Genomic DNA, 57,671 nt, shown 5'->3' on the forward strand with positions numbered 1-57,671 from the left:
CCAAGACATTCGCGCCAAGGGAGGCGACGCCTTGGCTATTCCCACCGATGTCACTAACCCAAAACAGGTGCAAGAATTGGTGGATTTTCCTATCTCGAAAAACTGGCTCAATTATTAACGTCGGTTCCTCTTGATGACCTGGATGATGAAACTTACCAACCGCAGCTAACCCGACAAGAATCTACTATACACAAACTCTCTTTTTTACCATATACGTGTAAGCAGGTTTAATCAAAAAATCGGCTATTTAGAAGCTCCCTAGGAGACAAGAATAATGGGATTGCTTCTAAAAAAACCTTAAATAATAGTCTGATATCGTGGTAAAAATCAAGTGCTTAACCACTTATTCCTGGTTGTGCTTGAGACTAAGCTTTGCCAGCAGAGAAGGGGTACAGATGCTTTAACACAGTAAAAGACGGCAAACACAACTGATTCATTACGGTTCGCCCCAATCCTTGATACCGTCGAGTTTCTTACATTAGACACAGCGCAAGACATCAGCACAAAGTTAACCGTTGATTATTGTTAATGGGAGAGCGACTAAAACTAGCAATCACCAAATCGAACCGTCCCATCTCAGGTTCGGGAACCCCCCCTTCATGAGACGGGCTAACCGAGTTCAGTATAGAGATTGGTAGCCGAAGCAATATTGAAGCTCCCAAAGGCTGCTGATTGAGCCAAGTTAAGGTTCAACAGTCATGCTCCCCGACTTCTCCAGTATTTGTAGTTAAGCGAACTTGGAACACTCTTATGGCAAAAGTAGTTGGAATTGATTTAGGTACGACAAACTCCTGCGTAGCCGTCATGGAAGGTGGTAAACCCACCGTGATTGCTAACGCCGAAGGCGGACGTACAACCCCTTCAGTTGTGGCTTATGCCAAAAATGGCGATCGCCTCGTGGGTCAAATCGCCAAACGTCAGGCGGTGATGAACCCGGAAAATACATTCTACTCAGTCAAACGCTTTATTGGGCGTAGACATGGCGAAGTCACCAATGAAGCTACTGAAGTCTCTTATAAAGTCCTCAAAGTTGGCGATAACGTCAAACTTGATTGTCCCTCTCAAGGCAAACAATTTGCGCCTGAAGAAATTTCGGCTCAAGTCCTACGTAAGTTAGTCGATGACGCCAGTAAGTACCTGGGCGAAACGGTAACTCAAGCCGTGATTACCGTTCCCGCCTACTTCAACGACTCCCAGCGTCAAGCCACGAAAGACGCAGGTAAGATTGCTGGCGTTGAAGTCTTGCGGATTATTAACGAACCCACGGCGGCTTCTCTCGCCTATGGCTTAGACAAAAAGAGCAACGAAACGATTTTGGTCTTTGACCTTGGTGGTGGAACCTTTGACGTATCCATCCTGGAAGTCGGTGATGGTGTCTTTGAAGTATTATCTACCTCCGGTGACACTCACTTGGGTGGTGACGACTTTGATAAGAAAATTGTCGATTACCTCGCCGCTGAATTTCAGAAATCCGAAGGGATTGACTTACGCAAAGACAAGCAAGCTCTGCAACGTCTAACGGAAGCGGCGGAGAAAGCCAAAATTGAACTCTCCAGCGTTACCCAAGCCGAAATTAACCTACCCTTCATCACCGCTACCCAGGAAGGTCCCAAGCACCTGGATATGACCTTGACTCGGGCGAAGTTTGAAGAACTCTGTGCGGACTTAATTGATCGGTGTCGCATCCCAGTTGAGAATTCGGTGCGCGATGCCAAAATTGATAAAAGCGCGATTGATGAGATTGTCTTGGTTGGAGGTTCAACCCGGATTCCGGCGGTAAAAGAGGTAGTCAAGCGGGTATTGGGTAAGGAACCCAACCAAACTGTAAACCCAGATGAAGTGGTTGCAGTTGGCGCAGCGATTCAAGCGGGTGTTTTGGCGGGTGAAGTTAAAGACATTCTGCTACTGGATGTTACACCTCTATCCCTGGGTGTAGAAACCTTGGGCGGTGTAATGACTAAGATTATCCCCCGCAACACCACCATTCCCACCAAGAAGTCAGAAACCTTCTCAACGGCTGTTGATGGTCAAACCAACGTAGAAATCCACGTTCTCCAAGGTGAACGGGAAATGTCCGGCGATAACAAGAGTCTGGGGACTTTCCGTCTCGATGGTATTCCCCCAGCACCGCGCGGCGTTCCCCAAATTGAAGTTACTTTTGATATCGACGCCAATGGTATCCTGAACGTTACGGCGAAGGATAAAGGTACGGGTAAAGAGCAATCAATTAGCATTACTGGCGCATCCACCCTCCCCAGTGAAGACGTTGATCGCATGGTTAAGGAAGCCGAAGCCAATGCGACGGCGGACAAAGAGCGTCGTGAGAAAATTGATCGCAAGAACCAAGCCGATTCTCTGACGTATCAAGCTGAGAAGCAGATTAATGAATTGGGTGATAAAGTCCCAGCAGCTGATAAGACTAAGGTTGAAGGCTTGATTAAGGATCTGCGAGATGCGGTGTCTCAAGAAGACGATGAAAAGATTAAGACGCTGACTACGGAATTGCAACAAGCTCTCTACAGCATCAGTGCTAACTTGTATCAACAAGCGGGTGGTCCTGAAGCCGGTGCTGCTCCCGGTGGTGCTGGTGCTCCAGGTGAAAATGAAGCTGGTGCTGCTCCCGGTAGTGAATCCGGTGGTGGTGATGATGTCATCGACGCTGAATTCTCGGAAACGAAATAGCAGGTTAGGGTTAGAGGTTAGCCAGAGGCTAGCCTCTATTTTTAAGCATTATCAGCGACGCCAGTTCTTCAGAAGGCGTCGCTTTTTATTATGTAGGTTTTGGCTTGCTTGGTGTTCTAAGCCTCTTGTTCAAGGCTCTACCTGCTGCAACAGTGGCAATAGCATGTGAAAAAAGCCAAAATGACAGATGTAACCTTCTTGACCACAGAAATGGTATCAGAGCTTGAAAATCTATTTGCAGCCGATCAAAGCCAAGCCGTTGAACGAGCTGCACAGGAAATCTTCCAAACCCTGATTCAGAAAAATCAGTATGTGGGTGAGGTATACTCCATTAGTTACGAAGCAGCCTTGGTTCAAATACATGACCGTCATCGCATGGATGTGGGTGGAATTCCAAGTCTGAGTTTCCTGATTGCTACCCGTGTTAATCCAGAAGAGGCGATTGACTACACAACTGAAGATGCTTCTGTAATCCTGTTGCGTGTCATGGATGCTGCACCACTTCCTAATGCCGTAGAAGCAGAACGGGTTAGAGTAGAGGCAGCACAGAGAGCAAGCGATCAGGAGAAACACTGGGATGATCCAGATATGATGGATGGCTGGACTCATCGACTTCTATCTTTTGCTGGTGTTAAGTGTAGAGTGATTGGCACTTTCTTCTTAGATCAGACTCCTGGCAGTGAAACAGCCGACTCACTAGTCCTTCGCTTTGGTAGTGACCTTTCAAATTACTATCCTAATCGGGGTTTGAAAGTTTACAAACCCAATGACAAGGCTTTATCGCTCATTGTAAATTATCACGATCCGGATCGCAAGAAGGAACAGCAAACCAATCAAACAGTAACAGTTGGGCAAATACGTTATGCTTCTACCAATAGAGCATTCCAGGGTATCTCAAATGTAGATGTTAAACTTCTGCCCGCAGATTTACTAGGACAAAAGACAGCTCTTTTTGGAATGACTCGAACTGGTAAGTCTAACACCACTAAAATAATCCTTCAATCTGTCTTTAATCTAAGGTTTTCACGAGAAAAGCAATTACGGATAGGGCAAATAGTATTCGATCCGAATGGTGAGTACGCTAATGAAAACGAGCAAGATGCCAACCAGCAGAAAAATCCTTCAGCTATAAAAAACCTTTGGAAATCTCACCCGGATGGTCAGAAAGAGGATGTTGTTACTTACGGAATTCTACCACATCCAAATGACCCTAATCGCAAGCTGATGCTTGTAAACTTCTTTGCTGATGATACTCTCCAAGTCGGCAAGACTATCATTGATGCTACGCTAGCAGCCGATAGCTCTAAGTACATCCAAAACTTCCGACAGGTTGCTTTTACTCTTCCGGACGAGAACGACATAAGTGCTATGACACGCTATAAGCGCCGCGTTCTTGTATATCGTTCATTACTAGCTAAAGCTGGCTTTGATCCTCCTAAAAGCCTTAATCCCAACATTAAAGGGTTGTTTAATCAGAAACTTATTCAAGCTTTAAAGGATAGTGAAGTTGATAATCAAGTTAACCACAAGGCAGCGGCAGCTATTCTTAGTAAGCCCAACCCTAAATGGTCAGAGCTAGGTGTTGCATTTGAATATCTTTACGACTTTATGACTGACAAAAATAGTGGTTATAAAGATTTCGAGAACTGGTATATGATGGAGAAGCCTAAAGCATCAGGAGATCCTTGGGCTGATGAAGATTTGAAAAAACTTCTGGAAATGTTCAGCCGCCCTAACGGTTCCAAACAAATTGGTAAAGTGCTTAACCAGCACACTAGCAGCACAACTTCTGATTATGCTGTAGAAATATATCAATACTTGAAAGATGGAAAATTAGTTATTGTTGACCAATCTAGTGGCGATCCTGAAGTGAATCAATCCTCAGCAGATAGAATTATGTGGCATATATTTCAGCAAAATCAAAGCCTATTTCGTGAAGGAAAAGAGAACATTCCCGAAATTTTAGTCTATCTAGAAGAAGCCCATAATCTCCTGCCATACGGAACAGATATGGATCTAAAAAATGTTTGGGTGCGTACAGCCAAAGAAGGAGCCAAGTATCACATAGGCATCGTTTATGCCACTCAGGAGGTTAGTAGTATCCAACGTAACATTCTCAAAAATACTGCTAACTGGCTGATTGGACACTTGAATAATACAGATGAAACCAAAGAACTTCGTAAATACTATGATTTTGCTGATTTTGAAGCATCAATCCGTCGCGCTCAAGATCGAGGTTTTTTAAGGGTTAAGACCTTGAGTAATCTTTTTGTTATTCCTGTTCAAGTCAATAAATTCGAGGTCTAATCCATGCCATACGAAGGAGAATTTGCCAACTATAGACCCCTACGCCGTCTTGTAGAGAGTGAGCGTGTTAATAAGCTACTTGGCAGTTATAAAATCCGAAGCACTTCCGAGCAGCTAGAGTCACTTCAATCTCTCAGTCCAATCAAGTTTCAGCCTGGTGATTGGACCCCCAACTATCTAATAGCTATAGATGGAAGCCATGCAGAAGTAGATATCAAAAATGGTTTTCCTGGTGCTGAGGCTTCCTATGTAACAGTAGCTTCTGTGATTCTGGATGTTGCCAAAATCAAACAACTCGATCAGCAACGTCCTGTTAATCCGAAGGAATTCCGGACAACAGAGAAAGCGGAATCAATTGACTGTGCATTACCTGGATGTAATATCATCACAGAGGGTGAAACCTCAGCTAAAGCTTCACTTAGGAAATCAATTTTTGAAGTTTTTAGCTCTGTTCGGATGTCTTCTGAAGGTGAATCACTGTTAGATACCTACGAGGCGCTTCTGAAGTACAAACCTACTACTGAACGTAAGCAGGAATGTCCATACGAAGATTGTTCAAGAGAATACCAGCGCGGGAATGGCAAATATCCCTGTCCCTGTGAGCTGTCGCGCTCCCTATACTCTACTGATGCCCTGCGTATACACGAACGAATGAATCCAGCAGGGACAAACGGTGCTATATTTGCTGAGATTATGCAAGTGTGGGAACGAGTTTGGGTTGTGCATATTTTAAGAACACTGGAAGCGAAAAACTGGCTGTCTAGTCTGCGTAGGCTTGCAATTGTACTAGATGGTCCTCTTGCTGTGTTCGGACAACCTGCCTGGATAAGTCAGGCGATTTGTCAAGAACTCTCTAGAATTAACACGGTAGCCAAGAAGGTAACAGGAGGAAAAGATATTCTTCTTATTGGAGTTGAAAAGACAGGTACATTTGTACAGCATTTTGAAGATATAGACCGCCAAGAAGATGGAGGATATGGGTCTTTCCCTTGTCAATCCATTGCATTACTAACTGATGACTACATCAAGAACAACATTATTTTTTCCGATAGCCAAAGACCTTATGGAGATGCTACATACTTTGGACGGAAGTTATTCTACAAAACCAAATCGGGTGCACGGCTAGTGGCTAGCTTACCCTTCCTTACAGATAATCATAAAGACTTAAAAAGGGCTGAACCGTCCCAGTATCCACGTCTTGCAGATGCAGTCGGGCTTCTCGATCAACTTGTATCCTCACGATTTCCCAATGCTCTTGCACCATTGGTTTCAGCCAATGCAGAGGCAGCTATACCTTTAAGTCTTGGAAACAAGGTATTGGAACGCCTTGCCAAGGAACTTATCACCAACGAGGGAACATGAAGGTCACATCGACTAACCCATTGAGTCTGAGTACAGCCACAGGTCGATGGTCTGGCTTGGGTCCATACTATGCGATGTTCCCTCGAGAATTTGCTTTTAACGTCATAGAAACCTATTCAAAGCCTGGAGACGCTGTCCTTGATCCATTTGCAGGTCGTGCAACCAGTATCTATGCGGCTGCTGCCATGCAAAGGTTAGGCTGTGGCATTGAAATCAATCCCGTTGGTTGGCTTTATGGTTATGTAAAATTAAAGCCAGCTCTGAAAAGGAATGTGTTGCGACGCATCAAAAATATTGGTGAAATAGCTAAATTAATTGATTCAAAAAAAATCGATGATCTACCAGAGTTTTTTTCAGTTTGCTACTGCCCTAATGTATTGCGATATCTTGTTGTTGCTCGTGACGAACTGCGGTGGAGAAACAGTATAGTTGATGCCACTCTAATGGCAATTATATTAGTTCATTTGCATGGCAGGCGAGAGCAGTCATTATCAAATCAAATGCGCCAAGGAAAGTCTATGGCTCCAGACTACTCAGTTCGTTGGTGGAAAAATAGACAATTGCTCCCGCCAGAAGTTGAGCCAGTAGAATTCCTTATTCAACGCCTTGAGTGGCGCTATAGGCATGGAATCCCCAATTTAAGGAAAAATGGAACCATTATACGTGGAGATAGTCTATCATTTCTGAGTGGAATAAAAAATAAAGTTTCTAATGGAGAAAAGAAACCTTTTGATCTTCTATTTACTTCACCGCCTTATTATAAACTAACAAATTACCATTATGATCAGTGGTTGCGTCTTTGGATGCTTGGGGGACCCAATCAACCCACTTGGATAAGTGAGAAGTGGAAAAACCGATTTGAATCAAAGAGCGCGTATTGTGATTTGTTGTATCGGGTTTTTAGGGGGTGTGCTGAAATTATGGCAAGTACGGCAATCGTTTATGTCAGAACTGACGCCAGAGAGTTTACTAAGACAACAACACTGGAGATTCTCCGTGATATTTTTCCTAAAAAATCCCTTGAGATAGTGTCTAAGCCATTTATTAAGAATACTCAGACAGCACTATTTGGTGATAAATCAAAAAAACCCGGTGAAATTGATATTATCATGCGATAATGTAGCATTTATGTTCATTAGCCAGTACGGTGGGTTAGACGGTGTTTAATTAATGCAACAAACCATTGAATGAACCCGCCGTCGTAACCCACCGAGTTATCCGGCAAATCACTGCTCAAAAAAACCCAATGAATCTCTTGATTTCTGCGGTGATTTCAGGTACTATTTCATCATCGGAAAATGTGCGCTCCTATAACCCCCTTTTCAAGAACATTGGCATCCCTGACTATAAACTCCTAAATCTCAGAATTCTTCTCCCTGAACTTACACCTCAGCCGTTTAGATCCCCCTAAATCCCCCATGCAAAAAAAGCGAAGCAACATCTGGTCTCCCCCGTACAACAAAGGCGAAGCATCCGCTGGCTTCCCCCATGGAACAAAAAGCGAAGCATCCGCTGGTCTCCCCCATGGAAAAAAACGCGAAGCATCCTCTGGCTTCCCCCTTTTTAAGGGGGACGGGAGGGGGATCAAAAAGGGGGACGGAAGGGGGATCAAAAGGGAAGAGGGAGATCTACAAGGGGGACTAGGGGAGATCTCTTACTAAGTAAGGGTTTCAGTTTTAAGTTGACACCAATAGCACGGAGTGTGCGCCCCTACCAATCAAACCACTAATGTATTTAAGGTTAACTGGTTGGGTTTCGTTCCTCAACCCAACCTACTACTAGCGAATCAAACCACCAATGTATTTAAGTAAATTTAGGACATTATATAAGTCATCTTCTGGTTTAAGGATAGAAAACGCCTGAGATAAACTATACTGGGGTTGATCTTGCCCAGTTAGCTTGACAAAAACAAATTCTCTGCCATTCACCAATAAACCAAACCTGGGTTGTTTTCTGTTCCCATCACTCAGCATATAAGCCAGGGCTTGAGGTAAAGCCGTCATCACATCAAATTTAGTCGCCTTGGATTCAATCACCAATATCCACAACCGTTGCTGTACGACTAACACATCAATACTACCTTTAACGATAATGCCTTCATCTTCAGCCGAAATTTGAATCGAGGTTTCCGTTTCAATGGTAAAGGGGGGCTGATAAAATCCGGCTAAATCCAGTAAAGGAGACAGCACAACCATTTTGACTGCCTCTTCTGACATGAAACGGTATCGAGTTAAATTCAAGTAATTGCTGCGGATGCGGTTTAATGCTTGCTTTTCAGATTCGGTAACCGTGACATCACTCACCCATTCCGTAAAACAAGCGTCTTCGGTTAACTGTAAATCAAATGCTGTTTCTAAATCGTAGAGACTGAGTTCTTTGGCAAAGATTGTTTGTACCATCGTATTATTCCCCTTGGGGAGAGACTTATTTTTATTTTAAAATCAGATTAGCTAAAGAGGGATAAATCCCTCACTACGAAGCAAATCTATCGCACCAAATTAGCTGGGTTGCGCCCTACAGATAAAGGCTAGGCGTAAGTCCTATTCAAGTTATACGACGGGTTGTGTCGAGATAAATTTAATTATATTAAACTCTGTAAAAATTTAATTATCTGTCCCGCCCCCCTGGTAGAAATGTGGGAATGCTGCGAGATAATGGAGAAAATGGGAAAAACCTTCTCGTCAACGACTTCCGCTATAAAGATAGAGACTTTATCCTTATCGACGAAAGCCATAACCTCCGCAATCCTAGCACCCAACGCTACAAAGTCGTAGAAACCTTCCTCGCCACTGGGAAACAAGATAAAAGGCTATCAGCAGTTATTTTTAATTTCCGATAATTGTTTGTAGTGAAGCCTTGGTTTGACGGAAACAGGGGGAGCAATGTAGAGACGTGCCATGGCACGTCTCTTAGCTGGGGGAGATGAGGGAGAGAAGAATTTTCTCAATGAACAATGAATAATGAACCATGAACCATGACCTAACTCACTACCCCTACCCTTCAACACGACGGGTGATTATGGGTAAGCATTGTGCTGTCGCCACCAGCCAACCCCTCGCCACATTAGCGGGGATGGAGATGATTTGGGCGGGGGGGAATGCCGTTGATGCGGCGTTAGCGATCGCGATCGCACTCACGGTAGTTGAACCCACCTCTAACGGAATCGGTTCTGACACCTTTGCCTTAGTCTGGGATGGTCAGTTACATGGACTCAACGCTTCCGGTAAAAGTTCTCAAGCCTTAAGTTTAGACCATTTTACCGGGATGGAAGATATCCCCCAACGGGGTTGGTTACCTGTCACCGTACCCGGATGCGTCTCGGCTTGGCGAACATTATGGCAACGGTGGGGAAAATTACCCTTTGAGCAGTTATTTGCCCCGGCGATTCGCTATGCTCGGTCAGGATATCCCGTTTCCCCGGTTACCGCAACGGCTTGGAAACAAGCTGAGGCGATTTTCCTCCCCCTGAAGGGGCGAGAATTTGAGCCATTTAAATCTGTATTTTTCCCCAATAACCGGGCGCCGCATCCGGGAGAGGTGTGGGGAAGTGAGGCTCATGCTCACACCTTAACCCAGATTGCTCAAACTGGCGGTGAATGCTTTTATCAGGGGAATATTGCTGACGCGATCGCGAACTTTGCGGCTGATACAGGTGGCTTATTAACCGTGGCAGATTTCGCCGCCCATCAAGCGGATTGGGTTAACCCCATTTCCACAACCTATCGAGACTTACGGGTTTGGGAAATTCCCCCCAACACCCAAGGATTAGCCGCATTAATCGCCTTGAATATATTAGAAGGATTCGACTTAAGTCAATATCCCCGTGACTCGGTGGAAAGCTATCACCTGCAAATTGAAGCGATGAAACTGGCATTTGCCGATGCCAAGCGTTATATTGCAGACCCTCGATTTATGGACATGGCAGTTGAGCGACTCCTGGATAAAGACTATGCCCAAACCCGTCGCCAGTTAATCACACAAACCGCAATTCCCTTAGCCCAACCCGGTTTAGCCAAAGGCGGAACCGTCTATTTAGCCGCCGCAGATGGCGAGTTGATGGTGTCGTTGATTCAATCGAATTATCAAGGGTTTGGCAGTGGGATTCTGATTCCGGGTACGGGGATTGCCCTGCATAATCGGGGGTGTGGTTTCACCTTAGAAACAGGTCATCCTAATCAAGTCGCGCCCGGGAAACGTCCCTATCATACAATTATTCCCAGCTTTCTCACCCAAGACGGTCAACCCTTAGGACCCTTTGGCGTAATGGGGGAATATATGCAACCCCAGGGACATCTACAAATGGTAGTGAATCTGGCAGATTATGGCATGAATCCCCAAGCGGCACTGGATGCCCCTCGATGGCAGTTTATCGCCGCAAATCAGGTACTTTTGGAGCCAACTGTACCTGCTGAGGTTGCCTTGGCACTCGCCCAACGGGGACATGACATTGAAAGGAGTGCCGATGGGAAACGGTTTGGCAAGGGTCAGATGATTTTACGGCAGGGAGGCGTTTTTGTTGCGGCGTCTGAACCCCGTGGAGATGGATTGGCGTTGGCGCAGTAGTTGCGGTAGGGAGGTTATTGGAGCAGGGCTGTAGGGGCGGGTTTAGACACTCAATGTTGAATCCCACCGATAACATCTGTAGCAAAACCCGCCTTTACTAACCCCAAATTACTACAATACAACACGCTTATAGTCAACCCCTGGCAATATTTTTTTACACGTCTTTAAGTAAATACATGGCTGGGCGAGAAAATAATTCCTTAGTAGAGGAGTAGAAAAATGCAGAAATTGCACGAATTATTAAGGGTTTGGCGAATTGTTACCCTATTTTAGTCAATAATATTGCCCAATATATAATATTATACCCCAAATCGACAAATCGCTGGAACCCCCATAATCTCGTCAATTTATTGGGGAAATGCCTCAAAAACAGGAGTTTATGAAGTTTTGTTACAAAGGCGGTATCATTTAAATGTTTAAACTATTGGACTGTAGGGTATCGCGTAAGTTTATTAGTTTCTGGTGTATGTAGTACCTGATGGTTATCCGGAAACGAACATTCTGCACTCTGAAAGCATGGTTTGGTATAACCACAGTTAGTGGCGCTTAGTAAGTAATAATTGATCAATTGAATACTGAAAATCGGCGACGATTTGAGAATGGCGTATAAGGGTTAAAATCTAGAAGGAGATGCTGGTAATCTATGTCTCATTGATTCAGCCCTGTGTAAGATTGTCATTAATTTGTCATAACCTTGTCATACCATCTTTCTAGAGTAGGGAGTGAAGCGAGTTCCCTCCAGATTATGCACGGTTCCAATAACTCAATGATTCTCCTAAATGAGCAAGTTATAGAAATTGACGAAATTACCCGCAAGCGTTGGGAACGGGATATTTATAGCCGTTTTCAGGAAGCTAGAGAACGCTTTCCGGAATTTTTTCCCTGCTTTGAAATCAGAAACTATCCGGTCAACGGATTATATTATTCTATTCACTTTAAGCCGTTGACCCAATACGCTAAACGATTAACCCACCATACTGCCGATTTTCCACATACCGAGCAATTTAAACCCATTGAAATGCTGTGGAATGAATACGGCAAAAGTGAATTAGACATTTTATTTGAACGCTTCCCCACTCAGCGAGCCTTAAAACCTGCCAAACTAGGGTGGGCAAATCCTTTGGGGGAATTTTTCTAGCTTTAATGATTTCAATAACTTCTGTTAAAAGTTCCCTCTATTAATTAATCTGGACTGACAAATTCAGGTTCAACATCCTGCATTTTGGGCAAGAATTTTTCATCTCGGTAGACCCAGGCGATTCCCAGTGGATCTCTCGATTGACTCCATTGTTCAAAGTCTGGAGCCGAACGCATTCTCTTGAGTAATCGATCGCCACATTTGAAGCGCTTGCAGAGTTCTCTGGCGCTGTGGGGTCGGGTTGGGGGAGGAGAAACGGTTGCGATCGCGCCTTGCTCTTGCTTAGAGTTTCCCGTCCCTATATCAGATGCTATCTCGTCCAGGGAATACCCCACCAAGGGCATATCCCGGCTATATAATCCCTTTTGTTTGTGATATTGAATAATCGACTCTCCCGCAAACCAATCTAGGGCTGTACGCACCCAGAAACATCCCGGAACAGAGGACATTTCTAGGCACACAGGTGTTCGTTCACCCGTACTCTGAGCAACCAAGTGATGAGTGGGTTTAAACATTCCCTTTTCCGGTTTTCGGGTTGCTGATGCTTTCTTCTTCCTCGGCGCACAGTTGAGGCAGTACTTTGGTGGTGTACCCGGATAGCACTCGCGAGTTGTCGCCTGATGGCACTTCGCACATATAAATGTGACGGGGCGGGTATAGATGGTTCTCGCGTGGGCGCGAACAATAAACGTTTTGGAGGGCATTGGTGTAGAATAATCAGTATTGTATTGTAATATTTAAATGTTACATTCCTGTAGGAGTAGGGCTGTAGGGGCGAAGCATTCGCGCCTAGATTGTTCGATTCTACAGCTCAATTTTCACCGCGAATGCTTCGCCCAAACCTATGCATCAATCGAGAACAGAAGGGATATCACATCATTCGCCCAAACCTATGCATCAATCGAGAACAGCATAAATACCCATCAATGAAGTCAGGGTCAGTTGCGCTGGGTTATCTTTGTCGCTACAACTCACCCTTACCCCAAATTTTTAGTTAATAACTCCCTTAATCGGGTAAAGTATACTCTCCGACAATTCGCTTGGCAAACTCTGGCACATGGGCTTCTAATTTCTCTGGGTGATGGCGCTTCACATAGAGATAATTGCGGGTAAAGTGGGAGTCTATCGAGAAACGAGCATACTCCAATCCTTTCGGACCAATCTTTTCAATCACCACCCCCATTAATTTGGCGGCCCACATCGGTAAGGTGACACCTTTATCATAAGCCGGAATACTCTGTTGCACCGCTTGGTGTCTATCGCCCTTAGACGTAACCGATTGAGTTTCTAGCTGATTTTGCACCAAATCCAGCATTTCCTGTCCCCGCTCATTTCGCACCACTATCCATTGCCAACCAAAGGGTGCGCCCATGTAACCGACAACCAAATCCGCCAGAGAGTTGACATAATCAAAACAACTCATGCAAGACGGGGCAAATACATCCTTGAGTTCTTTGGTATTCAGTCCGAAGAAGGGGACTTTCTCAATTGAACCATCTTCGTGTTTGAAGTGAACTTGAAAGTCCTGCATAAACTCATAATGCACGACTGTATCAGGGGACTTGCTGGTGGTGTCTAAGAATTTCTGCAAGCCGGCGCGGGTGACATTATCTACACAGGGTGTACCCAGAACATAGAGTTTTTCTAAGCCCAGTTCTTTTTCCACCGCCCGTAATGCCTGAATTTGACAGCCGACGCCAATCACTAATAGGCGTTTCATCCCCGACTGTTCGATTTGTTCTAATACCGAAAGGTTAGGAGACAGGGTTGGCTTATTCACCCGCGCGGCGAGAATATCTTCTGGAGTCCGGGCGATAATCGGCATGGGTTGAAAACGGTCTTCTTTTGTGTTCTGCACACAGACGACGCCTTCGACTTTGCCACTTGTTAGCATTTCAATGGCAATGGTGCTGACAATTCCGGTCCACTGCGCCCCTTCAATGGGTTGAATTTTCCGCGCCGCCATCATGTTTTGGTTGACGCCGAAATACCAATCATCGGGATTATCTAGATTCCGGCTACGTCCGTGAGTTTGGGTTTCTAATTCGGGAATCTGTTGGTTAAGAAATGCACAAGCTTCCTTGACATAGTGAATATAGTATGTATCACACAGACCACATTCGCTACAGAGTTCCTTGGCAGGGCGTATAGTCCCTGGTTTCAGGGCTTTAGCTTTTTTGTGTTTGGCGGAGTTGGGAGTAGTCGCAGTCATTGAAAAAGGATTTTATCTTACGGGACGGTTCTTCTCTCAAGATATCCTAGTTCGTAATCAGGGCTTTAGTGAACCGCCTCTAAGTTCCTCGTTGAGGTGCGTTGAACGTTCCAACATCTGGAAACAGAACTCCCAGATACGTTCAGCTTAACTTGTTTGATGACTTCAGGGCTACTGAAAACCCAGACCTGTGCGATCGCAGGTCTGGGTAGTTGATTAACGCATCCTGTCCGCGATCGCGAAAATATTAGCCAATGGACATCGCCGCATAAGGGGTAATGTAGCGCAACCCTGTGGCTTCAATCGCACCGTGATTATCTAACGGACGACCTGTGGCGTCCATCACCCGACCGAGCAGCGCCTCTCCCACTGGCGCATCCAGAATCCTTTGCCATGGAGTCTCCTTCGCTATGGAGTAGGGTTTTTGACTCAACTGAAAGTCTAGGGGGTATTCATTACCTCGACAGTATCGGCAACGATAACAGGCTTTCCGACATACTCAGCTTCTATCGTCTGCCGAACATCTCCCTCCCAAGTTAGGTCATAATCCCGCTCAAAGTCAGCTAGCACAAGTTCGCGCACTTCTCCGGTAACTTGCACATTCTGCTCTGCGAGAATCGGCTCTGTTGTTGCTGCGGTATTGATCACCAAGACTTGATCAGCAAATATCTCACCGGTTTCTTCTAAGACAAAGGTGTTGATCCCATAATCTTGTTCAACTTCACCCATCACTGTTACCGTCTGACCGATCAGTTCTTCGGTATCTTCAACAACGTCTTCAACGTCTGTATCGTCCGTTTCTGTCAATGTTGTGTCAGGTTCGGTTTGAGGAACCGTTGCTTCCGGTTCGGGGTTGCAAGCACCTAGGAGTAAGGACAATGTGAGTAAAGCAAACGCACCTTTTTTCAAGCTACTTAATCCGTTGTGTTCTTTTTTCGGCAAACGATTCTGCATTCAACAATGTCTCCTTGTGTGGTTTTGGGCAAATTGCCAATTTATCAACTATAGTCCTATGACTAGAAAATAGTTCGGCTAATCAAGTTATAGTCCTCGGCAATCAGCTTAAAAGATGAGGCGTCAAAATCGATCTGCCTCAAGGAGGATTTATCTGTTGTACTCTTTGAGTCCTAACAGATGATTTTTGTTCCGCTTTAAGAGAGATATTTTCCGAACATTTAAGGCAGTAATGAAAGCCAGCGAATCAACAACGGTGCTATTGCCAGGAGGCTGACTTGCACTAACGCGATCGCAATCCACACAATAAGCTGAGATGAAATAGGCATCAGTCTACTCCTACTTGTGCTTGAGGCAATTTGTTCAACAATGAACGGAGAATAATCGGTGCTAGAATGCTAGTCACCCCTGACACAACAACCATAGCAGCGAAAACCTGATTGGATACCGCCCACTCTCCCAAAGAGAGTCCCCGTTCCATGACAATCATGGTAGTTTCAAGTCTTCGGTTCTGTTCATCTTGATCAATCCCTGACAACTAACCGCAGCAGCTACTCTCATCTGAAAATGTAAGCTAACGTCCATGGGTAAGTATGAGCGGGGTAGTTGACCTCTCAAAAGGACGAATCGCCTATGTGTTTTTAGTAGCTTTATTATTAATAAGTTAGTCTTTGGGCTGAGAACATCCTCCTTTTGAAAGAGAGATGTTGTTAGCAAAGTATATCAATTAGAATAAGAGAGGGGTCTAGAAGCAACTCCCTTACCTCAATTAACAAACTGTAGGGGCGACCCGCTTGTATCAATTAACAACACCAGCCCATTCAATTTCATCGGGTCGCCCTCTCCTCAAACCCTTGCGTCAGAACGTGTTTTCTTGAGAGTGAAATTAAAATTTTGCCGCACGAGTGATAAACCCCACGTTACCGGAAGGTGGGCAAGAGCAATGAATAATAACACAACTCGTCTCAAACTTGATAACTCTTGCTCACCCGACATCAAAATTGGCTTACCATTGAACGATGCGCTAATCTAGCCCATCATTCCAATAATTGGTAGTTCCTCTTGCTCTGGTGATGTATTGCTGATCTTCAAGTTTTTGGATTTGTGACTCTCAGTTTCTTCAGGAACAAATTCTAGGCTGATTCTCACCGTGCCTTTTTGCCACCCTTTAGCCGTAAATCTCAAAACTTCAGCCGGAATACCCTTTTCGCTAAACCAGGCATTCTTGTCTTGAGTCCATCCCTCTACATCTTCAAGCTGCATCCGTATCGCTTCTACGAATTCCTCAACTCGGAACGTGCGATTCCCAAGTAAAAGTTGTGCTGATTCATCAACGGACAAGACTTCACCGCCCAAAAGTGGCTCAAACTGATTCTGATTATCTACGCTCATTTTTTGTCATTTATCATTGGTCATTGGTCATTTTTCATCCCTGTGTCCTTTGCCTTGGAGCCTTCACTTTACCAAGGATTGCCAACAATACTAAATGCTGACCAGTAGTAGGGATGAGACAGGTCTGGATTACCTGGTTTGGCATCAGAAGGTGGCAAAGTAATGGCTTTATCAGACAAGATTAATTGATTTTCTTCATACCTAACCCTCCCTTCAATCATTGCCACTTGCGCCCGTCGCCATGCTTCGGCTTTAATCGGTGCGTCATCCAGATGATTGTAAAATTCTGCCATCATTGGCAACGTTCCCCAATCTTCGATGTACCACAAACTGGCTAATACTGATTTAACTCCAGCTTTAGCCGCAAATCCAGCAAATCCCAGTTCTGCACTCGGATCACCTAATGCGGTACGACAAGCACTTAATACCACTAATTCTACAGGCGGATCATTCCAGCCTAAACTACGTACTTGGTCTAATCCTACCTTAGTATCCCATAACTGAATATAGGAATTACTGGGTGCGCCCGGTACAAATTCAGCATGGGTGGCGAGGTGAATAATACCAAAGGGTTTGTCTTCTCGTTGTCTCTTGAGATTGTTAACAGTAAACTTGTCATTGAAAAAGGCTTGACCTCGCCACAGTGTATTGGTCAGAATCGATACCTCAGCAGCGGCAGCCGGTAATTGTTCCAAAAGGGGATTATTGGGAAATTCTGAGGCTCCCATTGCCAAAACGGGCATTGTTTTAATACTAGCATAACGGGTATCCGTGAGGCTAACACTAGGCATCAAACTGACGCTATATCGCTGCACAATAAAGCCATCTCCATCATGGATAGCGGCTAGGGGCAATGAGCGCAACCCTTCGTCGAGAATGAACACGAGATTTTCAATTCCTTTCTCTTGTAATTCTGGTTCTAAGGGTGCTACTAACCATTGATACAGTTGTTTGGCATCATTTAAATACCCAAACCCACCATCAATAATTTCCTGACGAAAGTTCTGTCCTGTAAGCAGTACATCAGATTGTTTAGCCCCTGACACTCGCTTAGTGATCACATCCTGCTCCGCTGTTACCAGCATCAGTTCGAGTTCCATTTCTGAGTTAGTGCTGCTAGGTACAAAAAAACCGTAAATTACAGCCGGCTTGACCCCAGTCGCAACTTCAATGCTACGCAGGCGACTCCGAATTTCATCTAAGGTGAGGATTTTTTCCGCCTCCATCCCCAATTGTTTCTCAAATGTTTGAGTAAAGTAGCGTTCTATTTTGTAAACATCCGCGTTGAGAATTGGCTCTTGATCTAAGGCATTAGGAGTAGGAGGTCGCTCTAAAGGTCTTTTAAACTCTATTAGCGGACTATTCGGATTATTTGGATTATTCGGATTATTCGGATTATTTGGAACATTCGGGTCAGTTGTAATAATCCGAATATTGCCCAGAGTATAGCTTCCTGGAAATGACTGAACCGGTGCGATAGTAAATTCACCACTGGTAATGGCTTCAGCCGTACCATTATCACTGCCATTACCCACTACAAAAGGCTCATTTCTTGCGCCACCATCGTGACGAATGGTAATATCGCCGCCACCTTTACCGCCAGCAGTAGAAATGCTAGCTTCTCTGCCATTTTGATCAGTAAAACTGCCTGTTGCTTGAAAGAAGCGTTGGGTCGTGATTTCAACATCACCGCCTTGACCATTGCTTCCGCCTTGAGCATTAATGGAACTGACGGTAATATCTTGGATGGGATCAAGTAGAACTTTACCGCCATCGCCTTCAGTGCCGCTAGAATTGATGGCTTCAGTCGTAATCCTGATGTTCGCATTGACTGTAATATCGCCACCAGTGGCTGCAGAAGAATTTAAGTCACCCGTATTAATCCCTCCTGCTTGACTGGTAAGATTAATTATGCCGCCAGAGGTGGTGATATTTTCTGTGGTTAAGTTACTATTAGCAGTCACATTCACATTGCCACCACCGGAATTTAAGTTACCACTCGTGACTGTTTCTGTTTGACTGGTGAGATTAATTATGCCGCCAGAGGTGGTAATATTTTCTGTGTTCAGATCAGTATTGGCACTCAGTTCTACCTTGCCGTCAGTTGCTGTAATATTGCCGACAGTCAGGGTATTCGTGGTATTGAGAAGTAAGTCTCCATCCAGGATTTGAAGATCTCGAAGATTTGCCAGATTAATTGTGCCAGTTTCCGGTTGATGAGTCAAGCTAGTGGCTCTTGTCGCGTCTTTTGCCGTCACATTAAAAGCACTACTAATTGTCAGGTTTCCCAGAGGTATACGGCTACCTACTTTCTCCTCAAAGATCACATTACCTGTTCCCGCCGTAAGATTTAGATTTTGAGTCCCATCCAAAAGATTATTAAACAGAATATCTCCAGCTCCAGCACCTGTGGAAAAGAACGTTTCACCGATCAGCGTGAAAGCCGTATCAACCTCAATAGTTCCACCCTGACTATTGAAACGAATTTCACCCCCATTAGTAGAGACATTACCACCACTCTGAATTTTGATATTGCCCCCTTGAGTGGTGAAATTTATTGCACCGTTAGTCGTAGCCACATTGCCGCTGGTGAAAATATTACCGCCAGTGGTTGTAATATCAACATTTCCGCCAACGTTAATCGTGTTTTCAATATTGACATCTCCACCTGTGGGATTATTGTGTTCTACAACCAGATTTCCTGTCTGATTAATAATCTCGCCGAGAACATTAATATCCCCCCTTTCAGCCCCTGTATCGAGTTGGAGATATATATCACCACTTCCCGAATCCAGCGTAACGCCAGAGGCTATTTCTATAAAAGCGTCACCGGGATCACGATCTTCCTTGAAAGCCTCGCTATCATTAGCAATTAAGGTTAAATTCCCATCATCTGTTGTTATATTATTATTGACAAAAATACTTCGACCTGCTCTTAATTTCAGTGATCCTCCAGTTCCTGCCCCATTCTCAGTGATAATTGGTGCCTCTACAGTGATGTCATTGTTTGCCTGAAACTCAATCTCTGTTCCCGTATTAGTAATATTAGTAATAGTGGCGACATCGATAGTCACAGATTGGTCAGGATTATCGCCAAACTCGAAGCTTGAGGCAAACAAATAGATATCACCTTCATCGTTCATGCCTCCTGGCGCTCCCACTACCACGTTTCTCCCTACCCCAGTAACCGTATTACCAAAATTGCTGGGTGAATCCGGGGGCTTGGGAAATGTTTGCCACAAACGTCCAGTATCAGAATCGGGTAAGGGTTCATACAAATAGGTAGCATTTTCTCCAGGGGCGCTGACGACAACATTAAACCCTAGCGCAGACTCCGCCGATTCTACCGCCGCTACTGAAGCACCAAATCGACCGCTATTTGAAGAATTAGGTCGAATCGAAAACGTATTTTGCAACTCGCCATCACCACTAAACCAATAGGCAGCACCTCTAGTTCCTTGTCCAAGATTATCACTAGGAGCTCCCACCAGTATTTGTGTCCCCATCGCTGCTACTGAATAACCAAACCGCCCGCTATCTGTAGGATTGGGACTGATCAAACGTTGTGCTTGATTAGGGTCACTATTACTAAATAGATAAGCCGCACCTGCAGTTCTGTTGTTACCATCCTTGTCCACTGCCATTTCTCTAGGCGCTCCCACCAGAACATCGGATTCCACGCCAGCTACCGAATAACCAAATTGACCATCAACTTCAGGCTGGGAACTGAAAAAGTCTTCTAGTAAACTACCGTTACTGCTATCAAATAAATAAGCAGCACCTGCATCTTGTCCGTCGGTATCATCTCCTGGAGAGCCAACCAGAACATTTGACCCCACAGCGGCGACGGAATAGCCAAAACCTAATTCAGTTTTACCACTAGCCATCGAGGAATTTGGGTTGTCGAATAAATTTTGGAAGATCCCATCGCTATCAAATAAATAAACCCTTCCTTTTTTGTCGTTCTCTCCTGGTGCACCAATAATAACTTTGTCTGATCCCATCCCAGCAATAGCAAAACCGAATCGACCATTGTCGGTTTTATCCTGACTCGATAACGTGTCCAGTTCTTCTCCATTACTACCATCAAACAAATAGGCAATACCTACGTCATTCACCCCTCCTTCGTCGTATCCAGGATCACCCACAAGTACGTCTGAACCTAGCGCCGCAACTGAATAACCAAACTGGTTTCCTGTTGATGAAGTCGTAGGATTAAAGCGTATCGCTAATGGTGAATTTGAATCTCCAATTATGATATTTTTAGGATCAAGTAATAACGTACCCGGTTGACCGTTATCTGCTCCAGCATCAGCGTGCCCCGTAAAAACCAGCAACTCTTTGCCAGAAACCTCAATAAATCCCCCATCTCCCACTTGAGTTCCACCACGGGCGCTTATCGTCCCGTAAAAGCCTGTAACTCCATCTGCCCAAACAAACACCTCACCGCCTGTCCCCTGTACCCCAGCATCAGCCGTAATCAGCGAGTTTTCACTGACGAGGGTTTGAGAGGCATTAAACGTACCTTGACCCTGATAGTCGCCGCCCAGTCGTACTGTTCCCCCGCCATAAGTCCCAGAAGCGTTAATTGTGGCATCAAATACACCAATTTTGTTGCCCAAAACATTCACAGACTGGGAATCGACAGTAGGAGACGCATGAGAAACATCCAGAGTACCAGACGCGATCGCAACGCCTACTTCTGTAGGTACACTCATACCAGAATCCTGAAGCTGTACTTGACCTGTATCCGTAACAGTTAATCCCGTCTCCACACTTTCCTCTGTACCCGTCAGCAGCGTTGGTAAATCCAAGGGTTCAATAGCTTCCATCTCCCCATTGACACCTGTTGGCGGTACAAATTCTAAACTTAATAATTGTCCCGGTTGACTAATCCGCACCCGATGGGATTCCGGTACAGCCGCCATTGTAATTGTGCCGCCCGGTGCAGTCAGTTGCCCGGTGTTAATCGTATGTCCCGCCAGTAAGGTTAAATTGTGTCCTTCAGATACAGCTAAATTGCCACCATTAATGAGAGTTGCTCCTTGAGCCAAATCAAAGGCAAACTGATTGGGATCACCAATTAAGCTTTGATAGTTATTTTCACTAAAGACATTAAACCAATTCTCCCCCTCAAAGCCAATTCCTGTCGCGGTTGTGGCTGTAAATGACGCGGGAACATTTAAGCTAGCCTTGGCGCCAAATATAATTCCCGCCGGATTCATTAAAAATAAATTTGAGTTGCCCCCCGTAACTTTAATTAAACCATTAATAATTGAGGCATTCCCACCAACCACCCGCCCTAAGATATTACTAATTTGAGGATTAGAAATAAAATTGGCAATTTCACCCGATGAAAGACCAAATTGTTGAAAACTCTGAAATAGATTTGCCCCATCTCCAGAAACTGTGCCACCGTCGATGTTAAATTGGTTACCATTTTGGTGAACCGTTGTACCTGTCCCATCCACCGCCTCGGTAATGGACTGAGCCATGATTAAAGTTGGGGGGTTGCTCGGTGCGGCTTTCTTGGTTACAATAGTATCTTTCAAATAAGGATTGGGCGCAGACTGTTGAGTAACTAAAGGGTTTCTCAATAGAGAGCTAGGGTTAGGGTGCGAAACAATCGGTACGCCCGTTTTATTCCCATCGGCATGGATTAATGTTGCCTGAGTTGGCGGTATACCAGTTGCCGTCGCACCAAAAATGGGTAAGGTAGCCAACAGTAGGGTTGCTCCTTTCATTGCAGAATTAATCATAGGGGCTACAAAACTCCGTCGAATAAGTAGAACTGATGTATAGGACTTTACCGACAGGATGCCACTCAACCCTACATATAGTAAGTCCTAACCGGAAGCCACACCGAATCCCAATAAGCTTACTCAGCTATCAAATAAAAGGTTGAATTTTCAACAGACACCAAAACTATTGCTGTTGAATTATCCTCAAGAGTATCTGAATAATCAACCTGGGCTATATCACTCCAATTTTCAGGGTTACGCTATCTGTTATTGGTTTTAGCTAAGGTGAACCTAGGCAAATGCTCAATACAAATGCCCCTCAAAGAAATTCAGAACCGGGAATCTCTTTGCCAGGATGACTCAATTAGGGTCAGCCACTAACCTATATTCTCCAATGACAACAAAATACTAAACCATTGGACAAAAAAGCCACAGTATTTAGTGATACACTACCTACTAATTTAGGAACTATGTAATCTACTTCTTTATAGCACACTGTTTTCAAGGTCAAGTGGCGATGGAATTAAACTTAACCGAGAAGGCGATAAGCTGTTCCCTGTCTAGCACAGGAGAACAGCCAAAGTGGGAAAGCGCATGATCGAACGAGATAGTGTAGCGGGGTCTTACAGGATCGAATCAAGTCGCTGATATATGTACAATCGGATGATGCACATCCACTAGATATAGGGGTTTTGGGGAATGATGTAATACCAGCAACCTGAATTTGAGGACATGGTGATTGATAATGCTCAGTTGAGAACCCCTAGACAAATTTTGGGATTACTTAGCAGAAGCACTACAGCATTCCGTAATGGGTTGGGATGCGATCGCCTCGAGTTCAATGTCCTCTAACAGATTCGTCCAATCCGCCGCCAGGGCGCGATTGGCTGTTTGAGTACGGCGAAGATTGCCGATCAGGGTGATAGAATCAAACCAAATCCCATTCCGGGCAAAGATAACCGCGCGATCGCGTGGTGTCACAACACTATTCAATCCTTGTTTGAGTTCAGCGGTTAAGGGAACACGTTGGATGGAACCTCTAACTCGGACTCGTTTGGGATCAGTGGAAACACTCGCCCGTTGGGGATCTTCACAGTAAACGGTGAAAATCCAGTTGTAGTATTGGTTTTCCTTTAGCGCGGGTGTGGTTGGCGGTAAAGAGATGCTAATCACGCCGGGTAGGGTGTTTGTCACCCGATAGGTAGTTTCGTAAAGTTTTTCACCCTGATCACTCCAGAGGGCAAATTTCATCGAGTGGAATTTATTCGCGCCATCGGGAATATAAAACCAGAAGGTGGGATGTTCCTCTACCGTTAATCCCAAATTGGTATCGGGAATCAGGGCGAACAGTGGTTCTCCGGTTTTACCCGCCCCACATAGACTACGACTCGCGCCCCCTGTGCGATCGCCAGGGCGCCCCCTACCCGATAGATCGAGATTAAATTCAAGCATGTCTTGCAGCGAGGGAGTATTACTCGCTGAGTTGATTGGTTGAGATTGAGTCGGGATCGGACTCACCAGACAACCAACCACGACTGATGCGATCGCCACAACACGTTTGATGGGTGGAGGCGATATAGGTATCCTAGTCATGACATAGTAAAGTCTATAGATTTAGACATTTACTAGTACAAGCGGCAATTTCCTAATCCGGATTTACAACACAAATTCAGAAAAACAGATAATTATGCTGGTTTGTGGGTTATTTTTGCCCTGTTACTCTAGAGCTTACAGGCTTTTGTAGCTGTAGCGACTCATCGCGCCTGCAAGCTTAACTAGCCTTAACCCAACTCGGCTTAAGGCTGAATCGATTATCGATTAGAGATACTTTTCTAGAGTATTTGCCAGTGTTGTTTTTGGCACTGCACCCACAACCATATCGACTCGCTGCCCTCCTTTAAAAATCATTAAGGTAGGAATGCTGCGAATTCCGTACTGACTGGCTACATTGGGATTTTCGTCAGTGTTGAGCTTCACAACCTTGACCTGACCTTCGTACTGTTGTGCAATTTCATCCACCACAGGTGCGACCATCCGACAAGGACCACACCAAGGTGCCCAAAAATCCACTAAAACGGGAACGTCACTGTCTAGGACGTCTTGCTTAAAACTGGCGTCTGTAACTGCTACGGCTGTTGACATGCCTGGAAATCCTTGCGTGTACTGTTTCTACGTTGTCTTGGATATTTTACCACAGAGAAAACTGAGCGTTCTCCTGCCAGAAAAGTATTTATTTAGACATAAATTGTCACATTTAATCAGTTGGGATGTCAATGTATCGTGGCATGGGAGCTTGATACTCAAAAGGAACCGCCCGAACGTAGTCCGGGCGGAGTGTGGTGTGAGGAGTGAACGGAAACTTTTAGCTTCCGCTTTCTCTATGTTAACTTACATCAGTGGAGTTTGGGGGAGGCGTCAACCCACAAGTTTTATTTACCCATTCCCAACTGCTGCGCTTTCTGGTAAACTTTCCCTTCTGTGAGCAGGGATGGCGCAATAACAACCTCCACTTGCTGCATTTCTTTCAAGTTCTTAGCGCCCAAGGTTCCCATACTGGTTTTCAGGGCACCTAAAAGATTGTGAGTGCCGTCATCGAGTTGTGCAGGTCCAATGAGAATTTCCTGTAATGTTCCCGTACTCCCGACTTGGATGCGCGTTCCTCGGGGCAGAACTGGGCTAGGGGTTGCCATTCCCCAGTGAAACCCGCGTCCTGGGGCTTCTTTGGCACGAGCCAGAGGAGAGCCAATCATCACCGCATCTGCACCACAAGCAATACATTTACAGATATCTCCTCCCGTAATTAACCCACCATCAGCAATGACTGGCACATAGTTACCCGTCTGTTGATGATAGTCATCACGAGCAGCGGCACAATCAGCCACCGCCGTCGCCTGAGGGACTCCCACACCCAAAACCCCCCGCGAGGTACAAGCCGCACCAGGACCTATTCCCACTAAAACAGCCGCCGCACCAGCTTTCATTAAATTCAGAGCAACTTGGTATGTGACACAATTACCCAAAATCACGGGCATCGGCATATCCTGGCAGAACTGGGCTAAATCTAGGGGGGTGACTGACTCTGGCGACAGGTGAGCCGTGGACACTACGGTTGCTTGTACGAAGAATAAATCAGCACCCGCCGAGGCGACAATTTCACCGTATTTCATCGCGCCTGCTGGCGTAGCACTCACAGCCGCAATCCCACCTTGGTCTTTGATTTCCCGAATTCGCTGGCTGATTAATTCCGGTTTAATGGGTTCGGCATACAAATCCTGCATCAGATTAACGAATTCTGACTTACCCACGGAGGTGATTTGCTCTAATATCGGTTCAGGGTCAGCATAACGGGTTTGGATGCCTTCGAGGTTAAGCACCCCTAACGCTCCTATCTCAGATAGCATAACTGCCATTCGCACATCGATTACTCCGTCCATCGCACTGGCAATGATCGGAATTTCTCGTTCAATGCTCCCCAAACGCCAACGGGTGTCTGCCAAATTAGGGTCTAGCGTCCGTTGTCCGGGGACTAGTGCGATTTCATCGATGCCGTAGGCTCTGCGAGCTGTCTTACCTCGCCCAATTTGAATATCCACGCTTCTCTATTCGTTCCCAAGACTATTTAAGCTAGGGTATCAAATTTTTTGACATTCCCCGCGCCTAGAATGTGGAGGACTCTTGCTGGACTTCTCCTAGCTACGCTAACACGGGGAGTTAGAGTTTATCGACGTAATGAGACGATTCAAGTTTTTTCCACTTCTCCCATCATCGGATACCCAGACAGGAAAAATTCTGATATAATCTCGGCATTTATCCTTAGTTAAGGCTAGCTCCCAATGAATAGCAAATCTACATCATTCTGGAATATTCCTCCAGGGGGAGTGCGTTTTTTGGTCATTATTTTATTAAGTATTGGCGTATTTTTCCGATTTTACAATCTGGATAAAAAAGTATATTGGCATGATGAATCTTTTACTTCAATGCGAATTTCTGGCTATTCCAAACCAGAAGTAAAAGAACGCTTATTTGATGGTCGTATCATCACTGTTGAAGATATCCAAAAGTATCAGCGACCAAATCCAGAAAAAAATTTAACGGATACGATTAAAGTTTTGACGCAATATTCGGAGCATACGCCGCTCTATTACCTGATGGCGCGATTCTGGGCACAGGTTTTTGGCAGTTCCGTAGCCGTAATGAGAAGTTTGCCAGCCCTAATTAGTTTGCTAGCATTTCCTTGCATGTATTGGCTGTGCCGAGAATTGTTTGGGTCATCGTTGACAGGTTGGATGGCTATGTCATTGATAGCGATCTCCCCCTTTTTCGTCCTCTACGCCCAGGAAGCAAGAGAGTATAGTCTGTGGGCAGTGGCAGTTTTGCTCTCAGGTGCAGCATTGCTGCGAGCCTTACGAATCAACACAAAGCTTGGTTGGGGAATTTATGCGGCAACTTTGACAATAGGACTCTATTCTCATTTGCTTTTTGGATTAAGTGCAATTGGTCATGGTATCTATGTTCTTATCACTAAAAACTATCGGACGAGTAAGACAATTATCGCTTATTTGCTGGCATCGCTAGCAGCAGTTCTAACGTTTCTACCCTGGGCTGTAGTCATTTTTATTGATTTGACGCGGTTTCAAAGGTGGACATCATCAACAACATCAAGAAATAGTCTGGGTGAACTTGTAACGTTAATCAAATGGTGGTTGCGTAATCTTAATAATGTTTTTTTTGATTTACATCAAAGTATTGAACCCTTTGACCCAATTCATTATGACGACCCTTTTCTCATCCCTCTTGTTTTAATTCTGGTAGGGTACTCAATTTACTTTTTATGTCGTCACACGTCCAGCAAGGTTTGGCTGTTTATCTTGACATGGATGGGAATGACCGCTTTACCTTTAGTGCTACTCGACTTAGTTCTAGGGGGATTACGTTCTACAGCAATGCGATACCTCATTCCAATTTACTTAGCCATTCAGATAGCTGTTGCGTACCTACTCGCCACCAAAATTACGGCAATATCGATTAGAAATCAGCGACAACGATTTTGGAAGCTAGTCACGATAGGTCTGGTTTCAGGTGGACTCTTGTCCTGTGCAATCAGTTCTTCAGCAGAGGTGTGGTGGACCAAGTTTGTGGATTATTACAATCCTCCAGTAGCTCACATCATTAATCAAGCGAATTATCCCCTAGTAGTCAGTGATACTACTATTCCAGGCAGTATCCTGTCTCTGAGTCATCTGCTTAGTCCAGACGTGCGGTTTCAATTAGTGACACAAGCAAGTATGCTGGAGATTTCTGAGGATTTTAATCAGGTTTTCTTATTTGATGCTTCCACAGCTTTGCGAGAAAAAATTGAGAGGGAACTGGGGGGTCAGTTTGAAGTCGCGTTTCAAGGTTACAAATTTGAACTCTGGAAGCTAGAAAATAATCAGGGAATAGGGAATAAGCATCGTCTGATGTCTCCTCTGATCCCCTAGAAGGGCGGGTTTAGTCAAGTTATCGGTTTGTGGCAAAACGTTATCAGTAAAACCCGCCCCTACAGTCCTGCTTCTGGAGTTCCTGCCTTAATTGTGACGGGTTCTAGGGTCTTCGCGATCGCTCTTTGCCCCAGAGACGTGATCCGGTGGCGTGGAAGCCTGATCACTCTTAACCTGAGACGGTTCAACAACTTTCGTGGATAGGGAAGAGGGTTGTCGTTGTTCGGGAAATTTGGACGGGGGAGGGGGTGGCGGGGTTTGCCGCTTGACTAAGACTGGAATCTCCGATTCGGCTGAGAACTCTGGCGGAGTCGGGTTGCCATTCCCTCCATTTTGGCTCGGATTATTCCGCATCAACTTACTCACATGACCAATTAACGTTCCCAGCTTCCCTTCATCCAGAAGTGTGTTGATTAACGATAAGCCACTGGTCGAGAGTAATAGTTTGTTAATATCACCCATCCCATTCCCATTACCATTACTGCCATTCATACCTGGGAACGCGAAAATTCGGGTATCTCCTAAAACTCCTGGCTGTGGCGCTAAAGCTTTGGCAATTTCTGGCAGTTTGTCTACCAAATCGGGCCAAATTGTGGTTAACACTTGGGCGCTTAACTTCGAGTCACTCAAGGTATTCTCGGCTTCAATGACTGCCCGTTTTCCTTCGGCTTCGGCAAGGGCTTTATCCCGATTCGCTTGGGCTAATGTGCGAATGGATTCAGCTTCTAATTCTGCCGCTTGACGCGCAATTTCCGCTTGACGACGACGGCGGAAGACATCAATTTCAACGACGTTCTGATCGGCAATCCGCCGTTTTTCTGCCTCTTGTTCCGCCGAAATCAGCGATAGGCGTTTTTCCCGTTCCGCTTTTTCAATTTCTGTAGCCGTAACCACACCGGATTCCGCTTGGGCGCGTTCGGCTTCAGAAACAAAGCGTTCCCGTTCTTTATTCGCGATCGCAATCGCTGCTTCCTGTTTCGCCACTTGTGATAAGCGTTCAGCCTCAGCCACCCGAACTTGAGCTTCTAGGCGGGAGGAATCAACGGTTTGCTGACGGGTAATTTCGGCAATCTCGGCTTCCTGTTTTTGCAATGTTTGGGCGACTTTTAGCTGTTTATTCCGTTCCTCTAGGGTAATATCAGCTTGAATTTGGTTTTCTTGAACCGAGAGTTTGCGGCGAATTTCTTCTTCTTCAACGGATTTATCTTGTAAAATTTTCGTCCGTTGTACGGTGGCGGCTTCTCGGTCTTTGGCTTCTTGAATTTCCCGTTGTCGCTGGGATTTTAGGGATTCCACCTCCAGTTGTTGCCCCAGAGTGGCGTCTTCTTTTTCTCTGGCGATTCGCAGGGATTGCTTTTGGGCATCAAGTTCCTGCTGTTCAATTCTCACCTGGGTACTCAGTTCAACTTCCCGTTTTTGTTGGATGGATCGTTGAATGGTTTCGGTTCGTAGGCGTACCCCTTGGGCATCGAAGAAGTTATTTGTATCGTAGGTATCGCTTTCTTCTATCTCAGAAATGGCGATATTATTCAGGGTTAAGCCGACTTTTTTTAGGTCAGGCTGAATCAGATTCAATACTTCATCAGCAAACCCTAATTTATCAGAATCAATTTCCGTTAAACTCTGCTTCTTTGCAGCAGCTCGAATCGCATCATCTGCTCGTTTTTCTAGGGCTTCTTTAATATCTTCAGTCGAAACCCGTCCTTGTTTCGAGAGTCGAGCCGCAGCGGTTAACACATCGTCTTTATCTGCATTGATACAAACATAAAAGGTTGCCCGCATATTTGCCCGCAGATAGTCTTGAGTACGAACGGCTAGATTTCCTGTCCGTTCCACATCAATAGAAATTTCGCGTAAGGGGACACGGGTCAGTTCATGAAATCCGGGCAAAACGATACAGCCGCCGTAAAGAATAACGGATTTCTTTTTAACGAACAAACCGCCCGTTCTGACAAATGCTTCATTATTGGGGGTGATTTTATAAATCAGTTTGTAAGACCATAAGCCCACGAGAAGCAATAAAATTAGTGCGCCAATCAAACCGGGAAAAAAGAGCATCCCACTGGGCAGTTGTGCCAGGGTAGATGATACCGGGACAGGCTGGGAGGTTGAGGACGTAGATGGTTGTGACATGGTAGTTGGCGATTAGTAATCTATAGGTTTTATTAAAGCCTGGAACTTATACACATGTAGGGTTTGTGTAAAAAGAATCACATTTGACCAAAACCGTACACAGACGGTTGTGTATTCACCCGTTACGGTGAATCCTTAAGCTGGGATGAATTGGACAACCACTGCTGTTGATCAGAACTGTCTTTGGTAATCACGCGATAGCTTTCCGGTTGTCGCTCAATCACTAAAACGTAATTGCCTCGATTGGGAATTATTTTCGCCCATTGAGGCAAAGTTGCATTAATCGTAACCAGATTACCGTTGGGATCAAGAACATCAACTTGACCGATTTTGCCTTGACTTTCTAGGGGAATTGAACGGGAACTGACAGTACCCTGACAACCAATTAGGCGCTCGCCACTAGCATCTTCACCAAAGTCGGCGAAAATTTTGCCCAAGGGTCGAGAAATTAAGCCACCGCAGAATAAACTTAGCACCAGGGATGCACCGCCGACGACACCGCCCAATAAACCTGTGGGAATCGTACCCGTGACATTTGCGATCGCCACATTCATCATCCAGCCGAAAAGCCCCACCAGACTACAGTCGGTTGCTAAGAGCAAAATTAGGGGAACTTTACCCACACCGAGTAAACCGAACATTGATCCCATAGCAAAATCGCCACCGGTATCCACATCGATGTCCGCATCGGCATCTACATCAAAATCAAAATCATCATCACCGCCACCGGAGACAATAACAACGAGAAATAGGAGAACTCCCATCCCTAGGAAAATCCAGTAGGGCAGGTTGAGCAGGTTGAATAGCATGGATCGAGGTAGCGATCGCCACTGTAGCGTTAGCTCTATTAACTGATATTCTCAGCCTAGCGGGGAATGGACAAAATAGCTTCACTCCTCTAAAATACTTAATGTTTTGCAAAGGCAAAAAGAATTCCACCGCAAAAGAGACACATACTCATGTAGATAGGCTATAATCCCTATTGTAGAGACGTAGCATTGCTACGTCTAATCGGGCGGCATCGCCAAGTGGTAAGGCAGGGGCCTGCAAAGCCTTTACCCCCAGTTCGAATCTGGGTGCCGCCTTTTCGAGAAACGTGACTCCTGTTTTATTGCTCCGTTGAGGACTATAATTGATTGCCATCCTGAGCAAGTAGAGGAGAAGTCCATGAGTTCTTGGCGCGATCGCTTGAATAAACTGAGTGGCAAAACCCGCTTAGTCGTCTGTCGGTTGTTTGTTCATTTAACCGGCAAAGAAGTCGCGCCGTTATTGGGAGTCCTCAATCAGGCGGCGCGAGATGCGGTAGAATCCGATGGAGATTTGAGGGTTCTCGGAGAAGGGCTGGTCGATATTTGCCAAAACCTCTTACAGTACAACACCTATTGGCAATCGGCTGCTAATGAAGGGAATGTATTTTGGAATGAAGGGGAGGCGGGAGATTATGTGAGTGAGTTATTTACCGACTCTGCCCAACGGTATTTGAGTGAGCCTGACTTCAATGGATATTCATCGGAGGATGAACCCCTATCTTTGCCGATCACTCGTAATTTAATTGTGATGATTACTATGGCATTTGAGGGGGAAGTGCTGGAACTGGAAACCAATCTGGCGGATATAGAGGCACTAGAAGAGGGTCTCAAAGCTTTAATTAATCTCCATTATCAGGAACGCTTGCGAGCCATTCAAGTTCACTTTTCGCCGGCTCAATTTGGCGATCAATTGACAGATGAACAACTGTTGGTTAATTTCCCCGAACTGATTCCTCTCTAACTCGGGAATGCGCTCTCTGTTTCTTCTAGAACACCAGGACTTACTGATACCAAGTTGCGCTCAAACATAGTAGATAGGAAAAGCAGGGGAAGCAGGGGAGGCAGGGGAGAGAAAGTTATATCTTTGAATGTAACTTGGTATGACTGACAAAGGTGCAAGATCTCAGTTGATATCATGTCCGGTTGAATGTTTACATTTTGGTGGAGACAAGGCAGAGAGAGCAGAAGGCTCCAGGGGAGAAGGGAATGATAACTGTGTAGGCGGACATGATATAACGCTATTTTGGTCTCGTCATGTCACAGAGGTTAAGGTAATTAAGTGCCGCTCTATCGTGATGATTAATTGCTATAATATCTTGGAAATTTGCCACGGCTAAATCAATTTTGTTTTGATAAAAACTAACAATTCCTTCTTCAAATTTAGTTTTTGTTTTTTCTTTTAATTTAATTATAAAATCAGGTTCCGAATCAAAAACTTCAAAGATCGGAACCAAATGCTTTTTGCCTTTAACTTGCACTTGACCGATAAATCGATAGTGATATTGACTTTGATCTTCTAGACAAAATAAAGTATAACCACTAATTAAAATCGATGCCCCATAGACTTTAGTCAAATCTTCTAGACGTGACGCCAAATTAACCGTATCGGAAATCACTGTACTTTCCATCCGTTGCTGTTCTCCAATCGTCCCCAGCATCAAACTACCCGTATGTAAGCCAATACCAATGGTAATCGCCGGATAACCCGCCTTTTCGCGATCGCGATTATAGCGTGTCACTTGTTGCTGGATTTCAATCGCCGCTTGTAAGCCATCATCGGCGGTTGCGGGAAACAGCGCCATGATTGCGTCACCAATGTATTTATCAATAAAACCCTGATGTTTACGGATAATTGGTCCGACTTGTTTCAAATAAGAATTGAGAAAATTAAAATTCTCCTGGGGAGACATACTCTCCGAGAGCGTGGTAAAGTTGCGAATATCCGCAAACATAATTGACATCTCCTGCTGAACCTGATCCCCCAACCGCACATCCACAATACTTTCATACCCCAAAAAACGCAGGAATTCGTGAGGGACAAAGCGCCCGTAAGCGCTATTAATTTTCGACAGATAAAGATGGGTTTTAATCCGGGCAATCAGTTCATGTTTAGAAATCGGTTTAGTTAAATAATCATTCGCCCCCACATTCAAGCCTTCCACCAAATCCGAGACTTGCTCCTTCGCTGTTAACATGATAATTGGCATTTCATTAGCAGGAAAGCGTTGGCGGATTTTTTGGCAAACTTCGTAGCCCGACATCCTGGGCATCATAATATCCAGAATCACCAAATCCGGCTTAAACCCCCGCTCAATTTTGGCTAAAGCCTCCATACCACTGGTCGCTTGAACAATGGCATAATTGTGGACAGATAGGTGATTGGTAACAACCTGCAAATTAATCGGTTCGTCGTCTACAACTAAAATCGTGAATTCGCCAGTTTTAGAAACCCGTGGTAAAGGTTCGCTGGGGGATAAGGTGCTATAGTCCCGCATTTTGGTGATTTCTGTACTGTATTCTGATGAGGGTTTAATCGGTTGGGAACTGATGGGAAGCGTGAAAATAAATCGCGAACCTTGACCCAGTTCTGATTCAACGCGAATGGTTCCGCCGTGGAGTTCAATGAGTTGTTTGGTAATACTTAATCCCAATCCTGTACCCCTGTAGGGACGGGATACAGAGGCGTCAAGTTGCTCAAAGGATTTAAAGATATCCTCGAAGTTATCCGGGGCAATACCAATCCCTGTATCAGCCACCGTCACTTCTGCCCTATCCTGCTTCTGGGTTGCTGACACTGTAACGGAACCCGATTCGGTAAACTTAATCGCATTTCCCACCAGATTGTACATAATTTGTTGCAACCGATTCTCGTCTCCATCGATTCCGGGGAAATCTTCAGGTATCTCATTTTTCAACTCTAGAGATTTGCCCCTAATCAGGGTGCGAGACAGGGTAAGCACCACTTCGGTGATTTGGCGAAAGTCCACAGACTTGCGGTGCAATTCGATATCGTGGTTTTTCAGTTTGGCGAAATCCAAAATATCATTAATCAGACTTTGGAGGCGCTTACCACTGGAAACAACCATTGCCAGATTCGCCATTTGCACCTGAGACAAAGGACCAGCCGCCCCGTCAATGAGGGATTCAGCAATACCAATAATGCCATTGAGAGGGGTACGCAGTTCATGGGAGGTATTGGCTAAAAACTCATCTTTGAGTTGATCCAGGCGCTGCAACGCCGCATGCTTTTGTTCCAAGGTTTGGGTAAACTGAAGCCGTTCGGCTTCGGCTTGCTTGTGGGGACTGATATCTTGAAAAGCGGCAATAGCATAGATAACATTACCCTGGTGATCAAAAATGGGAGTTGCCCAAACCTCCAAAGGGATAATCCTATCGCCCTGACGGATTTCCATGTCATCAACCGTCGCTTGTTCACCCATAAGCGCCCGTAAAATTGGATCACGATGACTGGGATAGACTTGTTCTGTTCCCGCCAGATAGACGTGATAAATTTCAGCGAGTTGTTCGGATGGGTGTTTGGATACCACTCCTTTTCCCAGTAATTGCTGTCCTGTCTGGTTAGCATAGTAGGGTTGACCATTGGCATCAATTACAAATAAACCCACAGGTACAGCTTCCAGAAATTGCGCCAACTGTCTCTCACTCGCACGCATCGCATCTTGGACTCGCTGGCGCTCAATCACTTCTTGGCGTAGATTTTCTAATAAGTCAGCTTGCGCCCGTTGTGCCAAACGCTCCTGCTGTTGCGCGGCTTTAATCTGTTGCACATGCTGGAGGGTTTTATTGGTGGTAATTTCTAAATCTTGGAAATCAATGGGTTTAGTCAGGAAGTCGAACGCCCCCAGATTCATCGCTTTGCGGATATTTTCCATATCCCCATAAGCAGAAAGAATAACGGCTTTGGTGGTGGGATAGTTTTGGGCGAGGCGCGTGAGTAAGGTTAACCCATCCATTTGGGGCATATTAATATCGGTTAAAACCATATCAATATCCGGCTGGGTTTGCAGCTTTTCTAAGGCGTCCAAACCGTTACGGGCAAAAATAAACTGGAGTTCCTTACGCCGGATCTTTTTTCTAAATTTCTGGCGGATTAGAAGTTCTAAATCAGGTTCATCATCGACAACCAGTATTTTCGCTGGCATTGTTTTTGCCGGATAAGGATGGACTGTAGAGACGCGATGCAAGAAGCGTCTGAGGGGCGGGTTTTACCATTAACGGGAAGGTTTTCAGCCTGATATCACTCGCGCCCGTCCCCAACGGAGTACAAGAATTTTAAAGACAAATGACAAATGACCAATAACCAATCACTGCTGCTTAAGGATAAGTAAGGTAATATCATCATGGACTTTCTGCTCTCCAATATGCTGCCACACTTGGTCAATAACCGCCTGTCTAATCTCACACACTGAACTGTGCCAGTTTGTTCTTAAAACTTCACAAAGCCTTTCCAGACCATATTGCACCCCATTCATATCTTCAGCCTCAGTAATCCCATCGGTGTACAGGACAACTCCATCTCCTGGATACAACTGAACTGTCGCTTCAGCCACAAACTCAGCAATCGTCTCAGCCAAACCAATAGGGAAGCCTAAATCAATCGTATCAATTCGCTCAATCGTACCATTGGAGCGTAGCACAATCATTTGTTCATGTTGTCCACTAACCGTCAGAACACCTTGGTGATAGTCGATTAAGGCAAGGCTTAAGTTCTTGTCGCAGCCCATTCGTTGCAGGTTCTGGTAAATCGTTTGGTTAAGGGTACTCAAGAAGTTAACCGCATTTGTCTCGTTATTTATTAGCAGTGTCCGCACAGCGGTTTGTACCATCAGCATCAGGACACCGCTTTCTAACCCATGACCGGTGATATCCCCAATCCCAATTTTTACTGTGCCATTGTGTTCAAGTACGTCGTAGTAGTCTCCCCCTACCTCATCAGCAGGTTGCATATATCCAGCAATATCCAGCCCCTGAATTTGACGAAGTTCTTTCTCCGTTGGTAAAAGCATTTGTTGCAGTCGTCGGGTAATATCGAGTTCAGTACTGAGGCGAAGGTTTTCTGCTTCTAAACGTTTGAGATAATTTTCCTGGGCTAACGCCTGTTTGAGCTGCTGGACATGTTGCAGAGTTTTGTAGGTGGTAATTTCTAAGTCTTGAAAATTGATCGGTTTGGTAAGAAAGTCAAACGCCCCCAAGTTCATCGCCGCTCTAATATTGTCCATATCCCCATAGGCGGACAGAATCACAGCTTTAATCACAGGATAGTCCGCTGCCAGTTTCATTAGCAAAGCTAGTCCATCCATTTGGGGCATATTAATATCGGTTAAAACCATATCAATATCGGAGTCAGATGAGAGCTTTTCCAGAGCGTCCACACCATTACAGGCAAAAATAAACTGGAGTTCCTTTTGCCGAATCTTTTTTCTAAATTTTTGGCGAATTAGGGGTTCTAAGTCGGGTTCATCATCGACAACCAGAATTTTGGCTGGCATCAGTGTTCAGTCTGCTAATTTGTTGATATATTAAATATTTTTTCTTTAAGCTTGTCAAATTCAACGGGCTTATGAATATAATCATCGGCTCCGTATTCTAAGGACAGTCGATAGTTTTCATCATCGCCGTAAGCTGTAATCATGAAAACTTTTAAATTTGGGAATTTGTTTTTGATTGTTTTAAGTAATTCTAAGCCGTTTATCTCCGGCATATTAATATCTGAAAGAATCAAGACAACACAATTTGGTTTTTTACTTTCCATTTCAAGATAGTAGAGGGCTTCCTTGGCTGAGAAAGCAAAGTGAAATTCAATTTTGCCTTGTCTGATCTCTTTTCTAAATTGTTGTCTAAACAACAACAAAACATCTTTTTCATCATCGACTACCATAACTTTAATCATTCTTTCCTCTCAAGTCATCGGTACAATTCAGCATTTAAACCTTAATATCAAGAATTGCGAAATTCTTGTATGTCGGGCGAGAATCTTGCTCGTTACTCAGCATCTTGCTCACTACCTATAGTGTTTTCATTTGAGATGTGAAACTCACGATAGTGGACAAAGGCAATAGGCAATAGGCAATAGTAGGAGAGAAATGCGTCTGTTTTTTGTGTCATTAGAAACTGGCATTGGGTTCCATAAATGAGCAAGAAAACGTTATATATCCAATTTAAATGCATAACACCTTAAAGGGTGAGAGTAAAGGGCAACCTGATTAATTATAGGGCGACCCGAGCCTATTGAGTGGATTCTAAGTGCGCCATGGCAGACGCGCCATGGCTAGAATTATTGAGGCAAAATCAGCTTAAACTCGGTATATGTCCCAACTTCGGTCGCTACTTTAATCTCCCCTTGATGCTCTCCCACAATGATATCGTGACTAATGGATAAACCCAAACCCGTTCCTTGACCGGTTGGTTTGGTGGTAAAGAAGGGATTAAATATTTTATCCCGGATGTCCGCTGGGATGCCATTGCCGTTATCTCGGATACGGATTTCGACTTTATCTCCTAGATTTTTGGTTTTAACTGAGAGTGTGGGGGTAAATCCTGCGCCAACGGTTTTTTTCTTTTCATGGGCAGCATAACAGGCATTATTGATGACATTGAGAAAGACTCGACTGATATTCTGCGGCACAATTTTAATCTGACCGATGCTGGGGTCATAGTGGGTTTCAACGGTAATGTTGAATGAGGAATCTTTGGCACGCATACCGTGATAGGCTAAAGTAACATATTCTGCCAGCAGTGAATTGATATCGACGAGTTGTCGTTCGCTACTTTGACCCCGTGAGTGCATCAGCATACCGCGCACGATATTGTCGGCGCGTTTGCCATGTTCGTTAATTTTTTTAACGTTTTGTCCTAAGTCAGTGAGAATTTCTTCAATATATTCAGTGCTTTCCGGGTCTAATCGTTCTTTTTGACTATCGAGTTCTTCTAAGAGTTCTTCGGCTAACTCAGCAGAAAGTTCAGCGAAGTTATTCACAAAGTTTAAGGGATTTTTAATTTCATGGGCAATCCCGGCGGTTAACGCACCGAGGGAGGCGAGTTTTTCTTGGGCGATAATTTGATCTTGAGTGGCTTTGAGTTTTTTCAGGGTGGCGGAGAGTTCCTGATTTTTGTCTTGGAGTTCCTCGGTTCTTTCATCGACTTTAATTTCTAGATTACGGCTATAGGCTTCGAGTTGTTGGTAGAGGCGGGAATTTTCGATGGAGATGGCGGCTTGGGCGGACAGAATTTTTAATGTTTCGACTCGCTCGGGTGTAAATGCGCCGGTGGTAAGGTTATTTTCTAAGTAAAGGATACCTGTCAGTTTACCTTGATTGAGGAGGGGGGTACAGAGAATAGATTTGGGGTGAGTGGCGACGATATAGGAATCGCGGGTAAATTGTCCTTCATGAGTGGCTTCATTGAGGACAACATTCTCCTTCGTGTGGATGACGTAGTTGATGATGGCGGTTGACAGCAGGGGCAATTGGGTGTCAGGATCAACAGCATCAACAGGACGCGATCGCAAGATATTAACCGCTTCTGAATCCACTACACCTTCGGCTTCAATTACCCATTTCCCTTGCTTAGTTCCTGGCTCAATTTGGGATTGCAAAATCAGAAACCCTTTTTGTGCGCCTGCATTTTCAATCGCAATGTTCATTAGTTTGGCGAGTAAGTTATCCAGCACAATTTCACTGGTGAGGGTTTGCGAGGCTTTCATCACCGTTGATAAATCCAAGGCTTGAGCATCACCCCCCGATGTAGAAATTCGGGTGCTAATCCCTTTACCATCAGTTCGATGGGTTGAACCGACTAAAATTTGCGGATATTCTGCTTCCAAGGCTTTGACTTTAGCCTTAGCACCCCAGCGCGTATAGCAATGGTGGGCGTTTTTCAGGTAGAGTTGACCGATTTCGTCTCTACCTAGGGAGAAATAGAACTCCGCTGCACGTTCATAAGCGATGGCTTCTTCGTGGATGAACCCTTGCTCCCTAGCACCACGAATCGCGCGATCATAAAGTTCCATGGCTTGGGTTTTTTTACCCAAAACTCGCGACTTTTCGGCTGCGACTAAATCATATTTGTGCTGATAATTTTCAGGGCAATAAGCTGCCCATTGTTTCAGACGCTTTTGATTTAGGTTAATTTTATTGATTAATTTTTTTTTGGCTAAACTATTGTCTTTAAAATATAACCCAAAATTGCCCATTGATTCATAAAAATTAAGCTGAACGAGGGCTATCATTCCAGCAGCAGAACTGGCGTAGGATTGACCTAAGCTAATATTTTCAATGACCTGATCATAATGTTTAAACAAAAAAGACAATATTGCTTTATTAGCATACAAGTGACATAATGTACAGTAATTCTTGCCTTCTATTAATCTAGGGATAGATTGGGTTTCATTAAAAGCCGTGCCACTTAAATTTAATTTCTCTACAGAGGTATTGAGTAAATTTAATACAGTTTGATGAAAAACCTGGGAATATTGTATAGAGTATACTAGCTTTAACTTGATCATTAATTCAGTATACTTTGCTGTCTGTTGCTCCACTTCATCCAAATTGTTGCCAATAAAGAACAAATTAGCACAATAGGAATTTGCCGCCATGCCAGCATACTCCAAATCCCCATGTTCTAATCCGGTATTTAAGCCCTCTCGTAACGGTTCTATTGTTTTTCTAGTATGTTCTTTCCAATGTTTAACCTGAGTATTATAGATTAAAGGAACTCTTGCTGTAAATTGCTGGGCATTAAACTTTTCCAGTAGCTGCAAAGACAACTGACCAAAATGATAAGCATCTTCTTGATAACCTTCGATTCCGGATAGATAGAGAGCATACTGAATATAAGCCCCCACCGCTAAACTCGAATTTCCATACTTAACACAGAGAGTCACTAGACTATAGGCAACCATCGCAAACAAGGGCGGATTAGTAATATAAGTAGGCGAAGCGATCGCAAGTAAGATTCTCATTGCTGCAAGTTTATCAGCAGCCGTCATTTCGGGTAGATTAGCTAAGTCTTTAATCGGCGTATCACCTAAAAGTAAATTGAATGCATTATGTTCTTTTTTTATTCGGCTTTGGCTTGGTTTTTGAGGTAAAACTATTCCCAATTTAATTAAAATCTCAAGTCCTGTATTTATCGCGGACTGGAACTGTAGTTGCGAGGAATAGGATTGAAGCTTGATTTCATACACTTTGACTTGATCGAGGAGTGTTTTCGTGTGTTGTAGCACAGCAGCAGAAAGCTTTTCCGCTTGATCAAATTGGGTGCTGAGGTATTGGGATTTAATCGTTTCTATATGCAGTTCCAGTGTTAAGTCATACTGACGTTCCCAGCCATCTGATGAGAGGATATCTACCCCTATCTTTAAGTACCGAACAGCCGATTCATAAGCTGTTGCTTCTCTGGCTTTTTTCCCCGCCATCAGATTTAATTGAGCCAACTCATCTCTATCTGACTGATCCTTAATTAATTCGGCTCCGATATTTAACTGGTTAACAATGTCGAAAATATTTTCATCGAGTTCATTTTCTTTAACATTCGCTAGCAATAATTGACCAATTTTGACATGAACTTCTTTTTTCTGATTATCGGGGATCAGAGCGTAAGCCGCTTGTTGAACTCGGTCATGCAAAAACTTATAAAAGATAGAATATTTCTGATCCGCAAAGAGAGAGGGATCTGGTTGATTAGAATCAATTAACTCGGTTTCTTTCTGCCAAAGCAAGGGGATTTTGTAGTCATCACTTAACGGAATAATTAACCCTTCTTGTATAGCTGACAACAGTTCGTTAGCCGTGTCTGACAAAGATTTGGCGTTGACGACAGAGAGAACATCCAAATTAAATCGGTTGCCAATACAGGCTGCTAATTTCAACACATTTTGTGTTTGAGGATCTAACCTTTTAATTTTACTGACCATTAATTCAACAACATTGTCAGTTATGGCTACAGTTTGGAGCTGGTTGATATCCCAATGCCAACACCCCGTACTCTGATCGAATAAAATTATTTTTTCTTGATATAAATTTTCAAGTAACTGGGTAACAAAAAACGGATTCCCATGCGTCTTTTTAAAGATTAAATCAGCCAAAGGTTTGGATAAATCTCTTGAGCAGTTTAACGTATCAGCAATCAATTGGTTAACACAGTCTATTCTTAAGGGTTGAAGAGTAATAGTATTCACACTGGTATTAGTCTTTTGAATTTGCTCCAAGGTGAGCATCAAAGGATGTGTGGCAATGACTTCATTATCTCGATATGCCCCAATCATGAGTAGATATTGGATATCGGGTTCAGTCATTAACAACTGAATTAACTTGAAAGAAGCCGAATCTGCCCACTGTAAATCGTCCATAAAAAGAACTAAAGGATGTTCTTTTTTAGTAAAAACGCCAATAAATTTTTTAAAGACTAAATTAAATCTATTTTGAGACTCGGTTGAACCAAGTTGTGGCACGGGTGGCTGTTTACCAATAATTATTTCAACTTCAGGAATAACATCAATAATAATATTCCCATTGTTTCCCAGTGCAGCTAACAGGTCTTGCTTCCAAGTTTGCAGACGCGCTTCACTTTCTGTCAGCAATTGTCGAATCAATTCTTGGAAAGCTTGAATTATAGAAGCATAGGGAATATTCCGCTTAAACTGATCAAATTTACCGGAAATAAAATACCCATGCTGTCCCACGATAGGTTTATGAATTTCATTCACTAAAGCTGACTTACCAATACCTGAATAGCCAGCAACAAGCATCATCTGAGTCGTGCCTTGGGTCACTTGATCAAAGGTGGCTATCAGTTGCTTTATTTCTGTTTCCCTACCATAGAGTTTTTGCGGGATTTTAAACTTATCTGAAATATCTTGTTGACCGAGAGTGAACTCTAAAATCGCCCCTTGAGTTTGTAATTGATTTAAACAGGTTTCTAAATCGGCTTTTAGCCCCCAAGTACTTTGATAGCGATCCTCTGCCGTTTTTGCCATCAGTTTCATGACGATATCAGAAACCGTTTTAGGAATCTCGTTGATCCTCCTATTTTCCGGTTCACTTACTCCTCCTCTCAAGCGATGGGGTGGAATTGGTTGTTTAGCGATATGACAATGCACCAACTCCATCGCATCAGTCGCTTTAAACGGAAGTTGATAGGTGAGAAGTTTGTAGAAAGTAACCCCCAGAGAATAAAAATCAGTGCGGTAATCAATCACTCGATTCATTCTGCCTGTTTGCTCTGGGGAAATATAGGCTAAAGTTCCTTCCAGATGATCCGGATTACGAATGGCTGGATTCTCCCGCGATAAAACAGAAGACATGCCAAAATCGATAATTTTTAATTGTCCTGTTTTTGGGTTATAAACAATATTTGATGGATTAATATCTTTGTGGATGATGTTGGCAGCGTGAATTCCGCCCAAGCCCTCGGTTATTTTTATAGCAACATCAAGAAATTCTTTCAGATTAAACTGGTATTCTGCCATCCATTTCTTTAAGGATTCCCCGCCAAAATCTTCCAATAGCATAATCATGCTATTTTGATATCGCTGTAAGTTGTAGGCTTTAACCACACCCTCCAGATTTAAGGAACGGGTTATTTCATATTCTTGCTTGTATCGATTAAGTTCTGCTGGAGTGGGATAGTCTTCTTTAAGAATCTTCAGGATAATGGGTTGATGATTTTGGGCGAGAATCGCTCGATAGACTAATGAATTATTGCTTTCGTATATTTTGGCAAGAATTTGATAGTCAGTCGTGAAGTTCATTTTTTTATTTCAACAGAAGTAAGTGTTATTCAGTTGGACTGTTATTTTATGGTTTTCTATATTACCAAATACCTTGTCGTGTTTTTTTCTATTTTAGCCATAATTTGGTGATAAAATGGCTACAATCCATAAAAACGAGCCGGGTTATCCCAAAGAATCTTTCGCACTGTTTCCTCACCCAGTTGTTCATGAAGTGCCACGGCTCTTTCCACAATATCCTGCTTATGATCCATGTGAGGATAGTCAGAACCAAAGAGCAAATTCTCGACGCCAATATCCTGAATAACCCGATCCAGATAAGGCTCAGAAGGCTCAATCGTGATAAAGCACTGGCGACGGAAGTAGTCGGACGGCTTCATTTTAACGTTATTCTTCACTTCCCAACCTAACTCCTCATACTCTTCATCCAGACGCCACAGCCAATAGAGTAACCAACCACAGCCAGATTCGAGAAAGCCGACTCTCAGGTTAGGGTGACGCTCTAACACGCCACCTTCAATCAGCGCTAACAATGCCATCATCTGTTCCATTGGATGAGAGCAGGCGTGCATCCCAAAACGGGTGTTAAAGCGATCCGCGCCAGTGGTTGGTAAACGACTGTGACTACCACTTTCATGAATCCCCACCGCTACCCCTAACGCTTCGCACTCCGTCCAAAATGGCTCGTAGGCGGGATCACTCAGCAGTCGTCCCTTAACGGGGTTGGAGCGCAAAAAAACGGCATTCCAACCAAAGGCTACAACTCGGTGCAATTCAGGAAGCATTTCTTCAGGATCGTGTAAGTTGATTGCTCCCACCCCTTTGAGAATTTGCGGGTTATAGCTACAAAAGTCATGTAACCAATTATTGTAGGCTCTGGTAAATGCTCCAGCCAGTTGCGGTGTCATGCTATCGATTCCCATCACCCACAATCCCAGGCTGGGATAGAGAAATGAGATATCAACTCCCATCTGCATCATTGCCCTAACTTGAGATTCTGAGTCAAAACCATTGGGTATGGCATCTGTGGGGTGATTGCGTCCAATATTTCTTACGGCATAATTGTGAATGTCATTAGACATTTTGCTGTAAATTTTTTCACCCTGAATCGTTATATTGGGTGACGTTAGGGCAAACCGCTTTAACCCTGGTTCTAGGTACTTGTGCCAAAGATCTTGCGGCTCGAATACATGAGCATCTGCATCAATAATTTGATATCCGTTAAGCATGATTTCTGATTCTTTAATTAGCGACGATATACTGAAGGTTCTAGAATCCAAATCTCAAATGGAATGCTACTGACAGGAAATCCCCCATCCTTCAGACGGGGGATTCACTTGATGGGAAAATACAGGTCGTTAAACTATTACGGCTTTCATGACTCGATTTAGCTAGTTTGAAACCTGGGTAACTTTATGACTTGCTGTATTAGCAAGATGAGCAGGGAATATAGAGTGAAGGAGGAACGAAATCTTTTGTGATACCGTTCTCTTCTACTATTGGTTCCTTTACCCATTCTTCTATTTCTGCGTAAGTTACAGTCAATTCACCCAGGGCTGGGCGTGGAGGATAAGGCAAGGTCATTTTAAAAGCAGGAGATACTTTCCCCGTTTCAATTAAAGAACCCTCGAACGAATCTAATGTGATCTCGAATTCATACCTGTCTATTTCCGTCTCATCAAAAATAGGCTGATCCCACAATTCTGATTTCTTTCCCGTCAACAAATCCTTCAAATCTGAATCATCTTCCCTCTTAGCTTTTCTGAATATTTCCCGAATCTGCGTTGCTTTTTCACCATTTAGCCATGAAGTAGCAATCAGTTGAGAAAGAAGTTTGCATTGTTTCGATAACAGGGAAAAAAGTGTCTCGTAGTTACAGGGATGGTTTTCTGGGTATACCCGGAATGAGGGAGCGCTAGTTTTGCAATGAGACCATTCAACTAACTCTTTTATTTTCAAGTCTTTCATTAGTCCAGCTTTCCAATCGTATTTACTTGACGTATTTACTTGAGCGGGTCACACAAGGTACTAATTTGATTTGATTATTCTTTTTTCAAATATTATGAACAACATTGGCAGTACACTCAACAGTTCTACATTATTCTTAACAAACTAAGCATATCGTTGTTTTCAGGATGAGTTCGCTGGACTCACATCCACATCGGGAATGGATTGAGTTGATTTTCCGGAAGCGGCGCTTTCAACCACCCCAATTCTACCGGAACCTGATATAACCGTCCCGAACCCAGCCGTTTCCAGAAGTGGCGCATTCCGGGAACAATCACCTTGACAACCTTGAGTCCGATATCAGGACGAGTCTGATCCAGCACCAGCAGTTCCATCCCCCGGTTCTCGACAAGTTGCTGACAGCGAATCACATCATCTTTGAGATCATCACTCCACACTTGCGGATAATCTGACTGTACCTTTACCGCCATACTCTCATCGGGAACTAAATACGGCTGATTCGCCACCGTTGCTATTTTCCACCAGTCCAGCGCCATCGGATCAGCCCCAGGATTATAGAATGTACTGCCATCAGCATTTGCCCTTAACACCGAAGGGAGGATCTGGTTCACCTCTGTCAACGCCCGTTGGATGGCAATTTTCGGGTCAAAATGAGCGCCGTACCCCAAAACGATATCTTCCACCGCGCGATCGCACCGCCGACTAATCGCCGCAAATACAGGAATATTCAAATCACTGGTAATATCGAGCACCCAGAGTTCCCGATGCAGGCTTTGGTAATACTCGTTTAACTCATGAAAATAGGGGTCATCAAAACTCTCTAAATCCACCTTGGGGCGTTGAATCCGGTTATACCACCATAACGCCACACTATCCCGTTCCACTAATTCCATAAACCCTTGCAGGATAGCTTCTTCTATCGTATTTCCGGCGGCACAACCATTAGAATCTGCCCAACAATCGGGTTTTTCGGATTGAGGATAGCCATAATAACAGTAAGCCGTAGGCAAATACTTAAACCCTTGATCCGTTAACGACCAAACTGGCGTCCATTCTCGCTCTCGTTCCTCGTCAAAGGGTTCAGGAACTTTTTGAAACCACCCCAAACATTTGTTATTCCAGTCTTGACGAGTTTCATATTGACTAGGGCTAAAATTCATACAGGTATTCGGATGAATCGCGCGATCGCCCAGCCTGTGATAACTCCCTTTTTCTCGAATTTCGTCCCCCTGAAACACCCCAGAATAGCGCTCGATCGCCTCACAAAAACCACTAGCTTTGGCTTGAGCATCCGTTCGACCTTTTCCCGCACTGCGACCCCCAAGATTTTGGCGTAACGTGTTGAGATCATCAAACAGTGTGGCGAAATGATGCTTGGCGATATAAGTATGAGTTAAATGATTGACACCTGTCTCTAACCGGGTCAATTCTCGCACAACACCCGTAATCGGACTCAGGTGATGGTGATAGGTTTTCAGCGTTTCTTCCGGTGAACAATAACGATGTCCGCCATCTGTGGTAAAACTCTTCTTCCGGTGTCCCAGAATAATCGGTAAAGGTTTACGGTTCAACGTCTGAGTCAGTCCACAACGGGGACATTGCGGACGCTTAACTAGACGATGATTTCGGGTGTCTAAGGATAAAGTATCGTGAGTAACCAGAACCCCTGTTAACCGTTGATTTTCGCCCAAAACAATCCATTTAAACACCTCCGTTGCTGCCATTCCCAAAGCGGTTTGTACGCTAGCCGGAAAAGACGTTAAAGGAATCGGTATCGGTGTCGGACGGTGCTGCTGTTTTTGGATAAAGCGTTCTATTGGTCTGTTATCCCGTAAGCGTTGCGCTAAACAGTGCCAGCAGCCCGTTTTTCCTGGCTCAATAATTGGTCCGAGCCAAACCACCGTCCCCACGGGTTTAACTAGCATCCAGGGACGTTGAGATTGTAATGCATTTTGATTAAATGCTTCTAAATCAACGTGCAAATAGTCATCGGTTAATACGATATCAATATCTCCCTGATCCGCAACTTGAATCTGTAGCGATTCCAGGGTAGTTAGGAACTCAGAAGTAGACAGAGAACCAAGATGTTGTACTGCTACTTTTGTCGTTTGCAATCGCTGGTAAGCCTTCTGAACATCAACATTTAGCATCTCGCAGAAGCTGGCTAAATTATCGGGCAATAGAGACTCACTTTCTACAATGTATCCCTTCTGTTCCATCTGCATCAAGGCATGTCGCGCCATGACGCTAGTATTGAGCATCTCTTGAAACGAAATAGTTTCCGCAGATAGATGCTGGAGGATTTGATCAATAATTTCCTCAACTGTGTGATCCCCATCGATTAACGGCACTAATTGTTGATAGAGATGACGATTAAGTTGAATCGAACCTCGCTCCGACAACAAAAATACTGTTTCTGGTTCGACTATTTCAACATGAAAGCATTGTTTAAATTTGGGCTTATTGAGCATATTTATCAAATATAACTGTGGCTCGTTCGTACTTAGATGGGAACCTAAAAATCCGCACCATTAACGCTCAGAATTCGACATGTTTACCCATTAACTACGTTAATTATTAGATGGCGAAATAAATTTTGTCAAGAAACACGTTCTGACACAGGACGTTGAGGAGAGGGCGACCCGAGTAAATTAAGTTAGGACACATCATTTATGTAGAGACGTTGCATGCAACGTCTCTACTGCCAATTGTCCATCATAAAGATTGTCAGGCTTACAACAGTTGTAGCAATTATTGAAATTGTAGATTGTAGGGGCGAGTCGCTGCTCAAATATGGCGGTGTTAAAATTAACCTGTCTCGACTCGCCCTAGCTTAAATGTAGCGAAGGAACTGAATCTCTGTTTACCTTGACATAAGAGTTATGCTAAGGGCAGATAAAACCGAAACGTACTGCCAACCCCTAGCTGACTTTCTACCTCAATCTCACCCCCTTGCAATTCCACCAACCGCTTCGAGATAGCTAACCCTATCCCCGTTCCCCCGGTATTCGGATTGCGCGACTTTTCCGCCCGCCAGAACCGTTCAAACACATGAGGGACATTCTCTGGGGCAATACCCATACCCGTATCGGTTACCGCAATCGATAACCGAGGAATAATTCCTTTTCTCCCGTCCCGTTCTATCCACACCCGAACGGTAATCGCACCCGTTGGAGTATGTCGAATCGCATTGCCTAAAAGATTCACCAATACTTGTTCCAATCGGTCACTATCTGCCAATACCCGAGGCAATTTTTCTGGACAATCTAAATGCAATACAGGACCTTCTTCCAAAACCTGATCGGCAAACTTTTGCACCAGTGATTCTAACAAGGGACGCACATTTACGGGTTCAACTTTTATGGGCAGATAACCGGCTTCGGCTTTGGAGAGTTCCTGTAAATCGTTAATTAACCGTTCCAACCGTCGCGTTTCTTTTGCCAACTGCTGATACATTGCAGGCGTTGCTTCCATCCTGTGTGTGGCAAGTTCTTCTAAATAACCTCGCAGTACCGTCAGAGGGGTTCGCAGTTCATGAGTCAAATCACTGACTAAATCTCGCCGCCGCTGTTCTACATCTTCTAAACTCACCGCCATCTGATTAAAACTGGTGGCGAGTTGATTAATTTCAGGAATTTCACTGGGCGGAAGTCGTTTATCTAGCTTACCCGCCGCAAATTGTTGAGTAATGTCTTCGATTTGAGTCAGGGGTTTGACAATGCGACGAGACAACCAGTAACTAAGTCCTCCAGCCGCCGTTGTCCCAACGATAACCGACCAAAACGTGCCGCGATTCCAGGCGGTTTGAAATCCTTGTAATAGGGAGGTACGGGCTACGCGAAAGATAACGCCTTTGCCTTCTAGTTGTTGCAGATGCAAAATAAAGAAGCGCGGCGAAGAGAGTTTACTGATAATTAACAGGGAACCCACGCCGACAATCATCACCAACAAATGGGAGAGAAACAGGCGCGAGACTAAGGGTAAGGATTGGCGGCGGCGTAAACCGGTTTTACTCATGATTAAAGAGAAATGGTATAACAACCTGTAGGGGCAACCCGCTTGGTCTACTTAACAACACCAGAAATTTATATAAGAGGGGTTTGGTGACCAAATCCCTACGGGCTATCTTCAAATTTATAACCAACGCCGATAACGGTTTTAACAAAAGTAGGATTACTCGGATCAGGTTCTATTTTTTTTCGCAATCGGGCGACATGGGTATCAACCACCCGTTCATCACCAAAGAAGTCATTCCCCCAAAGCTTATCAATCAGTTGAGTACGATTCCAAACTCGACCGGGTTGACTGATAAAGGTGGCTAACAGATTAAATTCTAACGTGGTTAAATCCAGGGGTTCTGATTCCTCAGAATCCAGTTGGCGACTAGCAGTATGTTGATCCACATCTACGGTAAAATGTTGAGTACGGTAGACGAGGGACTGTCCGCCGTGACGCAAACTACGCCGCAATAGCGCCCGGACTCTCGCCACCAGTTCGGTAGGGCTAAAGGGTTTGACGAGGTAATCATCAGCACCTGTTGATAGACCAATTACGCGGTCAATTTCCTCTCCCTTCGCCGTCAGCATTAGAATATAGGGGTCTTTGGGTCCCGGTTTTTGGCGAATTCTGGCGCAAACTTCCAGTCCATCTAATCCGGGTAGCATTAAGTCCAGAATAATTACATCCGGTTGCTGGGTTTGGAATGCTTGCAAGGCGGCTAGTCCATCGCGACAGGAGTAGCAGGTAAATCCTTCCCGTTCTAGGGCTAGTTGGATGAGTTTGGCGATTTCCGCTTCGTCTTCAACGATTAAAATATCCATATAAGTAGGTGGGAACAATTACAGTGAACGCTTTTGATCGTCATTCTTCATTTGTAAGGGTTTGAGGATTATTTACAAAACAAGCGTGAGCGTGCCGTTTTCTTTTCTCCGACTACTTACGTGGTAGTTTCTAGCTATCAAGAAAGTCCTCACCTTTATGGTGACAGATATAATTCCTAAGAAACCCTTTCTGATACAGGTGGTTGAGTAAAGGGCGACCCGACCCCATTGAATGGACTGGTGTTGTGAATTAGGTCAAGCGGGTCGCCCCTACAGGGGAATTATAAATGTTTCGTTCATCCGTTGCGGATGCGATCGCTAATTTAGATTCCCAATCTTCAAGAAGTCGAGGCTCGGGTAGGGGAATGGATCATAAGCCCAATTTCTCTAAAACAGGTCTTGTGGACACAATATGCTTACTCAACCCCAACTCCTTTGGTGGAATCCCTAGCGCCAAGGCGACTAATTGCGGTAAATGTAACACAGGTAATCCCAGCTTGCGCTCAATTACTTTTTCCACTTCCGGTTGACGAGAGTCAAGATTCAGGTGGCACAACGGACAAGGCGTTACCATACAATCCGCCCCAGCGTCAATGGCTTCTTGGATATGTTTTCCTGCCATTTGGAAGGATTGCTCAGTCGCATAACTGGCAATGGGCCAACCACAACACTGGGTTCGTCCCCGATAATAGACAGGAGTTGCCCCAACGGATCGGAATACATTTTCCATCGATTCGGGGTGAAACGGGTTGTCATAAGGGATTGTGGTTTGTCCTCGGAGCAAATAACAGCCGTAGAAGGCGGCACATTTTAACCCGCTTAGCTTTCGGGTAACCCGTTCTCGTAAGGCGTCTAGTCCATAATCGGTAACTAACGCCCACAGCAAGTGCTTGACTTCGCTGTTCCCCTTATAAGGAGAACAACCCTCTTTTTTCAGTAAGCCATTAATTTGATCCACATAGCCCGGATCACTCTGTTGAAATTCCTTTAAGCGTTCATCAACATGACCAATAACTCCCTGACAGGTGCTGCAATGGGTCAACAGGGGTAGATTGAGTTCCTCCGCCAAGGCAATATTACGGGCATTTACGGTATCTTCCAGCAACCGGGAATCTTCCTTAAATGTGCCAGAACCGCAACAGGAAGCTTTTTTCAGTTCAATCAGTTCAATGCCCAAGGCTTGAGTCAGGGCTGCGGTTGATTGGTACAATTCTCGGCAAGCGCCTTGGGCGACACAACCGGGAAAGTAAGCGTATTTTAGGGTTTGAGATGGCATAGCAGTTAATCTGGATTCTCAGGATCAATTATCCCATCGCTAATCTTAATGGGTAGCGTTGGCAATTGATCCAGATGCTTTGAGTGAGGATGACCTAGGACAATGATGTTGCCGACAGTATACTGGGGAGCATCATCTCGCGATCGCAAGATAGACCGTATGTTTGGCATTGCCCACCAGTCTTAATCAGTGTGCCATTCGACTGAGGACAATGATGTTGCCGACATTATACTGGGGAGCATCATCTCGCGATCGCGAGATGATGGATTGAGCCTTGAATCACATGTCTGATGGGGTTAGTTTGATCCCGTTCCAGAAATCAGGGATTGGGTAGGGGCGACGCTCTAGATGATTCTGACTTTTCACCGGAAGTCTTGAAATTGGCGAAAGTCGGGGCGGGTTTAGTCACATCTGGGTGTCACCGAAGAGATAGTAGTGAAACCCGCCCCTACACATTCATGCGCCGTACCCTCAAGGGTTGTGAAGGGTCAAAACGTACCTTCATTAATTGCGCCACATACAGTGAAAAGTCAGCTAAACGATCGCCCTCGTCGCCTGGAGATACATTTGCGCGATCGCGATCGCCATGAGTACCCCAACTAAACTGAACCAACTCCCCAGAGTCCCTAGAGTGGTAATTAATAAGACAATCATACTGGTGGCGGTGAGGTAGGTGAGGGCGACTTGGCGATGAGTCCAACCGGATTGTTGAAGCCGCTGGTAAATGTGACTACGATGCCCCTTAAAGATGTTTTCTTGGCGGATGAGGCGACGGATCAGGGTGTAGATGGCATCAGCGGTGAGTGGGAGTGTCACGGCGAGAGCAGACCAGGCTTGTACGGGGTTATTGGTATTGAGCAGGGCGATAGCGACACTGGCTCCCAAGACGGTGCTACCTGCATCGCCCATAAAGATTTTCGCGGGAGACCAATTCCACCAGAGAAAACCCAGGAGGGCGGCGGTAAGCAGCCAGAGTAGGGGTTGGTTGAGGTAGAGTGCTAGGAATGCCATCTGGAGGGCGGTGACGCTGGCAACTAGACCATCTAAACCATCCATGAAGTTGTAGAAGTTAATTAGGGCGGTGATGCCAATTAGGGTGAGTGCGATCGCGATCATTTGACCCACCATACCGAAGTTAGGGAGCCAGGGTAGGGGGAAGGAACCGAAACACGCGATTATTCTTCAGCGATACCAAATAATTGCTTTAGCCCCAGGAGGAAGAAAAGGCATCAGTTTTTCTTGCCTTCTGGCTACGTGCTTTAGTTGATCATCTGCCCCCAGTTCACTTAAGAGTTTTTGTACTCCAGACAAGGCTGTTTCACGAGAAATAATAGCAATACCTGTGATAAAAATTAGTTTGATGTCAAGAGCTAAAGAATTAGTCTCCACATAAAGTAAACCTAAGCGACTTTTCCAAGGTCTAATTACTTGGTTATAGTCAAAATCGGGATCTTGACTATCTTGAAGGATTTCGCCTTCATCAGAAAAAACAATAGAAGCTAAGTCAGTAATTCCTGGTTTAACCTTCAATAACCCTTTTTCAAGTTCTGTGTAAACCGCAACTGCTCTAGGGACATTAGGACGAGGTCCAACAAGACTCATGTCTCCTTTCAAAACATTCCAAAGCTGTGACAACTCGTCCAGCTTATACGATCTGATAAATTTACCAATTGCTGTAATACGAGGATCGTTTGCGCTTGTAGAATCAACTCCTACTCGGTCAGCATTAACAGTCATGGAACGCAATTTAATCATCTTAAAAATTTTGCCATCTTTACCAACACGAGGAGCAATGTAGAAAGGAGATGAAAAATCTTGTAGCCATATCAAAATACATACTGGAATTAGTAAAGGCATAGTAATAATCAGCCCAAGTAAGGAAAATATTATATCAAATACTCTCTTTATCATCTGTTATCATCTTTTCTTCGTTACTATTGTTTTAATTTTTTTACAGATATCCTCTACTTTTAGATAATAAATACTTTCCAGGCTTTTACTGGTTGGAGCAGGGGCATTAGGCAAGGTTAAACGCATCGGTTGAGCCAATAATGTTCCGATCGGTAAATATTCTACTACGGAAGCAATAATTTCGCCAGCAATGCCACAATTTTGCCAGTCACCATCTATGACGCAAAGCCGTCCCGTGTGTTTCACAGAATCCCAAATTGCCTCAATCTTTAGAGGATTGAGGATGCGTAAGTCGATAACTTCGCAACTAATGTTTTGGGATTGAAGTTGTTTTGCCGCTTCCACACAAAGATGGGTCGTGAATCCATTTCCTACTAGAGTTATATCCTCACCTTTTATTATGCGCTTGGCTCCTTGAATTGCTAAATCATACTCTTTGATGGGGGGTAAGTCGGCTTGATGGTTGTAAAGCCAACGGTCATCAATGTACATAACTGGGTCGTTGCATAGGACGCTAGCAATTAACAAATCTCTGGCATCCTCAGGACTGTAAGGGGTGACAACTCGCAAACCCGGGATGTGAGCAAACCAAGAGTGGAGGGATTGAGAATGCTGTGCGCCTTGTTCGCCACCACGGTTAATAATGCAGCGGAAAGTGACAGGAGCATGAGCTTTACCGCCAAACATATGACACCACTTCGCCGCCTGGTTGACAATTTGGTCGGTAGCGAGGAGAGCAAAGTCTACGCGCGGATGAATTACAATTGGCCTGTAACCGCACAGGGATGCACCAACTGCTGCGCCAGTAGTAGCAAGTTCCGAGACAGGGGTATCAATTACCCGATCCTTGCCAAACTTGATTTCTAGTTCGGTCATAGAGTTACCCACATACCAGGGACTCCATAAGCCTTGACCGATCGTAAAAACGTTAGGGTACTGCCCTAAAAGGTAATCAAAGGCTTCGCGGATTGCCTCTCCATAATTTTTGATGGGCATGGATGTTTTTACCTCTGGTAATAAACACAATTCAACAACTGGCTGGCATCAGGATAGGGTGCTTTCCTGGCTTCCTCAAGAGCCGTTGTGATTAACGTCTCAATTTCCTGGTCGAGTACTATCAATTCATCACGGGTAAGAATGGATTGATTTTCTAGGGCTTTTATCAATCGAGCAATGGGATCGCGCTTTTTCCATAAACCCAGTTGAGTTGTGCGTTTAACCCCCACATCCAAGTCTTCCCTGTGTCCCACATGACCCCGCCAACGGTAGGTAACGCTTTCTAAGAGAGCAGGTTTTCGTTCTTCCCTTGCCTGCTTAACTAATTCCCCCATGACTTGAGAGATATCTACCACGTTATTACCATCAACAACCCTAGCGGCAATTCCATGTGCAGTCGCATAACGGGCAATAGAGTTATGGGGTTGGCGGATACTGATGTGAAGATGACTGGAAAAAAGATTATTTTCGCAGACAAAAATGATAGGCAGGTTCATTACTGAGGCAAAATTGAGGCTTTCGTGAAAAACGCCTTCGTCAGTTGCACCGTCACCAAAAAAGCTAATAGCAATATCTGTAGTCTTGTCCATTTTTGCGGCTAAAGCTGCCCCAGTAGCAATGGGAATAGTTGCCGCAACAATGGGAACCGTTCCCATCAGTCCATGTTCTGGATCATAGAGATGCATCGATCCGCCCATCCCCCCAGAACAGCCTGTAACTTTCCCTAGAATTTCAGCAAATAGGGTATAGAGATCGCCGTCTAAGGCCAGGTAATGAGCGTGAGAACGGTGGCAGCCAAAAATGCGATCTCTGGGTGTGAGGTGGGCGGCAACACCAACGGCAGTTGCTTCTTGACCAATAGCTAAATGGCAGGGACATTTGGCTTCTTTCGTTTCCACTAGGTTGGCAACCATTTCTTCGGTTTTACGGATGAGGATCATCCGCTTGAGTTGGGAAATAAGAAGTTGAGAGTCACAGCCATCAATGATTAAAGGCTCATGGAGTTGATTGGAGTCAGCTAAGATGCCTAAATCAAGAGGTAATGTCATTTGAAATTTATCCTTTGTCAGTTGCTAGTTATTTTCAAATCACCGCCTGTGATCTGCTAACCTAGCCCTTAACTGTAAAAGTCTTGGACTGTCTCACAAATGTAATCCGTATCATCATCACTGAGCATATGATTCATAGGTAGGAGGAAGCAACGCTCAAAAAATCTGTCAGTGATAGGGAGGTGCTGGTTAAAACCCAGATGGGTCATTTGATGCAAGGGAATTCCCCCCCACTGGATAATGGTGCCAATTCCTCGTTCAGCAAGGAAACTACGCAACTCGTCGCGCCTTCCCGACTCAATTTCGTAATTCTGGTAAACGTCGAAGTAATCCGGATCTCTATCGGGGGCGGGTGGGAGTCCTAAATCTTTAATATCACAAAAGGCTTGGTGATATTTTCGAGCGATCGCCCGTCTTCTAGCGATATCCTCAGCAAAATGCCCCAGTTTGTAATTGAGAATGGCAGCTTGGATATTGTCGAGGCGCGAGTTTGTTCCCCAAGCGACTATTTTTTTGTCTTGGTCTGGGTCTGCACCATGATTTCGCATTAATAGTACACGACGGGCAAGGTCGTCATCGTTAGTGACGAGTATACCTCCGTCCCCCAAACAACCGAGAACCTTTGAGGGGTAAAAGCTAAAGGTACCGAAACTGCCGAATGTTCCAGCATATTTTCCCTGGAAGGTTGCGCCTAACGCTTGAGCAGCATCTTCTACAATGAGAAGATTGTGGTGTTGGGCAATGTTGATTAACGCCTCGATGTTGCAGATGCGACCGTTGACATGAACTGGCATAATTGCCTTTGTCTTGGAGGTAATTGCCTGTTCGACAGCTTTGGGTTCAACTAGGCGATCACTTGCTATTTCTACGGGGATTGGCGTTGCGCCTGTGTAATGGATTGATTGGGCTGCGGCGACGAAGCTGTGAGAGGCGAGAATAACTTCATCTCCTCCACCAATCCCTAATGCCCTCAACCCCAGCAGAATAGCGTTGGTGCAGTCCGAGACAGTGATCGCGTGCTTAACGTTGAGAAAAGACTTAATGTTGTTCTCAAATTCCGCTATGTCTCGTTGCAGAATGAAACTCCCACGAGAGGCTACTTCACGAAATATTTGGACATACTCTGCTTCGTGTTCCGTAAACAGGGTGGGAAAATCAAAGAACGGAACTTTACGATTAACTTTCTGATTTTGCATTGATCGCTCACTCACACCATGTAGTAATGGTAATGCACTTGCCAACTCCTTGACAAGCAATCTTAAGCTCATTCCAAGCATTATGGTCGTGGGATTTCATTTCATTCGTCATTAGACCTTCGTCATTCGTTAGTTTTAGTTCCTTCTCGTTTACATCCGAAGATGAGCTGGAATCACTAATGACGGATGATCCTTCAGGTTGTGGCTGCTTAAGTTTGGAGGAAACTTTCCAACTAAGCCCTAACCAATGACGGCAGTCAGCCGATCATTCCTCCTAGCCTTAAAAGAGATGGGATTCCTGACCATCTTCTTTGTGAAAATTTTGATTTGAATAGAGCTTAGGCGCTAATTTTTTTTGATTACACCATTCTTAGTCATAACGTTAGTGCAGCTATACCCGTATAGCTATAAAAAAATAACTCTTTGTATTGGCTTAATAATGCATCATATCATGTCTGAGCAAACCCCTTAATAAAGATGCCTGAAATCCTTGTTTTTACAGCATTGCAATTATGGGCAATCATTAGGACATGATCGAGTTGATTTAAATTGTTTTATTCAACTTTAGGCTTGATTAATTCAAAGGTAAAAATCCAAGCCATTAATTGCAGTAGTGGCAATCTTGTTAAAATTTGGTCTGCCGAATTTAACAACGGTAGTAGTGAAAGCGAAATTTTGGGTGCAAAAACACTTAAAATATGCCAGTACCTAATTTCTCCTATATTGAAGAATCTTTGGGCAAATTTAACATCAGATAAATTTAATATATGAGCTTTCTCCCATTCAGTACGCATCTGAGGAGTGAGGTGTCTGTACAGTTTTATCAGTGGATTGTAGTCTAAAGCTTCTACACAAAGTATTCTTCCACCCGGAGCTAGAATTCTACGCAGTTCTGGAAAAGCGTATGATAAATCGAGGTGGTGTAGCATACCTGAACAGATAATTACATCAATTGATTCTTCGGGTATTTGAGTATTTTCACAATCAGCTTGTACAAAAAAAGTTTTATCTGATAAATGATTTATGTCTGCATGTTTGCGTGCATTTATAACTGATACTGAGCTAATATCTATACCAATGCTTAATCTGGCGTCTGCCTTAGCTGCTTTTATAGCATTAAAACCATTACCACAAGCATAGTCCAAAAAAATTTTATCTTTGGCATAAGTATTAATCCAGTTATCAACATAAACCTTAGAAAGCTCAGTCGCCTGATAATACTTTTTGTTTCCGTATAGCTTTTCGTAGGTATCTTTATCTAAAGATCCCACCTGAGATTCATCTCTGTGAGTGTCATGAAATTCTAGCTCTTCCAGTTTTCTTTTAGTTAACGAATTTATCCATTCTTCATTGGATATACTAGTGATTTTATTCAAGCTCTCCATTAAATTCTCTACATCAATCATCATTTCTCTAATCCTCATTTATTGATGTTTACTTCCAAGTAGCAGCACAATAAATTACTTGATGTTTTCTATCCGGTTCAGTGACAGGCAATTTTATAGGTTCTATATAGTGTATCATACCTTCTGTTATTTCGGCAGGCATCTCGATCAATTTACCAAATACTAGCTTTTTTAAAAGCTTTTTGCCACCCATTGTCTTGGGAATCAGTCCCAAGCTTACTGCTAGTTTTTTAATAGGACGCAAAATTCGCTGACGCCATGCAAGTTTCTCAACAGGAGTGCTACCGAAACACTCTGCTGTAAATCCTTGGCTTGCGAATAACTCATTGAGTTCAACAACACCATAATATTTATAGCTATAGGGACTGGGATTGAAATCATATAAGTCCTTGTTAGCTGTTGCGATTAAGACCTTACCACCCGGTTTCAAGATACGCTGACACTCGTCGATAAACTTTTGCACTGATTGTATGTAATATATAGCTTCAAATAGGATAATAACATCCATTGAGCGATCGGCATAGGGT

General features: G+C 44.3%; 40 protein-coding genes, 1 tRNA gene and 1 pseudogene (2 of these 42 cut by a window edge). 11 read left to right on the forward strand and 31 right to left on the reverse strand.

What is annotated here, in order from left to right; translation table 11 throughout:
- The 5 genes from RID09_RS11020 to RID09_RS11040 form a co-directional block, all read left to right on the forward strand.
- A protein-coding gene (locus RID09_RS11020) for an SDR family NAD(P)-dependent oxidoreductase (protein ID WP_446335988.1) crosses the window boundary here: on the forward strand, positions 1–118 show its 3' portion. 128 nt of this gene lie to the left of the window's left edge; the window shows 118 of its 246 coding nt (coding positions 129–246); its start codon lies beyond the left edge, outside the window; its stop codon occupies positions 116–118.
- Between the two features lie 632 nt (positions 119–750).
- Positions 751–2,682: a molecular chaperone DnaK gene (gene dnaK, locus RID09_RS11025; protein WP_446335989.1), complete on the forward strand. Its 1,932-nt coding sequence runs from the start codon at positions 751–753 to the stop codon at positions 2,680–2,682.
- A gap of 180 nt (positions 2,683–2,862) precedes the next feature.
- The gene (locus RID09_RS11030) at positions 2,863–4,989 is read left to right on the forward strand and encodes a helicase HerA domain-containing protein (protein ID WP_446335990.1); all 2,127 of its coding nucleotides are present in this window, start codon (positions 2,863–2,865) and stop codon (positions 4,987–4,989) included.
- Between the two features lie 3 nt (positions 4,990–4,992).
- A complete protein-coding gene (locus tag RID09_RS11035; protein ID WP_446335991.1) occupies positions 4,993–6,351 on the forward strand; it encodes a DNA double-strand break repair nuclease NurA in 1,359 nt (452 codons plus the stop codon).
- Positions 6,348–7,469, forward strand: a complete 1,122-nt coding sequence (locus tag RID09_RS11040; RefSeq protein ID WP_446335992.1) for a DNA methyltransferase — start codon at positions 6,348–6,350, stop codon at positions 7,467–7,469. Before RID09_RS11035 ends, RID09_RS11040 begins: the two co-directional genes overlap by 4 nt.
- A gap of 660 nt (positions 7,470–8,129) precedes the next feature.
- On the opposite strand, the gene RID09_RS11045 is transcribed toward RID09_RS11040, so the two are convergent.
- Positions 8,130–8,750: a type I restriction endonuclease gene (locus RID09_RS11045; protein ID WP_446335993.1), complete on the reverse strand. Its 621-nt coding sequence runs from the start codon at positions 8,748–8,750 to the stop codon at positions 8,130–8,132.
- A 242-nt stretch (positions 8,751–8,992) separates the two neighbouring features.
- Between RID09_RS11045 and RID09_RS11050 the strand changes: the two genes are divergently transcribed.
- The 3 genes from RID09_RS11050 to RID09_RS11060 all read left to right on the forward strand — a co-directional run bounded on the left by RID09_RS11050 (position 8,993) and on the right by RID09_RS11060 (position 12,052).
- Positions 8,993–9,190: a hypothetical protein gene (locus RID09_RS11050; RefSeq protein ID WP_446335994.1), complete on the forward strand. Its 198-nt coding sequence runs from the start codon at positions 8,993–8,995 to the stop codon at positions 9,188–9,190.
- A 128-nt stretch (positions 9,191–9,318) separates the two neighbouring features.
- Complete coding sequence (locus RID09_RS11055) at positions 9,319–10,914, forward strand: gamma-glutamyltransferase family protein (protein WP_446335995.1); 1,596 nt, start codon at positions 9,319–9,321, stop codon at positions 10,912–10,914.
- A 694-nt stretch (positions 10,915–11,608) separates the two neighbouring features.
- Positions 11,609–12,052, forward strand: coding sequence for a hypothetical protein (locus RID09_RS11060; RefSeq protein ID WP_446335996.1), 444 nt, complete (start codon positions 11,609–11,611; stop codon positions 12,050–12,052).
- Between the two features lie 44 nt (positions 12,053–12,096).
- Here RID09_RS11060 and RID09_RS11065 read toward each other — a convergent pair whose 3' ends face one another.
- From RID09_RS11065 to RID09_RS11110, 10 genes are all read right to left on the reverse strand, one after another.
- Entirely contained in the window at positions 12,097–12,756 is a 660-nt protein-coding gene (locus RID09_RS11065; RefSeq protein ID WP_446335997.1) for a hypothetical protein, read from the reverse strand.
- A gap of 302 nt (positions 12,757–13,058) precedes the next feature.
- Positions 13,059–14,264: a Coenzyme F420 hydrogenase/dehydrogenase, beta subunit C-terminal domain gene (locus RID09_RS11070; RefSeq protein WP_446335998.1), complete on the reverse strand. Its 1,206-nt coding sequence runs from the start codon at positions 14,262–14,264 to the stop codon at positions 13,059–13,061.
- A gap of 247 nt (positions 14,265–14,511) precedes the next feature.
- Positions 14,512–14,697: a hypothetical protein gene (locus tag RID09_RS11075; protein ID WP_446336041.1), complete on the reverse strand. Its 186-nt coding sequence runs from the start codon at positions 14,695–14,697 to the stop codon at positions 14,512–14,514.
- A gap of 8 nt (positions 14,698–14,705) precedes the next feature.
- Positions 14,706–15,218 (reverse strand): hypothetical protein, encoded by a 513-nt coding sequence (locus RID09_RS11080; RefSeq protein WP_446335999.1) that lies wholly within the window; start codon positions 15,216–15,218, stop codon positions 14,706–14,708.
- A gap of 328 nt (positions 15,219–15,546) precedes the next feature.
- The gene (locus RID09_RS11085; protein WP_446336000.1) at positions 15,547–15,708 is read right to left on the reverse strand and encodes a hypothetical protein; all 162 of its coding nucleotides are present in this window, start codon (positions 15,706–15,708) and stop codon (positions 15,547–15,549) included.
- A 539-nt stretch (positions 15,709–16,247) separates the two neighbouring features.
- Positions 16,248–16,610 (reverse strand): KGK domain-containing protein, encoded by a 363-nt coding sequence (locus RID09_RS11090; RefSeq protein ID WP_446336001.1) that lies wholly within the window; start codon positions 16,608–16,610, stop codon positions 16,248–16,250.
- Positions 16,611–16,678: 68 nt separating this feature from the next.
- On the reverse strand, positions 16,679–22,369 hold the full coding sequence (locus RID09_RS11095) for a CHAT domain-containing protein (protein ID WP_446336002.1): 5,691 nt from the start codon (positions 22,367–22,369) through the stop codon (positions 16,679–16,681).
- Between the two features lie 762 nt (positions 22,370–23,131).
- Positions 23,132–23,944, reverse strand: a complete 813-nt coding sequence (locus RID09_RS11100) for a DUF928 domain-containing protein (RefSeq protein ID WP_446336003.1) — start codon at positions 23,942–23,944, stop codon at positions 23,132–23,134.
- 225 nt (positions 23,945–24,169) lie between these two features.
- The gene (gene trxA / locus RID09_RS11105) at positions 24,170–24,493 is read right to left on the reverse strand and encodes a thioredoxin (RefSeq protein ID WP_446336004.1); all 324 of its coding nucleotides are present in this window, start codon (positions 24,491–24,493) and stop codon (positions 24,170–24,172) included.
- A gap of 287 nt (positions 24,494–24,780) precedes the next feature.
- Positions 24,781–25,944: a GuaB3 family IMP dehydrogenase-related protein gene (locus RID09_RS11110; protein WP_446336005.1), complete on the reverse strand. Its 1,164-nt coding sequence runs from the start codon at positions 25,942–25,944 to the stop codon at positions 24,781–24,783.
- A gap of 240 nt (positions 25,945–26,184) precedes the next feature.
- Between RID09_RS11110 and RID09_RS11115 the strand changes: the two genes are divergently transcribed.
- The gene (locus RID09_RS11115; RefSeq protein WP_446336006.1) at positions 26,185–27,831 is read left to right on the forward strand and encodes a glycosyltransferase family 39 protein; all 1,647 of its coding nucleotides are present in this window, start codon (positions 26,185–26,187) and stop codon (positions 27,829–27,831) included.
- 87 nt (positions 27,832–27,918) lie between these two features.
- Here the strand turns inward: RID09_RS11115 and RID09_RS11120 are convergent, their stop codons facing one another.
- Positions 27,919–29,964, reverse strand: coding sequence for a flotillin family protein (locus RID09_RS11120; protein WP_446336007.1), 2,046 nt, complete (start codon positions 29,962–29,964; stop codon positions 27,919–27,921).
- 122 nt (positions 29,965–30,086) lie between these two features.
- The gene (locus tag RID09_RS11125) at positions 30,087–30,773 is read right to left on the reverse strand and encodes a DUF1449 domain-containing protein (protein WP_446336008.1); all 687 of its coding nucleotides are present in this window, start codon (positions 30,771–30,773) and stop codon (positions 30,087–30,089) included.
- 205 nt (positions 30,774–30,978) lie between these two features.
- On the opposite strand from RID09_RS11125, the gene RID09_RS11130 reads away from it, so the two are divergent.
- Together RID09_RS11130 and RID09_RS11135 are read left to right on the forward strand one after the other, a co-directional pair.
- Positions 30,979–31,049: transfer RNA gene (locus RID09_RS11130), tRNA-Cys, on the forward strand.
- Positions 31,050–31,131: 82 nt separating this feature from the next.
- Positions 31,132–31,734, forward strand: a complete 603-nt coding sequence (locus RID09_RS11135) for a DUF1517 domain-containing protein (RefSeq protein ID WP_446336009.1) — start codon at positions 31,132–31,134, stop codon at positions 31,732–31,734.
- Positions 31,735–32,011: 277 nt separating this feature from the next.
- Here the strand turns inward: RID09_RS11135 and RID09_RS11140 are convergent, their stop codons facing one another.
- The 18 genes and pseudogenes from RID09_RS11140 to RID09_RS11225 all read right to left on the reverse strand — a co-directional run.
- The gene (locus tag RID09_RS11140; RefSeq protein WP_446336010.1) at positions 32,012–34,936 is read right to left on the reverse strand and encodes a response regulator; all 2,925 of its coding nucleotides are present in this window, start codon (positions 34,934–34,936) and stop codon (positions 32,012–32,014) included.
- 162 nt (positions 34,937–35,098) lie between these two features.
- The gene (locus RID09_RS11145) at positions 35,099–36,283 is read right to left on the reverse strand and encodes a SpoIIE family protein phosphatase (protein WP_446336011.1); all 1,185 of its coding nucleotides are present in this window, start codon (positions 36,281–36,283) and stop codon (positions 35,099–35,101) included.
- A 14-nt stretch (positions 36,284–36,297) separates the two neighbouring features.
- The gene (locus RID09_RS11150) at positions 36,298–36,681 is read right to left on the reverse strand and encodes a response regulator (protein ID WP_446336040.1); all 384 of its coding nucleotides are present in this window, start codon (positions 36,679–36,681) and stop codon (positions 36,298–36,300) included.
- 387 nt (positions 36,682–37,068) lie between these two features.
- The gene (locus tag RID09_RS11155; protein WP_446336012.1) at positions 37,069–42,543 is read right to left on the reverse strand and encodes a trifunctional serine/threonine-protein kinase/ATP-binding protein/sensor histidine kinase; all 5,475 of its coding nucleotides are present in this window, start codon (positions 42,541–42,543) and stop codon (positions 37,069–37,071) included.
- Between the two features lie 119 nt (positions 42,544–42,662).
- Positions 42,663–43,751 carry an amidohydrolase family protein gene (locus RID09_RS11160; protein WP_446336013.1) on the reverse strand — a complete coding sequence of 363 codons (1,089 nt, stop codon included), beginning with the start codon at positions 43,749–43,751 and terminating at the stop codon, positions 42,663–42,665.
- A 199-nt stretch (positions 43,752–43,950) separates the two neighbouring features.
- Positions 43,951–44,490, reverse strand: coding sequence for a hypothetical protein (locus RID09_RS11165; RefSeq protein ID WP_446336014.1), 540 nt, complete (start codon positions 44,488–44,490; stop codon positions 43,951–43,953).
- 182 nt (positions 44,491–44,672) lie between these two features.
- On the reverse strand, positions 44,673–46,961 hold the full coding sequence (locus RID09_RS11170) for a TOMM precursor leader peptide-binding protein (RefSeq protein ID WP_446336015.1): 2,289 nt from the start codon (positions 46,959–46,961) through the stop codon (positions 44,673–44,675).
- A gap of 409 nt (positions 46,962–47,370) precedes the next feature.
- A complete protein-coding gene (locus RID09_RS11175) occupies positions 47,371–48,507 on the reverse strand; it encodes a sensor histidine kinase (protein ID WP_446336016.1) in 1,137 nt (378 codons plus the stop codon).
- A 98-nt stretch (positions 48,508–48,605) separates the two neighbouring features.
- The gene (locus RID09_RS11180) at positions 48,606–49,310 is read right to left on the reverse strand and encodes a response regulator (protein ID WP_446336017.1); all 705 of its coding nucleotides are present in this window, start codon (positions 49,308–49,310) and stop codon (positions 48,606–48,608) included.
- Positions 49,311–49,680: 370 nt separating this feature from the next.
- Positions 49,681–50,586, reverse strand: a complete 906-nt coding sequence (locus RID09_RS11185; RefSeq protein ID WP_446336018.1) for a CoB--CoM heterodisulfide reductase iron-sulfur subunit B family protein — start codon at positions 50,584–50,586, stop codon at positions 49,681–49,683.
- Between the two features lie 5 nt (positions 50,587–50,591).
- On the reverse strand, positions 50,592–50,756 hold the full coding sequence (locus tag RID09_RS11190) for a hypothetical protein (RefSeq protein WP_446336019.1): 165 nt from the start codon (positions 50,754–50,756) through the stop codon (positions 50,592–50,594).
- Between the two features lie 364 nt (positions 50,757–51,120).
- Positions 51,121–51,762, reverse strand: a pseudogene (locus tag RID09_RS11195) (MraY family glycosyltransferase); the annotation flags it as partial.
- A 6-nt stretch (positions 51,763–51,768) separates the two neighbouring features.
- A complete protein-coding gene (locus tag RID09_RS11200; RefSeq protein ID WP_446336020.1) occupies positions 51,769–52,497 on the reverse strand; it encodes a sugar transferase in 729 nt (242 codons plus the stop codon).
- A 6-nt stretch (positions 52,498–52,503) separates the two neighbouring features.
- Positions 52,504–53,493, reverse strand: coding sequence for an alpha-ketoacid dehydrogenase subunit beta (locus tag RID09_RS11205; RefSeq protein WP_446336021.1), 990 nt, complete (start codon positions 53,491–53,493; stop codon positions 52,504–52,506).
- A gap of 8 nt (positions 53,494–53,501) precedes the next feature.
- Positions 53,502–54,542 carry a thiamine pyrophosphate-dependent dehydrogenase E1 component subunit alpha gene (locus RID09_RS11210; RefSeq protein ID WP_446336022.1) on the reverse strand — a complete coding sequence of 347 codons (1,041 nt, stop codon included), beginning with the start codon at positions 54,540–54,542 and terminating at the stop codon, positions 53,502–53,504.
- A gap of 68 nt (positions 54,543–54,610) precedes the next feature.
- The gene (locus tag RID09_RS11215; RefSeq protein ID WP_446336023.1) at positions 54,611–55,810 is read right to left on the reverse strand and encodes a DegT/DnrJ/EryC1/StrS family aminotransferase; all 1,200 of its coding nucleotides are present in this window, start codon (positions 55,808–55,810) and stop codon (positions 54,611–54,613) included.
- Positions 55,811–56,292: 482 nt separating this feature from the next.
- Entirely contained in the window at positions 56,293–57,147 is an 855-nt protein-coding gene (locus RID09_RS11220) for a class I SAM-dependent methyltransferase (RefSeq protein WP_446336024.1), read from the reverse strand.
- A 25-nt stretch (positions 57,148–57,172) separates the two neighbouring features.
- Positions 57,173–57,671, reverse strand: the 3' portion of a protein-coding gene (locus RID09_RS11225) for a class I SAM-dependent methyltransferase (RefSeq protein ID WP_446336025.1). The gene runs 275 nt beyond the window's last position; only the last 499 of its 774 coding nucleotides appear in the window; its start codon lies off the right edge, out of view; the stop codon is at positions 57,173–57,175.

Origin of the sequence: Coleofasciculus sp. G1-WW12-02, from assembly GCF_040219735.1 — a bacterium.
Lineage (GTDB): Bacteria > Cyanobacteriota > Cyanobacteriia > Cyanobacteriales > Coleofasciculaceae > Coleofasciculus.

Excerpts from the sequence above, each read along its gene's own strand:
- RID09_RS11215 (WP_446336023.1), bottom strand. The coding sequence starts at position 55,810 with ATGAGCTTAAGATTGCTTGTCAAGGAGTTGGCAAGTGCATTACCATTA.
- RID09_RS11200 (WP_446336020.1), bottom strand. The coding sequence starts at position 52,497 with ATGATAAAGAGAGTATTTGATATAATATTTTCCTTACTTGGGCTGATT.
- RID09_RS11095 (WP_446336002.1), bottom strand. The coding sequence starts at position 22,369 with ATGATTAATTCTGCAATGAAAGGAGCAACCCTACTGTTGGCTACCTTA.
- RID09_RS11165 (WP_446336014.1), bottom strand. The coding sequence starts at position 44,490 with ATGAAAGACTTGAAAATAAAAGAGTTAGTTGAATGGTCTCATTGCAAA.
- RID09_RS11170 (WP_446336015.1), bottom strand. The coding sequence starts at position 46,961 with ATGCTCAATAAGCCCAAATTTAAACAATGCTTTCATGTTGAAATAGTC.
- RID09_RS11175 (WP_446336016.1), bottom strand. The coding sequence starts at position 48,507 with ATGAGTAAAACCGGTTTACGCCGCCGCCAATCCTTACCCTTAGTCTCG.
- RID09_RS11100 (WP_446336003.1), bottom strand. The coding sequence starts at position 23,944 with ATGACTAGGATACCTATATCGCCTCCACCCATCAAACGTGTTGTGGCG.
- RID09_RS11190 (WP_446336019.1), bottom strand. The coding sequence starts at position 50,756 with ATGCCAAACATACGGTCTATCTTGCGATCGCGAGATGATGCTCCCCAG.
- RID09_RS11070 (WP_446335998.1), bottom strand. The coding sequence starts at position 14,264 with ATGACTGCGACTACTCCCAACTCCGCCAAACACAAAAAAGCTAAAGCC.
- RID09_RS11055 (WP_446335995.1), top strand. The coding sequence starts at position 9,319 with ATGAACCATGACCTAACTCACTACCCCTACCCTTCAACACGACGGGTG.
- RID09_RS11120 (WP_446336007.1), bottom strand. The coding sequence starts at position 29,964 with ATGTCACAACCATCTACGTCCTCAACCTCCCAGCCTGTCCCGGTATCA.
- RID09_RS11125 (WP_446336008.1), bottom strand. The coding sequence starts at position 30,773 with ATGCTATTCAACCTGCTCAACCTGCCCTACTGGATTTTCCTAGGGATG.
- RID09_RS11185 (WP_446336018.1), bottom strand. The coding sequence starts at position 50,586 with ATGCCATCTCAAACCCTAAAATACGCTTACTTTCCCGGTTGTGTCGCC.
- RID09_RS11090 (WP_446336001.1), bottom strand. The coding sequence starts at position 16,610 with ATGAGCGTAGATAATCAGAATCAGTTTGAGCCACTTTTGGGCGGTGAA.
- RID09_RS11205 (WP_446336021.1), bottom strand. The coding sequence starts at position 53,493 with ATGCCCATCAAAAATTATGGAGAGGCAATCCGCGAAGCCTTTGATTAC.
- dnaK (WP_446335989.1), top strand. The coding sequence starts at position 751 with ATGGCAAAAGTAGTTGGAATTGATTTAGGTACGACAAACTCCTGCGTA.
- RID09_RS11040 (WP_446335992.1), top strand. The coding sequence starts at position 6,348 with ATGAAGGTCACATCGACTAACCCATTGAGTCTGAGTACAGCCACAGGT.
- RID09_RS11160 (WP_446336013.1), bottom strand. The coding sequence starts at position 43,751 with ATGCTTAACGGATATCAAATTATTGATGCAGATGCTCATGTATTCGAG.
- trxA (WP_446336004.1), bottom strand. The coding sequence starts at position 24,493 with ATGTCAACAGCCGTAGCAGTTACAGACGCCAGTTTTAAGCAAGACGTC.
- RID09_RS11080 (WP_446335999.1), bottom strand. The coding sequence starts at position 15,218 with ATGCAGAATCGTTTGCCGAAAAAAGAACACAACGGATTAAGTAGCTTG.
- RID09_RS11065 (WP_446335997.1), bottom strand. The coding sequence starts at position 12,756 with ATGCCCTCCAAAACGTTTATTGTTCGCGCCCACGCGAGAACCATCTAT.
- RID09_RS11050 (WP_446335994.1), top strand. The coding sequence starts at position 8,993 with ATGCTGCGAGATAATGGAGAAAATGGGAAAAACCTTCTCGTCAACGAC.
- RID09_RS11045 (WP_446335993.1), bottom strand. The coding sequence starts at position 8,750 with ATGGTACAAACAATCTTTGCCAAAGAACTCAGTCTCTACGATTTAGAA.
- RID09_RS11210 (WP_446336022.1), bottom strand. The coding sequence starts at position 54,542 with ATGACATTACCTCTTGATTTAGGCATCTTAGCTGACTCCAATCAACTC.
- RID09_RS11140 (WP_446336010.1), bottom strand. The coding sequence starts at position 34,936 with ATGCCAGCGAAAATACTGGTTGTCGATGATGAACCTGATTTAGAACTT.
- RID09_RS11030 (WP_446335990.1), top strand. The coding sequence starts at position 2,863 with ATGACAGATGTAACCTTCTTGACCACAGAAATGGTATCAGAGCTTGAA.
- RID09_RS11115 (WP_446336006.1), top strand. The coding sequence starts at position 26,185 with ATGAATAGCAAATCTACATCATTCTGGAATATTCCTCCAGGGGGAGTG.
- RID09_RS11155 (WP_446336012.1), bottom strand. The coding sequence starts at position 42,543 with ATGAACTTCACGACTGACTATCAAATTCTTGCCAAAATATACGAAAGC.
- RID09_RS11220 (WP_446336024.1), bottom strand. The coding sequence starts at position 57,147 with ATGATGATTGATGTAGAGAATTTAATGGAGAGCTTGAATAAAATCACT.
- RID09_RS11145 (WP_446336011.1), bottom strand. The coding sequence starts at position 36,283 with ATGCCAGCCAAAATTCTGGTTGTCGATGATGAACCCGACTTAGAACCC.
- RID09_RS11180 (WP_446336017.1), bottom strand. The coding sequence starts at position 49,310 with ATGGATATTTTAATCGTTGAAGACGAAGCGGAAATCGCCAAACTCATC.
- RID09_RS11135 (WP_446336009.1), top strand. The coding sequence starts at position 31,132 with ATGAGTTCTTGGCGCGATCGCTTGAATAAACTGAGTGGCAAAACCCGC.
- RID09_RS11035 (WP_446335991.1), top strand. The coding sequence starts at position 4,993 with ATGCCATACGAAGGAGAATTTGCCAACTATAGACCCCTACGCCGTCTT.
- RID09_RS11085 (WP_446336000.1), bottom strand. The coding sequence starts at position 15,708 with ATGATTGTCATGGAACGGGGACTCTCTTTGGGAGAGTGGGCGGTATCC.